Genomic DNA, 55,921 nt, shown 5'->3' with positions numbered 1-55,921 from the left:
GACACTCTGTTCAGCTTCAAGTGCACCCGTGATCCGGGCCTGCGCTTCGAGAACGGTCAGTTCGTGATGATCGGCCTGCAACAACCCAACGGCCGCCCGCTTATGCGCGCTTACTCGATTGCCAGCCCGAACTGGGAAGAGCATCTCGAGTTCTTCAGCATCAAGGTGCCTGATGGTCCGCTGACTTCGCAGTTGCAGCATCTGAAGGAAGGCGACGAGATCATCATCAGCAAGAAGCCTACCGGCACGCTGGTGCTGGATGACTTGAAGCCTGGCAAACATTTGTACCTGCTCAGCACCGGTACCGGTCTGGCGCCATTCATGAGCGTCATCCAGGACCCGGAAACCTACGAGCGTTTCGAAAAAGTGATCCTGTGCCACGGCGTGCGTTACGTCAACGAAGTCGCTTACCGCGAGTTCATCACCGAGCACCTGCCGCAGAACGAATTCTTCGGCGAAGCCCTGCGTGACAAGTTGATCTACTACCCGACCGTGACCCGCGAGCCGTTCGAGAACGAAGGCCGCCTGACCGACCTGATGCGCAGCGGCAAGCTGTTCAGCGACATCGGTCTGCCACCGATCAACCCGCAGGACGACCGCGCCATGCTGTGCGGCAGCCCGAGCATGCTCGACGAAACCAGCGAAGTGCTGAACAGCTTCGGTTTGAAGGTTTCGCCGCGGATGCGCGAGCCGGGTGATTACCTGATCGAGCGTGCGTTCGTAGAGAAATAAGCAACCTGCATCATTGAAAAGCCCGCGCTGCCTCAAGGCAGCGCGGGCTTTTTGCTTTCCTGTAGGAGCTGCCGCAGGCTGCGATCTTTTGATCTTGTTTTTAAAAATCAAAATCAAAAGATCGCAGCCTGCGGCAGCTCCTACAGGGGGGATGCGGGAATGACTTCCAGGACGCGGATCAGCTCCGGTGTCGGGTAATGCCAACGCACATCCAGATCCCAGAACTGCGCGCCGTATTCCCGCTCGGGGGCAGGCGTTTGATAGGCCGGGCGGGGATCCTGTGCCAGGCATTGCTCGATCAACTCGACCAGAGGCTCATCAAGGCGCCGGGCATGCTCGTGAGCCTGCAGCAGTGCTGTGTCCGTCCACTGCACGGGAATCAGCTGCGGCGCAGCGCTGGCGATGCTGTTGGTGGCTGTATCGATGATGTCGGCGTAGGGCACGTAGGGCTTGATATCGAGAATCGGCGTGCCATCCAGCAGATCGATGCCCGAGATCCACAGGCGGTTGGCTTCGACCCTGTCCAGTTTCACCACTGATTGCCCGATGCCATTGGGGCGGTGGGTGGCGCGGGTGGCGAACACGCCCATGGATTTGTTGCCGCCGAGGCGAGGAGGGCGGACCTTCAGGCGAGGCTTTTCCTCCAGGGCCTGGTGGAACAGGAACAGCAGCCACACGTGGCTGACCTGTTCCAGGCCCTGCACCGCGTCCCCTTGATCGAACGGAGCCACCAGTTCCAGCACCCCACGGGCGGCCGGGGCCAGTTGTGGCTGGCGCGGAATGGCAAACTTCTCCTTGAAGCAGGAGCGCACGAAGCCGATGGGGGAAACGCTGTAGGTCATGGTTTGAGGTCAAGGCGGAGTCAGGCCGGGATGATGCCTTAAAGTTCAAAAGATCGCAGCCTTCGGCAGCTCCTACAGAGGAATTCGTTCGGCGTAGGAGCTGCCGCAGGCTGCGATCTTTTAAAGGCTGAACCCGCCATCCAGCGGAATGACGTTCCCGGTCATATAGGCTCCGGCCGTACTCGCCAGACTGATCGCCAGCGCCGCCATCTCTTCCTCGCGGCCCCAGCGCTTCATTGGAATCAGCGCCGTATCCTCAGCCAGTGCCTGTTCATCATCGCCAATGTGCCGGGTCATCTTGCTCGGAAAGCGACCCGGGGCGATCACATTGACATTGATGTGCTGGCTCACCAGTTCGCGCGCCAGAATCCTCGACAGTTGATGCAGCGCCGCCTTGCTCGGCCCGTAGGCATACGCCTGCTCGCCGAAGGATGAAATCCCGGCCACCGAACCAATGTTGATGATCCGCGCGGGATTCTGCGCTGAACCGGCCTTGCGCAGCAGGGGCAGGAATTGCTGGATGCAGTTGAACACCGATGTCACGTTGAGCTGCATGACTTTTTCCCAGCCCTTGATCGGGTAGCTCTCCAGTGGCGCACCCCAGGTGGTGCCGGCGTTGTTCACCAGGATGTCCAGGTGGGAAATCTGCTCGCCCAGGCGTGTGGCCAGTTGCAGGACGCCCTCTTCGGTGGCGAGGTCGGCCACCATGGCGTGGCAGTGTCCAAACGCTCCAAGTTCGTCGGCGGTTTGCCGGCAGGCTTCGGCGTCGCGGGCGCAGACGTACACGGTGGCGCCCGCCTCGACGTAGGCCTTGGCGATCATCTTGCCGATACCACGGGTGCCGCCGGTCACCAGGGCGGTGCGGCCTTGCAGGGAAAAGTAGGGATGCATGGCGAGTCCTGAGAGCTGAGGTCTTTACACCCTAGTCGTCAGCCGTCCGAAACGGAGCCACTATTTTTGCGCGGAATGAATGGCCATACGGCCAAGCCCTGAACCACCCTTGTAGGAGCTGCCGCAGGCTGCGATCTTTTGATTTTGATTTTTAAAAGCGAGATCAAAAGATCGCAGCCTGCAGCAGCTCCTACAGGGGGCGCAGTGATTTATTGCGGACGAACGCGCAGGGTCAGGCCCTTGAGGAAGTTGCGCAGCAACTGGTCGCCGCACGGGCGATAGTTGGTGTGGCCGAACTTGCGGAACAGCGCGCTCAGCTCAGGCTTGGACACCGGGAACTCGGCGGCCTTGAGGATCGCGTGCATGTCGTCTTCTTTCAGCTCGAACGCGACCCGCAGCTTTTTCAGGATGATGTTGTTGGTCACCGGCACTTCGATCGGCTGCGGTGGACGGCTTTCGTCCTTGCCGCGCTTGAAGATCACCAGGCCGTCGAGGAAATGTGCCATGACTTCGTCCGGGCAGCGTACAAAGCCTTCCTCGTCTTCCTCTTTCTTGTCGAGATAGGTCAACAGGTCTGCCAGGGTCACGTCCAGGCCGCCGAGCTTGATGATCTCGATGACTTTCTTGTCGCTGATGTCGAGCATGTAGCGCACGCTGCGCAGTACGTCGTTATGAATCATGTGTGCAGTCCTGATAATTCAGCTATGGGTGCCGCCGAAAACAGCAGCACCGAAAAGTGTGGCGGTGCGCAAAGCCTTAGAACTTCTCTTTGCCGGACAAGTAGCGCCATTGCCCCACGGGCACTTTGCCGATGGACACGCCGCCGATGCGGATGCGGCGGATGGCGACGACCTTCAGGCCGACGGCCTGGCACAGCAGGGCGATGATGCCCGGTTGCGGGTTCTTCATGGCAAAGCGCAGGCGATTTTCGTTCTGCCAACTGGCCTTGACCGCCGGCAACTCCTTGCCCTTGTAGGTCAGGCCATGGTTCAGACGGTTGAGGCCGTGAGCCACCATCTCGCCTTCAACCTCGACCACATACTCTTGCTCGATCTTGCTGGAGTCGGCGGTGAGCTTGCGCAGGATTTTCCAGTCCTGGGTGAACACCAGCAGCCCGCTGGCATTGGCCTGCAGGTCGGTGCTGGCGGTCAGTCGCAGGAAGTGCCCACGCAAGGGGCGCTTGCCGTAGCGGTGTTCTTCGCTCAGGGTCTCGGCGCCGAGGGTGGTCATGGCGGTGTCTGCGTCCATGCCGGCCGGCACGTTGAGCAACAGGGTCACCGGTTCCGGCGCGGTGGCCTTGGCTTCTGGATCAAGCTCGACTTTCTGGGTGTCGACCTTGAATTGCGGCTCGTCGATGACCACGCCGTCGACGGTGACCCAGCCGCCCTCGATGAACAGCTCAGCCTCCCGACGGGAACAGCCGACGAGTTCGATGAGGCGTTTGGAGAGACGAATCGGGTCAGTCATGTCAGGGCCGTAACAAAAAGGGGGTAGGCATTGTACCTGCCTGGCGCCGGTTAATCCCGGTTCCATTTACACCGTGTGGCATTTTGTGGGAGCGAGCCTGCTCGCGAATGCAATCTGTCAGCTGACATCAATGGCGTCTGACACACCGCCTTCGCGAGCAGGCTCGCTCCCACATCTGGTTCGTGTTTGTGTCAGCCGTGCTGTGAACGTTTGTGGTTTTGACGCATACGCATGTGCAACAACGGATACGGTTGGCCCATGCCATCGACTTCCGAGCGACCGATGACCTCGAAACCCTGTTTGAAGTAAAAGCCGAGGGCTTGCGGGTTCTGTTCGTTGACGTCCAGTTCATCGGCGTTCAGGTGTTCCAGGGCGTAGCGCAACAATTTCTTGCCCAGGCCCTGGCCGCGATGGTCGGGGTCGATGAAGAGCATTTCGATCTTGCCTGCCGCGACGCCGGCGAATCCGGTGATGCGCTGGCTCGAATCCTTGGTGCAGATCAGCATCACCGAGTCGAGGTAGCGGGTCAGCACCAGATTTTTCAGCAGTTCGATGTAGCTGTCCGGCAGAAAGTCGTGGGTGGCGCGCACCGAGGCCTCCCAGACCCGGGTCAATTCTTCGTAGTCGCCGAGTTTCGGCGTGTGGATGACCGAATGCTGACGCATGCCCGTCTGCCTCTTATGCCGTGGTTGATAGGAATCCTTCCATGTGCAAACGATAGCCGTAAAAAAGCCCCGCATCTCGTCAAGAGAGCGGGGCTTTTCGTATTTTTTGCGTTTAGATCTGTTCAGCCCACAGGTCGTATTCGTCGGCGTCGGTCACTTTGCACCAGACCTTGTCGCCCGGCTTGAGGTTGCTGCCGTTATCGATGAAGACGTTACCGTCGATTTCCGGGGCGTCGAAGAAGCAGCGGCCCACGGCGCCTTGCTCGTCGACTTCATCGACCAGCACTTCGATCTCGCGGCCGATGCGCATTTGCAGGCGCGCCGAGCTGATGGCCTGCTGGTGCGCCATGAAGCGCTCCCAACGGTCCTGCTTGACGTCGTCCGGGACGACTTCCAGGTCCAGGTCATTGGCCGGTGCGCCTTCAACCGGCGAGTACTGGAAGCAGCCGACGCGGTCGAGCTGGGCTTCGGTCAGCCAATTCAGCAGGTACTGGAAGTCCTCTTCGGTCTCGCCCGGGAAGCCGACGATGAAGGTCGAGCGGATGATCAGGTCCGGGCAGATTTCGCGCCAGTTCTTGATGCGTGCCAGGGTCTTGTCTTCGAAGGCGGGGCGCTTCATCGATTTCAACACCTTCGGGCTGGCGTGCTGGAACGGGATGTCCAGGTACGGCAGGATTTTTCCGGCGGCCATCAGCGGGATCAGCTCGTCAACGTGCGGATACGGGTAAACGTAGTGCAGGCGAACCCAGACGCCGAGTGTGCTCAGGGCTTCGCAGAGTTCGGTCATGCGGGTTTTCACTGGCGCGCCGTTCCAGAAACCGGTGCGGTATTTCACGTCGACGCCATAGGCGCTGGTGTCCTGGGAGATCACCAACAGTTCCTTGACGCCGGACTTGACCAGGCGCTGGGCCTCGTCGAGCACGTCGCCCACCGGGCGGCTGACCAGTTTGCCGCGCATCGACGGGATGATGCAGAAGCTGCAGCTGTGGTTGCAGCCTTCGGAAATCTTCAGGTAGGCGTAGTGGCGCGGAGTCAGCTTGATGCCTTGTGGCGGCACCAGGTCGATCAGCGGGTTGTGGTCCTGGCGTGGCGGCACGACTTCGTGCACGGCGTTGACCACTTGCTCGTACTGCTGCGGACCGGTCACGGCCAGCACGCTCGGGTGTACGTCGCGAATGTTGCCTTCTTCGACGCCCATGCAGCCGGTCACGATGACCTTGCCGTTTTCCTTGATGGCTTCGCCGATCACTTCCAGGGACTCGGCCTTGGCCGAATCGATGAAGCCGCAGGTGTTGACCACCACGACGTCGGCGTCCTGGTACGTGGAGACAACGTCATAGCCTTCCATGCGCAGCTGGGTAAGGATGCGCTCGGAGTCGACCAGTGCTTTGGGGCAACCCAGGGATACGAAGCCAACCTTTGGATTGGCCGACGCAGGAGTGGTGGACATGTCTAACCTCGGTATTTTGTGACGCCTCGTGCCGAGTGCGGCAAGACGACGGACGGGCGCTTATTTGGCGCCTCTGATCAAAAAGTGCGCAATTCTAGCGATGGTAAGCCCACTTGACCAGCTTTATGCAGGGAAATACGACGAGTGCTGCGCTATGCTTCGCGCCGTTACGCTTTACTGGTTTTTTACAGTCAACAAAACGTCTGTAACCTTATGTAAAACAGCGCATGCTGCACGACAAAGCATAGTGCTTCTTTCAAAGAAGCCCGGGTCTGAGAAGTAGGAGTGGTGGATGGGTCAGGCAAGTAGTCAGGCTGCCGGTGCCGAGCACTCGGCGGTGAAGCCGATCGGTATGCTGGTCGCGGCAGTCGGGGTGGTTTATGGCGATATCGGCACCAGTCCGTTGTACACCCTCAAGGAAGTGTTTTCCGGCGGCTATGGCGTGCCGGTCAACCATGACGGGGTGCTGGGGATTCTGGCACTCATTTTCTGGTCGCTGATCTGGGTCGTGTCGATCAAGTACATGATGTTCGTCCTGCGCGCTGACAACCAGGGCGAAGGCGGGATCATGGCCCTGACCGCACTGGCCCGGCGGGCGGCGGCGGGCCACGCGAAGTTGCGCACGTTGTTGGTGGTTTGCGGGCTGATCGGTGCGGCGCTGTTCTATGGCGACAGCATGATTACCCCGGCGATTTCCGTGCTGTCGGCGATCGAAGGCCTGGGGCTGGCATTCGAAGGTATCGACCATTGGGTGGTGCCATTGTCGCTGGTGGTGCTGGTCGCGCTGTTTCTGATCCAGCGTCACGGCACTGCGCGCATCGGCATTCTGTTCGGGCCGATCATGGTCACCTGGTTCCTGGTGCTGGGTGCACTGGGCGTCTATGGCATCAGCCAGCATCCGGAAGTCCTGGAAGCGATGAACCCGGTGTGGGGCGTGCGTTTCTTCATGGTCCACCCGGGCATGGGTGTGACGATTCTCGGCGCCGTGGTACTCGCACTGACCGGTGCCGAAGCGCTGTACGCGGACATGGGCCACTTTGGCCGCAAGCCGATCGCTCGTGCCTGGTTCATTCTCGTGCTGCCGGCGCTGGTGCTGAACTACTTCGGCCAGGGCGCGCTCCTGCTGGGCGATCCGGAAGCTGCCCGTAACCCGTTCTACCTGCTGGCACCGAGCTGGGCATTGATCCCGCTGGTCGGCCTGTCGACCCTGGCCACGGTGATTGCCTCGCAAGCGGTGATTTCCGGTGCGTTCTCCCTGACCCGTCAGGCGATCCAGCTAGGTTACATTCCGCGCATGCATATCCAGCACACGTCCAGTGCCGAACAGGGCCAGATCTACATCGGTGCGGTGAACTGGGCGTTGATGGTCGGCGTGATTCTGCTGGTGATCGGTTTCGAATCCTCCGGCGCCCTGGCCTCGGCCTACGGCGTGGCAGTGACGGGCACCATGCTGATGACCACTATCCTGGTGTCCGCGGTGATCCTGCTGCTGTGGAAGTGGCCACCGGTCCTTGTGGTGCCGATCCTGTTGGGTTTCCTGCTGGTAGATGGTTTGTACTTCGCCGCCAACGTACCGAAAATCGTTCAGGGCGGTGCATTTCCGGTGATCGCCGGTTTCGCGCTGTTTGTGCTGATGACCACCTGGAAGCGCGGCAAGCAGTTGCTGGTCGAGCGCATCGATGAGGGGGGGTTGCCGCTGCCGATCTTTATCAGCAGCATCGCGGTACAACCGCCCCATCGCGTTCAGGGTACTGCCGTGTTCCTGACGGCGCGGCCGGATGCCGTACCCCACGCACTGTTGCACAACCTGCTGCATAACCAGGTGTTGCATGAGCAAGTGGTACTGCTGACGGTGGTGTACGAAGACATCCCGCGGGTGCCGCCGACGCGGCGCTTCGAGGTGGATTCCTACGGTGAAGGTTTCTTCCGGGTGATCCTGCACTTCGGCTTCACCGACGAGCCGGACGTACCGAAGGCGTTGAAGCTGTGTCATCTCGATGAACTGGACTTCAGCCCGATGCGCACGACTTACTTCCTCAGTCGCGAGACGGTCATCGCTTCCAAGCTCGAAGGCATGTCTCGTTGGCGGGAAGCGCTGTTTGCCTTCATGTTGCAGAACGCCAACGGCAATTTGCGTTTCTTCAATCTGCCGCTGAACCGGGTGATTGAGTTGGGTACTCAGGTCGAGATGTAAGCCTCATCAAAAAGCCCCCGTTGCCTTGCGGCAGCGGGGGCTTTTTTGTACCTGGTCGCTGGATACTTCAGAACCTCTGTGGGAGCGAGCTTGCTCGCGATGGCGGTGCCACATTCAACAGAAATGCTGACTGATCTACCGCTATCGCGAGCAAGCTCGCTCCCACAGGGGGGGTGGTGCACGCAGGAATGAAAAAGCCCCCGCTACCGTAAGATAACGAGGGCTCTTTAGTGAGACTCAGATCACTCCTGAGCTTCAGTTTCCTTCACCTGCCGCTTCTCGATCACCTCCACCAGACGCTTGGCCAGCGCCGGGTAGTTCTCGTCGAAGTGGTGGCCGCCAGGCAACTTGATGGCTTCGCCCACCGCCGTCTTGTCGGTGCAGCCACTCTCGTCGGTTTCTTCTTCACCGTAGATGCACACCACTTTGGCGGCTGGCAGCTTGGCCATTTCCGGGCCGGTGGCGGCTTCCTTGCCGGCGTTGCCGAGCCAGCCTTCGACTTCGATTTCGAAGCTGCCGGTGCGGGCGAAGGCCAGCAGGATGATCGCGTCGACGCGCTGCTGTTCCGATTCGGCCAGGCGGTTATAGATTGCTGGCAGAACATCGGCACCGAACGAGTAACCGGTCAGGATGAAGCGCTTGGTGCCCCATTTCTGCCGGTAGTGCTGCATCAGTTCGGTCAGGTCCAGCGCGCTTTGCTCAGGGCTCTTGTGCTGCCAGTAGTAGCGCAGGGTGTCGATGCCGACCACCGGGTAGCCGATCTTGGCCATCTCGCCCGCCACATCGCGGTCGAGGTCGCGCCAGCCGCCGTCACCGGACAGGAACAGGGTCACGGTGTCCCTGGCCTGACCGGCGGGCACTTCGACCACCGGAATCTGCAGGCCGCCAGCGGCTTTGTCGCCGCCGACGAGGATCTTGCGCAGTTCGTTGTTCAGCACTTGCGGCAGGTTGATGTCGTAGTCGCTGATGCTGGTTTCGGCGTTCGGCTGATTACGCACGAAGCCGGCACTGGTGTCGTCCGGGTTGTCGTTCCACGCGACCAGCCAGTGACCGTGGGCAGCGCTTTTGGGCAGCAGGTGAGTGCAGCCGCCCTTTTCCAGGGCCAGGTCGACCGAGACGGCCTGGGCCTTGTCATTCTTCTGCTCGGACAACCAGCGCCAGGCCAGCACGGCACCCGGGCCGATGCCGCTGACCAGGGTCGCCGGGCCTTCGAGTTCTCTCAGGCCCGACTGCAGGGCGCGACTTTGCAGCAGGCAGTCCTTGGGCAGGATCACCTGGACAATCTGCGCCGAGCCACTGCGGCTCAGGGTCATCAATTGCTTGTCGCTGAGTTTCTGGTCTTCGTTGACCGCCACCAGCACCTGGGCGCGTGGCGTGGTGCCGGGGATGACACGGGTCATCGCCGCACCATCGGTCGGGGTCAGCCATTCGAGGGTCGGTTCCGGTGCCGGGCGTTTCAGGTACCAGAAGCCGCCAGCGAGAATCAGGGCCACTATCACCAGCGTGCCCAATACATACCGCAAGGAGCGTTGAATCATCAGCGTTTCACCAATCCGGTCAAGCCGCCCGCGATCAGGGCGGCAGTGTCGGCCAGCGCAACCAGCGGATCGAGTCCGGCGGGCACGGCCATATAACGGGGTTCCCAATCAGGCTGGAACTTGTCTTTGAAGCGGCGCAAGCCCTGGAAGTTGTACAGCTGCTCACCACGGCGGAATACCATCGAGCCCAGGCGCTGGGTCAATGGCGCGCCGCGACGGGGTTGCAACCCCGACAACGGCACCATACCCAGGCTGAAACGCGCGTATCCATGGTTTTTATAATGTTGAATCAGGCCGACCATCATGAATTCCATGGTCAGCTTCGGGGCGTCCGGGTGCGCGCGCATCAGGTCGAGGCTGGCCAGGTCGTGGCCGTAGGTCTCGAGCAAGTTGGCGAACGCCACCGGGCGTCCTTCGAAACGAATCACTGCGATGCGGAAATACTTCAGGTAGTCATCGCTGAAACGGCCCAGCGAAAAACCTTTCTCGCGGACATTCTTGCCGGTCAGCCAGGCATCGGAAATCACCTTGAGTTCATCCATCGGCGCCTGGCCCGGCTCGAAGATTTCCAGCGACAGGCCGTCACGGGTGCCACGGTTCCAGGTGTAGCGCAGGTCCTTCATCTCTTTGCCCTTGGCTTCGAGATCAAAACGCTTGAGGTCGACCCGGGCTTCTTCGCCCAGCTTGATCGCGGTCAGGCCGATGTCCATGTAGTACGGCAGGTTCTCTGCGCGCACTTGATAGAACACGGGGCGGGCGTGGTGGATGTCGCACAGGTCGCGGAACTGCCAGATCATTTCCGCCCGTTGCTGGCCCGGGCCGATCGGGTCATACAGCGCCACCAGGCTGCGGCCGCGACGGGCGTACATCAGGAACGCCTCGTCATTGGGGTGAAACAGCAGCGCCTTGTCACCGGTCAGGGCCAGGCCGCCATCGGGTTGCGCGGAGGCCATGAGGATCTTGCTGGCGCGCTCCAGCTCCTCGGGTGTCGGCAGGTGAATGACCGGGCGCGCGGTGCGCAGCAACCAGGTCAGCGACACCACGACCAGTAGCACGGCAGCCCCGAGCAGCGAACGCAGGCCGCGAGGGGCATCGGCGTCCAGAGTGAATTGCCACCAGAGTTGATGGCTGTACGGAACGTCCTGATAGGCAAACAGCAGCAACCAGATCGACGCCCCGAGCACGCACAGGCTGGCCACCAGGTACAGCGGCGAGAACGGTACTTCGGTCAGGCGGCTGGGGCGGTAGAACGAGCGGCGGAACACCCCGAGCAGGCTCGCCGTCAGCACCATCAGGCTGGCCTCTTCCCAGTCGAAACCCTTGAGCAGTGAGAGCAGGGCGCCGACCAGCAGCAGGATGGTGGTCAGCATCCACGCGGCCGACAACCGGCGGCGCAGACCCTGGGCCAGCAACAGGCAAAGCACGCCGACCAGGCTGGCGCCAAAGTGCGAAGCATCGACCAGTCGATGGGGGATCAGAAAACCGATGTGTTCCAGACGGGTGTCGATTTCCGGGGTGGCGCCGGAGAACAGCAGGACAACACCGGACAGAAACACCAGCACCGCCAGTATCGGTGCCGCCAGGCCCGAGGCCGCGCGCAATGTCTGGCGTGTCTGGAACAGGCGCTGACCTTCGTTGACCAGCAACAGCAGGCAGGCCACCAGCAAGGGCAGGACCACGTAGATCAAGCGATAGAGCAGCAGGGCGGCCGCCAGTGGCGCAGCACCCAGGGTGTCGGAAAAGGCCGCCAGCAAGATCGCCTCGAACACCCCGACACCGCCCGGCACATGACTGAGCACGCCAGCGGCCAGCGCCAGCAGGTAAACCAGGATAAACGCACCGAAGGGTGGCGTTTCCGGCAGCAGCAGATAGAGCACCGTAGCGGCGGCTGCAACGTCCAGGGCGGTGATGATCAATTGCAGGAACGTCAGGCGAGTCCCGGGAAGGCGCAGGGTGCGGCGCCCGATCCTGACCAGCAGGTTGTCCGGGTAAGGCTGATCCGGCAGCCGGCGACGGTAGATGCCGATGGCCAGCACCGAAAACAGCACGAGCACGGCACTCGCCACTACGCCAAGCAATATCTCGGAGAGTCCCAGGGCGGTGGCCGCGGCAGGCAGGTCGCTGAGCGTCGCCAGGGCGGCCAGCGGCGGCAGGGCGCAACCCAGCGAGAGGCTGGCGAACAGCGTCATGCGGGCGACTTCAGCCGCTCCCAGGCCATGTCGGGCATAGAGGCGATAGCGAACCGAGCCGCCCGACAACATTGAAAGGCCGATGGCGTTGCCGATGGCAAAGGCCGTGAATCCGCCCAGTGCCAGCGTGCGCGGCGCCAGGCTCACCCCGGCATAGCGGCTGGCCGACCATTCGTAGCCGAGCAGAATGATGAAGCCCACCACGGTTGCGCCCAGTGCGCCCATCAAGGCAGGTTTCGGAACTTCGAGGATCGAGTCGTGCAGCGCGTAAAGGTCGAGTTCGCTCAGCAGGTGGCGACAGGCAATCAACGCGATCGCGAACAACAGCAGGGTGATCGCCAGGCCAATGGGTTGGCGGTATTTGCTCAAACGATCAAGCAGGCGCAAACGCTCAGCCTTGATCGGTTGTGTCGCTGTGACAGTGTCTTGTGAATCAGACGAGTTGGCGCGCATCAATCACCTCTTGGATTGTGCGCGACAGGATGGGGGTATCCAGCCAAGTTACCAATCCCTGTAGAAAAAAATAATCACAAATATTAACGCCTGTCACCGGGCGGCGGGGACGGCGCGACATCAGTCGTGAGGGCTTCAGTCTGCGATTGAGCATAGTCTGAACCCGGCGCATGGGTGGCCCCAAACGGCTTGCTGCACAGTGACAGATCATTGTTGCGAAAGGACTTTTTCAACAGATACAAAAAAGGCCACTCTTTCGAGTAGCCTTTTTTGATGTTTGGTTGCGTGCGGGAGCCGGATTTGAACCGACGACCTTCGGGTTATGAGCCCGACGAGCTACCAGACTGCTCCATCCCGCGTCTGTGTGGCGGCATTCTATAGAGAATCGTCAGGGTGTCAACCGTTAATCCAGAACCAGGTCAAATAAACGTTAAAACGCGGCAAACGGTCGCAGCCTATGCCTAAGTTTCGGAATCAGAACGATTTCTGCTGACTGCTCGAGCCAGTAAGGGTGCCGGGTTTCGGTGTCCGGCTCTACAAAACAGGCGCGCACAAAAAAGGCCACTCTTTCGAGTAGCCTTTTTTGATGTTTGGTTGCGGGAGCCGGATTTGAACCGACGACCTTCGGGTTATGAGCCCGACGAGCTACCAGACTGCTCCATCCCGCGTCTGTGTGTCGGCATTCTATAGAGATACGCCGGGGTGTCAACCTTCAATTCCGATAAAACCTGTTTTGCTTCAATCGGTTAGCTTTCCGCGGAGCGGGTTGGTCAGTCTGTGAGGCAGGCGGGGCAAGGCCTGCGGCTCTATCGGGAATGTTTTTCTGATTGAAAAAATAAATTTACCAACGACATTTCCCACGCATCGAAAAGAACATTCAGACTACTGGTGCTATATACAGGTGTCGGTGAGATACTGGATGTCCGTCACACCAATTCGCCTTTTCCTTGCCATGACTCAGCGAAAGATCATCCACGTCGATTGTGACTGTTTCTACGCCGCCATTGAGATGCGTGACGACCCGCGTCTGGCCGGCAAGCCATTGGCGGTGGGCGGGTCGGCGGACCGGCGCGGGGTGATCGCCACCTGCAATTATGAGGCGCGGGCGTATGGGGTGCGTTCGGCGATGTCCTCGGGGCATGCCTTGAAGTTGTGCCCGGACCTGACCATCGTCAAGCCGCGCATGGACGCCTATCGAGAAGCGTCCAGGGAAATCCACACGATCTTTCGCGATTACACCGAGATCATCGAGCCGCTCTCGCTCGACGAGGCGTATCTCGATGTGTCGGACAGCGCGCATTTCGCTGGCAGTGCAACGCGAATTGCCCAGGACATCCGGCGCCGGGTCTCCAATCAGTTGCACATCACCGTGTCCGCGGGGGTAGCGCCGAACAAGTTTCTGGCCAAGATCGCCAGCGACTGGAAAAAGCCCAACGGGCTGTTCGTCATCACTCCGGACCAGGTCGAGGACTTTGTCAGTGGCTTGCCGGTGAGCAAGTTGCACGGAGTCGGCAAAGTCACCGCCGACAAGCTTTCCAAGCTGGGAATCACGGATTGCCTGCAACTGCGCGAGTGGGACAAGTTGGCGCTGGTGCGTGAGTTCGGCAGCTTTGGCGAACGACTCTGGAGCCTGGCCCGTGGGATTGATGAGCGTGTGGTGCACAACGACAGTCGTCGTCAGTCAATCAGTGTCGAAAATACCTACGATGTTGACCTGCCAGACCTGAAGAGTTGCCTGGATAAGTTGCCCGAGCTGCTGGAGACCCTGGCCGGTCGCATGGCGCGAATCGACAGCAGTTATCGTCCGGGCAAGCCATTCGTCAAAGTGAAATTTCACGACTTCACGCAGACGACATTGGAGCAGGCCGGGGCAGGGCGGGATCTGGGAAGTTATCAGTTGATGCTGACCCAGGCCTTCAATCGTGGCGGTAAGCCAGTGCGGTTGTTGGGCGTGGGCGTGCGGCTGGAGGACTTGCGGGGTGGGTTCGAGCAGATGGAGTTGTTTGAGCGGTAGGCCTGAAACATAAAAGATCGCAGCCTGCGGCAGCTCCTACAGAAGATCGCGTTCGTCTGTAGGAGCTGCCGCAGGCTGCGATCTTTTTTGGGGCTTAGTTCAGCCCCGGATTCGCCACCAGCCGCTCGCCATTGCGGGCCAGCGACTTCAGGAACTCGGTCTGCAATTCTGGATCGTTGCGCGTCAGCTCGATCAGGCTCTGTTCCAGCTCACTGGCTTCTTCTTCAAGACCCAGCTCCGACAGGCGTTTGACCCGGTGGACCCACTGGCTGACTTCGTCGCCTTCGAGATCGTCATAAATCAGCCCGTGAGCCTCATAGAGCTTGCTGCGCAAGGTGCTGCTGACGGCCAGGGTGGCATCGGTGTGCACGTTGTCCTGGGCAGCCTCAACACGAATCAGCAAGCGGCTCAGATGATTGATGTCATGTTCGGCGAACGGGTTATCCAACAGATTCAGGCGCAGCACGCCATTTTTGTCGGTGGTCAGTTCGAAGGTTTCCTTGCCGGCCTTGACCTCGACCGGGCGCTCGCTCCAGGGCAGGCTTGAGTACTCCGTGCGTTTGTCGCGCTGGACTTCATCAATACCGGCCAGGTTCTGCTGCGCGCGGCCATGGGACTGCACGTTCATGAACGGGTTGAGCCCGGCGAAACCGTAGCTCAGCCAGTCCTTGGTCACGCTGTCCGGCAGATTGCCGAGGGCGAACACATTGACCACGTTGGCACCGACACCCGCCACCACGGCCACCGCGCCCAGCGGGATTTCGTAGATCTCCCGCCAGGGTTGGTACGGCGTATAGCGGTCATAGTGACGCGTGACTTCGTACTCGGTGACTTCGAAAGTCTTCTGCTCGTGGATTTTCACCCGCCGTTGCGGCAGCTCAAGCACCTTGGGCTCTCCGACATCGATCTGCAGGCTGTGATCGAGCAGTTTGCGCTCGACCCGTTCCTCGTGCTCGCTGCGTTGTGACATTTGATTGGCACAGCCGCTGACCAGAAGCGCGCCGCACAAGGCGGCGCCACCGAGGCCTAAGGTGTTTCGCTTGAACATGACGTCTCTATATCTGCTATCAGCGGCGGATGCGGGCCTGAAGGAAGGACAGCACGTCGGCGACCGGCAGCGCTTGTGCGTCGGCCTCGGTACGGCTCTTGTATTCCAGGTTGCCTTCGGCCAGGCCGCGGTCGCTGACCACGATCCGGTGTGGAATGCCGATCAGTTCCATGTCCGCGAACTTGATGCCCGGGCTGGTTTTCTTGTCACGGTCGTCCAGCAGCACTTCGAAGCCGGCAGCGGTCAGTTCCGCGTACAGCTTGTCGGTGGCTTCGCGAACCTGCTCGGTTTCGTAGCGCAGCGGCACCAGGGCAATCTGGAACGGCGCGAGCGTGTCGCTCCAGATGATCCCGTTTTCGTCGTTGTTCTGCTCGATGGCAGCCGCCACCACGCGGGACACGCCAATGCCGTAGCAGCCCATTTCCAGGGTGACCGGCTTGCCGTTCTCGCCCAGTACTTCGCACTTCATCGCTTTGCTGTACTTGTTGCCCAGCTGGAAGATGTGCCCGACTTCGATGCCGCGCTTGATTTCCAGGGTGCCTTTGCCGTCCGGGCTCGGGTCGCCGGCCACGACGTTGCGCAGGTCGGCAACGGTCGGAACAGGCAGGTCGCGCTCCCAGTTCACGCCGAAGTAGTGTTTGTCGTCGATGTTGGCACCGATGCCGAAGTCGCTCATCAGCTCGACCGAGCGGTCGATGATGATCGGCAGCGGCAGGTTCAGCGGGCCGAGGGAGCCGGCGCCGGCGCCAATGGCTTCGCGCAGTTCGCTTTCCGAGGCCATGACCAGGGGGCTGGCCACGCCTGGCTGGTTGGCGGCCTTGATTTCGTTCAGCTCATGGTCGCCACGGATGATCAGGGCGATCAGCTTGCCTTTCTCTTCGGCGTGCACCACGAGGGTTTTGATGGTTTTCTCGATCGGCAGGTTGAAGCCTTCGACCAGTTGCGCAATGGTCTTGGCGTTCGGCGTGTCGACCAGGCGCAGTTCTTCCGTCGCAGCGGCGCGCGAGGTTTCCCGTGGCACGGCTTCGGCTTTCTCGATGTTCGCGGCGTAGTCGGAGCCGTTGCTGAACACGATGTCGTCTTCACCGGACTCGGCCAGCACGTGGAACTCGTGGGAGCCGGCACCGCCGATGGAGCCGTTGTCGGCTTCAACAGGGCGGAACTTCAGGCCCAGACGGGTGAACACGTTGCAGTAGGCCTGGTGCATGCGGTCGTAGGTGACCTGCAGCGAAGGCTGGTCAGCGTGGAACGAGTAGGCGTCCTTCATGATGAATTCGCGGCCGCGCATCAGGCCGAAGCGTGGGCGGATTTCGTCACGGAATTTGGTCTGGATCTGGTACAGGTTGATCGGCAGCTGCTTGTAGCTGCTCAACTCGTTGCGCATCAGGTCGGTGATGACTTCTTCGTGGGTCGGGCCGGCGCAGAAGTCGCGACCGTGGCGATCCTTGAAGCGCAGCAATTCAGGGCCGTACTCTTCCCAGCGCCCGGATTCCTGCCACAGCTCGGCCGGTTGCGTGCTCGGCATCAACACTTCGAGAGAGCCGGCGGCGTTCATTTCTTCACGAACGACGGCTTCGACCTTGCGCATTACCCGCAAGCCCATCGGCAGCCAGGTGTACAGGCCCGAGGCAAGCTTGCGGATCATGCCGGCGCGCAGCATCAGCTGGTGGCTGATCACGACCGCGTCGGAAGGCGTTTCTTTTTGTGTGGCGAGCAAAAATTGACTGGTGCGCATGGTTGGCCGTTATCGATTGCTGATGACGAGAAATGACGGAGCATTGTACGGGCGAGATCCGCTGGCGTACAGGCGTGCGGTCGGTGGTGTGGCAGGAGGGCGCGATTCACTCGGCCCTCCGCGATTCTTCCTGCGTAATAATCCTACGATTCTTCGGCGACCGGGGTCTGCAGCGGTTCCGGGGTGGGTGTCGGACCTGCGCGGCGGTTCTCCTGGAACCAGTGCAGGGCGATCAGCAGCAGGGTCGGGACGCCGAGCAGGGCGGTAATCAGGAAGAAATCGTGATAACCGAACTTCTCCACCATGACCCCTGAGTAGCCGCCGATCAGGCGTGGCAGCAACAGCATGATCGAGCTGAGCAGGGCGTACTGGGTGGCGGAGAACTTGAGGTTGGTCAGGCTCGACAGGTAGGCCACGAAGGCCGAGGTGGCCAGGCCTGAACTGAAGTTGTCCAGGGAGATGGTCAGTACCAGCATGTTCAGGTTGGGACCCATGTCGGCGAGCATCAGGAACAGGATGTTGGTCGCCGCGGATGCGACGCCGCCGATGAACAGGATTGGCAGGATGCCGAAACGCACGATCAGCAGGCCGCCCATGCCGGCGCCGACCAGGGTCATGATCAGGCCGAAGATTTTGCTCACGCTGGCGATCTGGTCCTTGGTGAACCCCTGATCGATATAGAACACGTTGGCCATCACGCCCATGACCGTATCGGACATCCGATAGGTGGCGATCAGGCCGAGCAGCAGCAGCGCTTGCCAGCGGTATCGCAGGATGAAGTCGTTGACCGGCGTCAGCACCGGCGCCAGGCCGCGACGGCCCATGGCCGAGAGGCACAGGGCGGTCAGCGTGATGTAGAGGATGGCCCGCAGGAATGCGCGGTCTTCGAGCAGCAGGTCGAGCAGGCTCACGCCTTCGAACAGTACGCTGGCGAAGTCGGTGTTGTAGAGCTGGGTGAACATGGCTGGCACGGACACCAGCAAAATGATCAGCACGAACACCGAGGCCAGTTGATGCATGAAGCTGTAGCGCCCGGCCTGCAGTTGCGTGCGCAACGGCACGGGTGGTTCGCGCATGAACAGGGACGTCAGCAGTGCCGGGACCATCAGCGCGCCGAACAGTATGTAAGTGCCGGCCCAGGCCGAATGCTTGTAGTTGAAGCCGGTGGAGCCAAAGCCTTCGGCGAAGTACAGCGCGCCTGCGGTAGCCAGCAGCGCGGCGACCCGGTAACCGGACATATAGCTGGCGGCCAGGGCGGCCTGGCGATTGTCTTCGGCGATTTCCAGGCGGTAGGCGTCCACTGCAATGTCTTGCGTCGCTGATGCGAAAGCGACGACCACGGCAATGGCGATCAGCCAGGACAGATGCTTTTGCGGGTCGCAGAAACCCATCCCGATCAGGCCCAGGATGACCAGTGCCTGGGACAATACGAGCCAGGATCGTCGTCGGCCGAGTTTGCCGAGCAATGGCAGTCGCCATTGGTCGAGCAAGGGCGACCAGACCCATTTGAAGGCATAGGCCAGGCCGATCAGGCTTGCATAGCCAATGGTTTCACGAGCCACGCCGGCTTCACGGAGCCAGACCGAAAGTGTCGAAAACACCAGCATGTAGGGCAGGCCGGCGGCGAAGCCAAGCAGCAACAGCACGAGTGTCGAGGGGCTGGCATAAGCGGCGAGCGCGGCGCGCCAGGTTTTACGGGGCATGGGCTGGAGTCTGCCTCAAGAAATACGGAAACAAAGCGCGCACTCTAACCGCTGTGCTCTACCGGACGCCAGCCATGGCGCTGAATATCAACACGATTATTCAGGACGCTGATGCCCTCCATGCGTAATCGTGCGCGCTGCTCATCGCCCGAAGGGCTGCCGACCGGCAGGCTGATACGCCCGTTTGCGCCCAGAACGCGGTGCCAGGGCAGTTTGCTGTCACTCGGCAATTGGCTGAGCGTGCGGCCCACCCAGCGAGCGGCGCGACCCAATCCTGCAAGCTCGGCCAACTGGCCGTAGCTGACGACTTTGCCCTCGGGAACTTGCGCCAGAGTCAGATACAGCGCCGTGCGTCGGATTTGCGCTGCGCTCTCGGGTTCATCGGTTGGATCGGTCACGTCCGTCAGTCCTGAAGAAGTCTGCTTTACCGTCTGTAGAGTAATTCCTGCACGGGCGCTTGAGAAATGAACTCCACAGAAATAGTCGGGTCAGTCCTTGTCAGGGCCTTATTCCTACGGATAATGCCGATTTTTTTCGCAATTCCGAGCCCGTATTTTGCTTATGTTGTCCAGATCCCTGCTATGTCTCGCTGTCCTTGGCGCCTCCACTCCCTTGCTTGCCGATACCGTGTGGTTGAAGAACGGTGACAAGCTCAGTGGCAAGATCACGCTGTTCGATGGTGGCAAGCTGCTGATCCAGACCGAGTATGCCGGTGCGGTGACGATCGACTGGAAGCAGGTCAAGACCCTGGACAGCGATCAGGAGTTGCTGGTCAAGCAGGATGCCTATACGGGCGAGAAAGCCAAGTCGCTGAAAGCGGCAGACGCCGGCAAGGTCACGCTGGCCAACGGCGAGGCACCGAAGACGGTCGAACTGGCGAGCATTCAGCAGATTCTCAAGCCAAAACCGGTGGTCGAGGATCTGGTGTGGAAAGGCAATGTCGATGTCGCGCTGGATTATCAGCGGGCGGAAAACGACACCGATGACTACGACATCGATTTCAAGACCACTGCGCGCCACGGTCGCTGGCGGCATACCGCCGAAGGCGAATACAACCGCGAGTTCCAGGACGACGTGGTGACCACGGACAACTGGCGGGCCGAGTATTCCATCGACCGGTTCCTGACCGAACAATGGTTCTGGCAGGGGCGCCTGGTGTACAAGCGCGACAAGGTCGAAGACCTTTCCCGTCAGCGCACCGTTGGTACGGGTCCCGGCTATCAGTTCTGGGATAACGAACTCGGGGCGTTCTCCCTGGGTTCGCTGGTCAACCGCACGGACTATGATTTCTCCGATGGCAGCAAGGAAAGTTTCTACGCCCTGGCCATGACGTGGGACTACAACCGCTACCTGATCGGCAAGCGTGTCGAGTTCTTCACCAATGGTGAAGTCGGCAAGCCGCTGTCGGGTGTGGCCGACTACGCACTCGATGCCGAGATGGGGTTGCGCTACAAGGTGACTGACTGGGCTTCGCTGAACCTGAAGGCGGAGCGGGACATCATCAGCGGCACCGACGATGCGGATCTGGACAAGACACGTTACACCGCAGGGTTTGGCGTGACCTGGTAAGACGCTAAAGGATCGCAGCCTGCGGCAGCTCCTACAGAGCTGCCGCAGGCTGCGATCTTTTTTTACCTGTGAAAAACACACAGGCACAAAAAAGCCCCGCTGTTGAGGGCGGGGCTTTTTACTAAAGCAAGTACAAGTTAGATAACTTGAACTTCTTCAGCTTGCATGCCTTTCTGACCGCGGGTAGCGATGAAAGAAACCTGTTGGCCTTCTTTCAGGCTTTTGAAGCCGTCGGACTGGATAGCTTTGAAGTGAACGAACAGGTCGTCACCGGATTGTGGGGTGATGAAGCCGAAGCCTTTTTCATCGTTGAACCACTTAACGGTACCGGTTTGGCGATTAGACATGGTGTAACTCCTTGAACAAAGATAACTGCGACTCAGGAAGAACCCTGGCCGAGACTGAGTGCAAAGAGCAGGAAAAATTCTTGTAGATGGTTGGATCGAAATTCAACATATCGTGTAGAGATTCTCAGTGACACAAGCAGCACAGTGACGCCACCTTAACCCTTTTTCCGGGACGTGCCAATGCTTCTTGCGAAGGTTTCTCTGTTTTAAGGATCGGCGGTGTGACGGTTCGTCGCCAACGCGCGTAATTCCTGCCTGTTCGGCGAGAATTGCACCCCGGACTTTGAACCCGGCGGCGCGCCCGGTAAGATGCCGGACAGAATTTTTCGACCTCGCAATTCAGGACACCCGCCATGAGCATCAAATCGGACAAGTGGATTCGCCGCATGGCGCAGGAACACGGCATGATCGAGCCTTTCGTCGAGCGCCAGATGCGCGGCAGCGACGATAGCCGTGTGATCTCCTACGGCGTGTCGAGCTACGGCTACGACGTGCGTTGCACCAATCATTTCAAGGTGTTCACCAACATCAATTCGGCCATCGTCGACCCGAAAAACTTCGATGCCGGCAGCTTCGTCGACATCCACAGCGACGTGTGCATCATTCCGCCGAACTCCTTCGCCCTGGCCAGCACCGTCGAATACTTCCGCATTCCGCGCAATGTATTGACCATTTGCCTGGGTAAAAGCACTTACGCGCGCTGCGGCATCATCGTCAACGTCACGCCGCTCGAGCCAGAGTGGGAAGGTCACGTGACCCTGGAGTTCTCCAACACCACCAATCTGCCGGCGAAAATCTACGCCAACGAAGGCGTGGCGCAGATGTTGTTCCTCGAGTCGGACGAAGAGTGTGAAGTGTCCTACAAGGACCGTGGTGGCAAGTATCAGGGCCAGCGTGGCGTGACCCTGCCGCGCACCTGAGTCAACCGTCCGACAAATGTCGGGAATTCCTGAGCGGGCGTACACTCTATGGAGTGTACTGTTCCGATCCGCGCAAGGCGGGTCGGGCCATCGCCCAGGAGTGCCGAATGAAGATCGATCCGCGAATCAGTGCCGAACTGGCAAGGCTTGAACCCAATCAGGTTGGCGTTCTGGCCTGGTCCTTGTTGGCACATCCGCCCGTCAGCATGGCAGGGGGCATCCCCGGCCAGCCTGATCCTGATACCCCGAATGAGCAGCCGATGGAGCCTGGCGAACCTACTTTGCCGGATGAGCCACCGCCCGCGCCTGTTGTCTGATAGATCAGACGCTATAGATCAAAAAAGTGGGAGCGGGCTTGCTCGCGAAGGCGGTGTGTCAGGCTGCATGAATGCCACTGACACACCGCCTTCGCGAGCAAGCCCGCTCCCACAGGTTTTTCTGTAGACGTTATTTCAGGTTGCCACTGAGGAACTGCTTCAACCGCTCGCTTTTCGGGTTCCCCAGCACGTCTTCCGGCGCGCCTTCTTCCTCCACCAGGCCCTGGTGCAGAAACAGCACCTGGCTCGATACTTTGCGGGCAAAGCTCATTTCGTGGGTCACCATGATCATGGTCCGGCCTTCTTCGGCCAGGCCCTGGATCACCTTGAGCACTTCGCCCACCAGTTCAGGGTCCAGCGCCGAGGTCGGTTCGTCGAACAGCATGACTTCCGGCTCCATGGCCAGTGCGCGCGCAATCGCCACCCGTTGTTGCTGGCCGCCGGACAGGAATGCCGGGTACTGGTCCGCCACACGGGAGGCCAGCCCTACCTTGTCGAGGTAGCGCCGGGCGCGGTCCTCGGCTTCTTTCCTGTCGCAGCCCAGCACCCGGCGCGGCGCCATGGTGATGTTTTCCAGCACCGTCATGTGGCTCCACAGGTTGAAGTGCTGGAACACCATGGCCAGGCGGGTGCGAATCCGCTGCAGTTCATTGGCATCGGCCACGTGCATGCCGTGACGATCCTTGATCATGCGGATGTTCTGCCCGTCGAGGCTCATGGCGCCGTCGTTGGGTTGTTCCAGGAAGTTGATGCAACGCAGAAAGGTACTTTTACCCGAGCCACTGGCGCCGATCAGGCTGATGACGTCGCCGGTACTGGCCTTGAGCGAAACACCTTTGAGGACTTCATGGTCGCCATAGCTTTTATGCAGGCCTTCGATGGTCAATTTGTACATGGGGCGTGCATCCTCAAGGCGAAAGTAGATAGCCGCTGCGATAGGCTTCGGTGCCCGCGACGTGGGCGATCACCATGCCGGCAGTGGCCATGCGGCGCAGCGAGCGGGCGTACATCAGCCCGGCGGCGGAGCAGTGAACGGGAGTGACGCGATCGTTGATCGGATCAATGACCTCGGCGATCAGTTGCCCGGCTTCCAGGTATTGCCCCGGCAGCGCGGTGAACACCAGCAGCCCGCCGGCAGGCGTGGCTACCGGCTCTACACCGGCCAGCGGTGTCGCCGGATAGGGCAGGTCGGGCAGGGGCGCGGATTCGCCGGCGATCGCGCCGAAATGGGTCAGGTAATCGATCAGTGCCTGGCAATCTCGGCTCGCCAGTGGATGATTGACGTCGCCCTGACCGCGCAATTCGACGGTCACCGAAAAACTGCCCGGTGGAATGTCGAAGTGTTCGCCGAAGCGCTCTTTCAACTGCCACCACAGCAGGGTGAAGCATTCATCGAACGACTGGCCGCCAGAGTCCGTTGCCAGCAGGCTGGCTTCGGCGCCGATGTAACGGGCCAGGGGCTCGACCTGCGGCCAGGCTTCCGGGGTGGTGTACAGATGCGTGACTGCTTCGAAGTCGCAATGCAGGTCAAGCACCATGTCGGCGTCGCAGGCCAGTCGTTGCAGGGCCAGGCGCTGGGATTGCAATTGGGTGTCGGCAGTCTGCCGGGCCAGTGCCTCGCGCAGGCTGCCGCGGATCAGTTGCTGGTTGTGCTGCGGATCGTCACCGAGCTTGCCCTCGATCGCGTTGCCGACTTCTTCACTGAGGTCGACGAACCAGCGGTTGAAGTTCTGGCCGCTTTCCAGCTCGTAGCGGCCCAGCGGAACATCCATCACTACCTGTTCCAGGCCCACCGGGTTGGCGATGGGTACGAGCACGATTTCGCTGCGCAGGCGACCGGCGGCTTCCAGCTCCGCCAGGCGTTGCTTGAGGTGCCAGGCCACCAGCATGCCGGGCATTTCGTCGGCGTGCAGGGAGGCCTGGATGTAGATCTTGCCGTTGGCCGGTTGTGGGCCGAAGTGAAAGCTGTGGATCTGTCGTGCGGTCCCCGGCAGCGGGGCCAGCAGGTCATGTTTCTGGTGGCGCATCTGTTGTTCCTGAAGCAGGTTGAGACCTAGTGGGTCGGCCCGAGGAAGGCCAGCCATCGGCGTTCGGCAAGGCGGAACAGGCCGACCAGCGCAAAAGTGACGGTCAGGTAGATCAGCGCGGCGATGCCGAACGACTGGAAGGTCAGGAATGTCGCCGAGTTGGCGTCCCGCGCGACTTTCAGGATGTCCGGGATGGTCGCGGTGAAGGCCACGGTGGTCGAGTGCAGCATCAGAATCACTTCGTTGCTGTAATACGGCAACGAGCGACGCAGGGCCGACGGCATGATCACGTAGGCATACAGCTTCCAGCCTGTCAGGCCGTAAGCCTTGGCCGCTTCCACTTCACCGTGGGCCATGCTGCGGATTGCCCCGGCGAAAATCTCCGTGGTGTAGGCGCAGGTGTTCAGGGCGAAGGCCAGGATCGTGCAGTTCATCGCATCGCGAAAGAATGCGTCCAGTACTGGCTGGGCCCGAATGGCGGCCAGGCTGTAGATCCCCGTGTAACAGATCAGCAGCTGGATATAGAGCGGCGTGCCACGGAACAGGTAGGTATAGAACTGCACCGGCCAACGGATGTAGAAGTGCGGCGATACACGGGCGATGGACAGCGGGATCGACACGATAAAGCCGATGAAGATCGAAGCGCTGAGCAGCCACATCGTCATGGCCAGGCCGGTGATGTTGTTGCCGTCGCTATAGAGGAAGGGTTTCCAGTATTCCTGCAGAAGTTCGATCATCGTACGGCCTCCCGGGTACCGGCGGAGTAACGACGCTCAAGCCAGCGCAGGATGAAGTTGGACGCGCTGGTGATTACCAGGTAGATCAATGCGGCAAGCACCAGGAAGTAAAACAGCTGATAGGTGCTTTTGCCGGCGTCCTGGGCAGCCTTGACCAGATCGGCGAGGCCGATGATCGACACCAGGGCGGTGGCCTTGAGCATCACCATCCAGTTATTGCCGATACCCGGCAGGGCATAACGCATCATCTGCGGGAACACTACGATCCAGAAACGCTGGCCGCGCTTGAGGCCATAGGCGGTGGCCGCTTCGACCTGACCCCGTGGGACGGCAAGGATCGCGCCACGGAAGGTTTCGGTGAAATACGCACCGTAGATAAAGCCGAGGGTAATGACCCCGGCACTGAACGGGTTGATCTCGATGTATTCCCATTCCATGTAATCGGTCAGGGAGGTCAGCCAGGTTTGCAGGCTGTAGAAGATCAACAGCATCAGGACCAGGTCCGGAACGCCGCGAATGAGGGTGGTGTAGAGCTGGGCAGGCACGCGCATCAGTTTGACTTTTGACAGCTTGGCACTGGCGCCGAGCAGCCCGAGCAACACGGCCACCAATAGCGACAACGCCGACAACTTGATCGTCATCCAGGTGCCTTGCATCAGCAGCGGACCGAAGCCCTTGAGGCTGAAGGCAGAGAGCCCCAGATTTTCTAATAGGTTTTCGAACATAAATCAGCAACCTGATCGGATGAAAAAAGCGCCCATCGCGAGATGGGCGCCGGGCATTATTTGCCGCTGTACAGATTCAGATCGCCAAAGTGTTTCTTCTGAATGGTGGCGTAGGTGCCATCATCGTGTAACGCTTTGATACCTTTATCCAAAAGTGCTTTCAGCTCGGTGTTACCTTTCTTAATGCCGATGGCTGTTTTGGATGGCAGCAAAGCGTTGTCGACCGGCTTGCTGACATCGTAGTCGGCGCCCTGTGGCGACTTCAGGAAGCCCAGTTCGGCTTGCAGCATGTCCTGAATCCCTGCATCGAGACGACCGGAAGTCAAATCGGCGTAGACCTGATCCTGGTTGGCGTAGGCCTGGGTTTTCACGCCAGCCTTGTCCAGAACGGCTTTGGCATAGGCTTCCTGGATGGTGCCTTGTTCGTAGCCGACGGTCTTGCCCTTGAGAGAGGCGACGTCTTCAGTCACGCCAGAACCTTTTTTGGACACGTAGGCGGTTGGGCCGGAAAACAGCTCGCTGGAGAAGTCGATGACTTTCTCACGGGCTTCGGTAACGGTCATCGACGAGATCACGCCGTCGAATTTGTTGGCTTTGAGGCCAGGGATCATGCCATCGAAGTCACTTTCGACCCACTTGCACTTGACCTTCAGTTCGGCGCAGATCGCGTTCCCCAGATCGATGTCGAAGCCTACCAGGCTGCCATCGGCTGCTTTCGACTCGAACGGTGCGTAGGAAGGGTCAACGCCGAAACGCAGTTCTTTGTATTCTTTCGCCATGGCGGAGCCAGCAGCCATGCACAATGCCAGTGCAGAAAGGGTCAGCAATGCTTTTTTCATTATTCAATCCCTAAAACCAATATGAGCGCTCGTGGCGCAGAATTATTGTTACTGGAAAGCGTAAGACCTGTTGAAAGTAGCAATTTCCGAACCAGAGTGCCGAACAAGCGTTTTAAAAGGTGTCTGGAAATAGCCGGAGACAGATTTATGCACGAAAACGGGCGCAGGGAAATGGCCGCACCAGTTCGACTCAAAAAGAAAAATATTTGAGGACGGATAGAGGGGTTAGCTGAGCAGATTTTGCAGGGTCGTCAAACTGTCGGCTTCGTCGACCGACTTATCCTTGCGCCAGCGCAACATACGCGGAAAGCGCACGGCAATGCCACTCTTGTGACGACGGGAGAGGGCGATTCCCTCAAAGCCCAATTCAAACACCAGGCTTGGCTGGACGCTGCTCACGGGGCCGAATTTTTCCACGGTGGTCTTGCGCACGATGCTGTCGATCTGGCGGATTTCGTCATCGCTGAGCCCTGAGTAAGCTTTGGCAAACGGCACCAGGGTGCGTTCAGTGGCCCCTGGCGGGCTGTCCCAGACGGCGAACGTATAATCGCTGTAGAGGCCGGCCCGGCGCCCTTGCCCCCGTTGCGCATAGATCAGCACGGCGTCAACGCTGAACGGGTCGACTTTCCATTTCCACCACACGCCCATGTCCCTGGTCCGGCCGACGCCATACAGGGCATCGCACGCCTTGAGCATCAGGCCTTCGACACCGAGGGCGCGGGATGCCTCGCGCTGGCGGGCGAGGTCGAGCCAGGTGTCGCCGGTCAACAATGGCGAAAGGTGCAACCGCGGGTTGGCGCAGTCATCGGCCACCCGTTCCAGTTGTGCACGACGCTCGGCCTGAGTCCGGTTGCGCCAGTCTTCTCCCTGCCATTCGAGCAAATCGAAGGCGAGCAGCACCACCGGCACTTCATCGAGGATTTTCCGGTCCAGGGTCTTGCGACCGATTCGTTGTTGCAGGAGGGCGAAAGGTTGTACTGCGGGTTCAAAAGCCTTTTCGACGCCGGTTGGCGCAGACTTCCAGGCGACGATCTCGCCGTCGATCACTGTCCCGTCGGGAAGGCCCAGAATCAAACTGTCCAGTTCAGGGAAGCGTTCGGTTACCAACTCTTCACCCCGCGACCAGATCCACAGTCGCCCACCGCGCTTGATCACCTGGGCGCGGATGCCATCCCATTTCCATTCCGCCTGCCAGTGCCGGGCAGGTCCGAGCAGCGCTTCGAATTGTTCCACGGGCGACGACAGGGCATGGGCGAGAAAAAACGGGTAGGGCTGGCCGCCCCGCTGGGCATGTTCATCCGGGGATTCGGCGGCGATCAGTTGCAGGTAGCTGGCGGCGCTGGGGCGGTGGGCCTGATCGGTGTAACCCACCAACCGCTGCGCCACGCGTTTGCTGTCGAGACGGGCCATGGCTGCCAGGGCGCGGGTGACCAGTAATTTGGACACCCCGACGCGAAAGCTGCCGGTGATCAGTTTGATGCAGACCATCAGGCTCACCCGGTCCAGTTGCGCCCATAGCACCGGTAACCTTTGCGCGAGGGATTGTGGTGTTTCGCCGCGCAGTGGCAGCAGCTTGTCCTCCACCCACGTGGCCAGCCCGTCGGTTGAACGGTGCGGCGCTTGCGGCAAGACCAGCGAAATGGTTTCCGCGAGATCACCGACGGCCTGGTAACTCTCTTCGAACAGCCATTCCGGCAAACCGGAAAACGCCACCGCCAGTTCGCGCAGTACCCGCACGGGTACCAATTGCCGGGGACGTCCTCCTGACAGAAAGTACACCGCCCATGCGGCATCTTCCGGTGCGGCCTGGGCGAAGTAGTTTTGCATCGCAGCCAGTTTGGCATTGTTCGATGTCGAGGCGTCGAGCCTGGCATACAGCTCAGCGAATGCCCTCATGGCAGCACCTCGGCCAGCTCGGTCTCGGCAGGGGCTTCTTCGTCTGCACCGTATCGGGTATCGAGCGCCATGGCATCAAGCCCCTGCTCGCGCAAATAACGTACCAGTGCGCCGCTCGATCCATGGGTCACCATGACCCGTTCGGCACCGGTCTGTTCGATGGCCCACAGCAAACCTGGCCAGTCGGCGTGGTCGGACAGGACGAAACCTCGGTCTACACCGAGCCGCCGACGTGTTCCGCGCAAACGCATCCAGCCACTGGCGAAACCATCGCTGTAATCGACGAAGCGACGCATCCAGCTGCTGTTCGCCGCCGAAGGCGGTGCGAGCACCAGCGCCTTGCGCATCATCGGGTCACTTTTTTTGATGTCGGCGGCATCCATCGTGGGCGGCAAATGAACCCCTGCTTCGCGGTAGATCCGGTTGAGGGGGGCCACGGCGCCATGCACGAGAATGGGGCCCAGTCGCGCGTCGATGCCATGGAGAATGCGCTGGGCCTTGCCGAGGGAATAACAGAACAGCACGCTGGTTTTTTCGACAGCCGCGTTGGCTTGCCACCATTGGTCGATCTCGGCAAACACTTGCACCTGGGGTTGCCAGCGGTAGATCGGCAGGCCAAAGGTCGACTCGGTGATGAAGGTGTCGCAGCGTACGGGTTCAAACGCTGCACAAGTGCCGTCGGGTTCGGTCTTGTAGTCCCCGGAAGCCACCCAGACTTCTCCACCGTATTCCAGTCGCACCTGCGCCGAGCCGAGTACGTGGCCGGCGGGATGAAAACTGAGGAACACGCCTTGATGCAGCAGGCGTTCGCCATAGCGCAGGGTTTGCAGATTGATGTCCTGGCCCAGTCGCGCACGCAGAATGGCCTCGCCGGGCGCTGCCGCCAGGTAGTGCTGATTGCCGGCGCGGGCATGATCACCGTGGGCGTGGGTGATCACGGCGCGTTCGACCGGTCGCCACGGATCGATATAGAAGTCGCCGGCAGGGCAGTACAAACCTTCGGGACGCGAGATAACAAGGTCCATGGCGTTGCCAGAGTGGAGAGATTTGTTAGCTATGAGCCTGGCGTGGGGAGAGAAGTTCTATCGGGCTTATGGGCGGATGAAATACCCGTGTGGGAGCGGGCTTGCTCGCGAAGGCGGACTGAGATTCAAAACAAGTGTTGAATGTTCAATCTTTCGCGAGCAAGCCCGCTCCCACAGGGATCAGCGTTACTTGCCGGGTGTCAGTGTCAGTCGATTCTTGCCATAGGCGTTGTCGAAGTTCTGCGGCTGCATCGGCAGGCTCATGTACTGGCCCTTGAGCCAGGGTTCGATGCTGTTGAGGTAGTTCGCACTGGCCGGGTTGCCGGACTGACCGGTGCCGTTCTGCACCATCAGCGGTTCGGACTGGCCGAAGTCGACGATAAAGCGCATGGCGGGCGCCAGCGTGGTGTTGAAGTCCTGGCCCCAGGCGAACGCGGCGGTGTTGAGTGTGGTGTGATCGCCACCGGCCGGTAGCGGACCGCGTACCGTCTGGCCGCTGCTGTTCTTCCATTCATAGCGGTGCAGTTTGCCCCACTGCCAGGCTTTGTGATCGCCGCCCAACTGGCTGTCGCCTGCGCTGATCGCTGCAGCGAGGCTGCGGGCGAGGATGGCCGGTTTGTCTTCTTTCTGCGCGCTGCGCACGTCATCCCAGAACGGGCTGTCCTCACGCCCCAGCAAGTGATCGGCCTGGGCCGCGTAGGACAACTTGCCGTCAGCGACAAAGGCCTTCCACGCCGGGCTGCTTTCCGGGCCCAGTTCATCGAGGAAGATCTGCCGGGTGCTTTCCTGCAGGAACAGTTCGTAGATGGCCGCATCGGTGGACGTCGGGCTGAGCTTGCCATCGAACGCCATCAAGCGGCTGTAGGCTTCGTGTGCCTTGGCGCGATCGGCCGCCGGCAAGGCGTCGATGGCTTGTTTGAGTGGCTGGGCCATGCCCGGCGCTTCGAACATTTTCTTCAGCTTGGCCGCGAAGGTCGTGGTCTGGTCGTACTGCATGGCGATCAGGCTGCGGCTGTCGTGTTTGCCTGCGCCGGCCAGTTCGGCCAGACGCTCGCCGCGCTCCGGAGCGGCCCAGGAATTGGACAACTGCATGCCGTAGCCATGGGGAATGACCCGCTGGTTGGCGGTGCCGAGCCAGCCTTGGGCCGGGTCCTGGTCGTACGGATGCAACATCGGGTCGGCATAACCGTCCCAGTCGTAGCGACCTTCCCAACCCGGCGAGGGCAGCAGGCCTTCGCCTTCGCGGCGGTTCGGATAGCGGCCGGTGACCTGCCAGCCGATGTGGCTCGCGTCGGCAAACACCAGGTTCAGTGCGATGGCGCGGATTTCGCGGCTGGCATCCGAAGCTCTCTCGGCGCTCTGGGCGCGGGACAGGTCGAAGAACGCGTCCAGGGTCTTGTCGTCGGTGAAGTTCGGCATCTGCAAGGCCAGGCCGAAACCATTGGCCAGCGAGGTGCCCTGGGCGCTGTTGAGCAGCGGGCCATGGCGGGTTTCGTACACCGCCTCGCGAATTGGTCGCTGGCCTTTGACGAAATAGGTTTCGTTGCGCACGATCGCCGGCTGCCACTTCCCGGCGTTTTCGTAGGTAAGTCCGTTGCCCTGGCGCTTGATCTTCTCCAGGAACAGGTCCTGGTTGTCGCCCATCGCGGACGCCATGCTCCACGCCACTTTACCGTTGAAACCACCGAGCACCATCGGCAGGCCCGCGATGGTCACGCCGGACGCCTGATACTTCGGCGCGCGAATCTGCACGTAACTGAACAATGAAGGCACGCCCAGCGGGCCGTGACTGTCACTGGCCAACAGGCTCTTGCCGCTGCGGCTGCGTTGCGCGGCGATGGCCCAGTTGTTCGACGAGGTAGCGCCCAGCAGGTTGAGGTCCGACAGTTGTCCCGTGGCTTTGCTGAGTTCGGCCAGGCCCGGTACTTGCCCGTTGAGCTTGAGGCCCTGGAGTTTTTCGCTCTCGGCGACCGGCAGTTTTTCGTCGGGGGCGGACGGCGTCAGCCACGCCAGTTTGTCGGTGGTGACGGTCTGGGCCAGTACCAGCGAGGAAATCTCTTCCGGCAGGTTGGTCGACTGGCTGAAGTTCAACAGGCAGAAAATCAGCGCCGAATCTTCCGGCTGCCAGTATTCAGGCTGGTAGCCGGTGGCCGCGAGGTCCGCCGGCAGCTTGTCGCGGTAGCGGAACAGGTAGGCGTTGACGCCCCGCGCATAGACTTCGAAGAAACGCTTGAGGCGCGGCGAAGACGCCTTGTACAACTCGCCGGCACTTTTCTTCAGGTTGACTGCCCGCATGTAACGGTCGGCATCCAGCAGGTCCGCACCGTGCATCTCAGCCAATCGGCCCTGGGCCAACAGGCGCAGGGTGACCATCTGCGTGATGCGGTCGCTGGCATGCACGTAACCGAGGGTGAACAGCGCATCGTGGAAGCTGTTGCTCTCGATCAGCGGCATGCCCATGGCATTGCGGCGCACCGAAACGTTCTGCGCCAGGCCCTTGAGCGGTTGCACGCCGGAGGTCGGCGGGAGGGTGTCCTGGGCGTTGAAGTTCTGACAACCGGTCAGGCTCAAGACGCCCGCCACTGCTGCGGCAACGCCGAACCGGGGTAGAAAATGAGTAAGGGCTGGCGAGGCCATGGCAAAGCTCCTGCGGGGGTGGTGGCGCAATAAAGGCGCTACGTTAGTGAGCGGGCGATGGCCGCGCAAGCGGGTCACAAGGTTATTTCGGGATTTGGCAAAGATCGCAGCCTTCGGCAGCTCCTACAGAGATACGCCGATCTCGCGTAGGCGCTGCCGAAGGCTGCGATCTTTTGATTCTCAACAGTGGCTTGTCACCCGTAACCGGTGATGTTGAAGTGCGACACGGTCAACAATCCTGGAGAAAAATCGGCATGGAGCTCAAGGCAAACGCGGCACTGATCATCATTGATCAACAAAAAGGCATCCTTCACCCCAGGCTTGGCCGCAGGAATAATCCTCAGGCCGAAGAGCGCATGCTGGAACTGCTCGGTCATTGGCGACGCACCGCTCGGCCGGTGATCCATGTGCAGCACCTGTCCCGCTCGGAGGACTCGGTGTTCTGGCCGCAGCAGTCGGGCGTGGAGTTTCAGGAGCGATTCGCGCCAATGGCCGGCGAACGCTTGATCCAGAAGCAGGTGCCGGATGCGTTCTGTGCAACGGGGCTGGAGACGCAGTTGCGCGAGGCGGGGATCGGGCAGTTGATCATCGTGGGCGTCGCGACCCACAACTCGGTGGAGTCCACGGCGCGCACCGCGGGCAACCTGGGGTTTGATACCTGGGTGGCCGAGGATGCCTGCTTTACCTTCGACAAGGCTGATTTTTTCGGCCATGCCCATAACGCCGAAGAGGTGCATGCGATGTCGCTGGGGAATCTGCACGGCGAGTATGCGACGGTGGTCAGCAGTGCGCAGATCCTGTCGGCCGACTAAGTATCTGTCCAATCACTGTGGGAGCGAGCTTGCTCGCGATGGCGTCAGGTCTGTCGACCTCTATGTTGAATGTGATACTGCAATCGCGAGCAAGCTCGCTCCCACATGGGATCTGCATTCACAGGACCGTTGTCTGGCGCAGATCGAATGTAGGAGCGAGCCTGCTCGCGATGGCGATTCAATTGGCGAAATCGATATCCGCCCGAAGCATCAGGCGCCGTGGCACTTCTTGAATTTCTTGCCGTTGCCGCATGGGCACGGATCGTTGCGGCCGACGTCTTTCAGGGCATTGCGCACCGGTTCCTGGTGAGCGTGGCCACAGTTCGGACCGTGGACATGGCCGTGGTCGTGATCATGGTGGTGATGGTCATGATCGTGATCGTGGTTGCAGTCAGGGCCGTGGACATGGGGTTGCTGGGTCATCGGTGTTGCTCCGGAATTAAATCGGCGGCGATTATCACGCCATTGCGCGCCAGGTGCACGTAGTGAGCGATGAATATACCGGTTTCCAGTTCACCTTCCAGACGATAGGGAATGGGTTGGTCGGATTTTTTCAGCAGTTTGGCCAGATCCCGGACCTTGGACCACAGGTTGGTGCGGATCGGCACCTTGAAGTAGGCACTGTGCCCGGGGCTGATGGTGAACCAGTGTTCGTACTCGCCGTCGGCCAGCAGTATGTCACCCAAGTGAACGCGGTACTCCAGACTGCGCACCGTCAGGTCGCTGTCGTTGGGGTTGTCGATGCGAAAATGCAGGAGGAATTTCTGCTCCAGCAGTTTGGTGCTGACCACCTCGATCTTCACCAGATGGACCTCGGGGTCCGGCAAGTCGTCGTCGAACCACGACGCACAGCCGCCGAGTCCCAGTGTCAGGAACACGGTGAGCAGACAGAGTGCGCAGCGGCGGATGATCATTGTGGTGGTTCTCCCTTGAGTCCCAGTCTAGACCCAAAGGATCGCAGCCTTCGACAGCTCCTGCGTGGTGGGCAGTCATTCCATGGACTAGCTGCTGAAGTAACCCGCACAACATTTCTTGAACTTCTGTCCACTGGCACATGGGCAGGGGTCATTGCGCCCGAGTTTGAGTTGCACGGTCGGGTCGATGAAATACCAGCGCCCGGTGTTCTGTACGAACGATGAGCGCTCTCGATGGCTGTGCTCGCCACTGCTGTCGTGCCACCGCGCGGTGAAGGTCACGAAAGCGTGTTCAGGCTGGCCACCCAGCACTTCGGAGCTTTCCACTTCAAGGCCCAGCCACGTACTTTGGGCGCTCCAGTCGCTGATCGATTGACGGTCCAGACCGGCCTGTTGGGCGGGCAGGGTGGTGGCCACCAGATAGTCGACCAACCCCAGCACGTAGGCGCTATAGCGCGAGCGCATCAAGGCTTCGGCGCACGGCGCCGGGTGTCCGGCATGGTAGTGACCGCAGCAGGCATCAAGCAGGGTGCCGCTGCCGCAAGGGCAAATGGATGTGCTCATTGCTTCCGGAGCCCTCTTAACAGTTATATGTGTTTTATCTTCCATAAATCAGTCACTTAACTAGTCTAACTTTTTTCACATATTTTTTACGCGTGGGTGACTGCCAGTCTGCCTCATTGCAGTCTCATGGCAACCCCTCATTTGAGCGTTCTTCAGAGGTGGAGGTTAGTCCATGACGGTCAACTGCCGACATTACCTGCCTTGCTTGATCTTCGAGCACAACGACCAACCAGTCATCCCGGCCGAAAGCGTCTAAGCCGTTTTCGAAAGCTGCCGACCATCAAGGGCTGCTACCGACCTGGAGCAGTCGGCGAACAGAATAATTGCAAATTAGTGGCTATGCTTGGACTGCTGTCGATACTGATCAGTCAGTCCGGCAGGCTGCGCGGAAATGACCCGCAACGTGCCCTGTGTCATTCGACTGTTCTGCGTGAAGCATCCAGTTCAGGGGCGCAAATCCGCAACGACACTCGGGTAGACATGGAGCAAACCCTGCACCTGCAGAGACTGCTTCCGAGAGTAAAAAAATTCACCATGAAATTAGCATCGCCAAATGCATTGCTTAGTGTTGGCACAAAAGGTTGATTGGTTTCCGAATACCGCTTCTATGGGGCAATTTAGAAGGATTATGTTTGGAGATTGTGGAAATGGATTCTTTCAGGAATAAAAACGCCGCAAAGCAAGCCATACCCACCAGTTCAAATAAGCCGCGCTCGACCAAATGGCACCGCATGTACTTTTTTCTTGCGGGATTCGACGTGCTGGTTGTTGTGCTGAGCGTGCTTTTGAATCACCTGATCGTCGATACCTATCACCGCTCCATCAAGGCAAACCAGTCGTGGGTCCAACAGCTGTCGAGCTATTCAACGCTGGGCAGCCTGGCTTCCACAGTCAATGCGCCAGGCAATAATGTGTTCGATACACATGATGTTGAAGCCGAATCGCGGAACATGAATGAAGCCTTGCGCGCCTTCAACGAGCATTTGGCAATGGCCAAAAAACAGTTGGAGGTACGGATCGCCAATGAGGCCGAACACAGTGCAGATATACAAGCCTTTACCCTTGCATTGAAGGATGAGGTGGGTGCAGTTGATGCCGCGATGGTTGAAATGGTGAACGAGGCCTTGCTGATCTTTTCCTACTTCAGGGAGGGGCAGTCGGATAATGCCGGTAAACGCATGGCAACGATGGACAGGAAGTTTTCCCTGTTGCTCGCCTCACTCAGTACCGTGCGGGATCGCGTTGGCCTGATTCAAAGCAAGCTCCTGGAGGAGGAGCTTGAGTCGGTCGAAGAACTGCGTCGGGTCGAATACGCGATCATGGTGTTCGTGCTACTGATGGTCAGTGCGGCCATGATCTACGGGGGCAAGATCAGGCGCGAAATGGAGTCGCAAGCAGCTGAAAGGGAAGGTTATCTGGCCGTGCTGCGCGAAAGCGAGAAGCAGGCCCGCCAGCAAGCATCGCTGCTGGACAAGGCCCAGGACGCCATTGTCGTTCACGGGATGGATAACCGCATCCTGTACTGGAACAAAAGTGCCGAGCGTCTCTACGGTCTGTCAAAGGAAGAGGCACTCGGCAAATCGGCACAGGAGTTGATCTACCAGGGTAGCGCCGCTTTCAATGTGGCCACTAACAGCCTGATAGAAACGGGTGACTGGGCGGACGAAGTTACACTTCGACGCCGGGATGGCTGCACCATCACGCTTGAAAGTCATCGAACCCTGGTGCGAGACGATGATGGCCAGCCGCAATCCATTCTGTCGATCAATACTGACATCACCCACCGTAAGACCGCTGAGCAAGAGGTCCAGCGTTTGGCCTTCTACGATCAGTTGACCGGGCTGGCCAACAGGCGGCTCATGTTGGACCGGTTACAGCATCTGCTGGCGGGCAGCTCCCGTAGCCTGCATACGTACGCGATAATTCTCATTGACCTGGATAACTTCAAGGCACTGAACGACACGCTGGGGCATGACAGAGGCGACATGTTGCTGCAGCAAGTGGCTCTGCGCCTTTGCGGCTGCATACGCGAGAGCGACACCGTGGCTCGCCTGGGCGGAGACGAATTCGTCGTCCTGCTGGATGGCCTTAATGAGAATCCTCGAGAAGCCGCTATCCAGGCCAAGGCTATTGGCGAGAAGATTCTCAACTCTCTGAACATTTCCTACCAGTTGGATGGATATGAGCACCACAGCACCCCCAGCCTCGGCATTGCGCTGTTCCAGGGGCAACTGAGCACAGTGGACGATATTATGAAGCGCGCTGACCTGGCGATGTATCGCGCCAAGGCGGCGGGCCGCAATACCATGCGCTTTTTCGATCCGGAAATGCAGGCGGTTGCCACGGCACGCGCCAGGCTGGAAGTAGACTTGCGCCAAGGCTTGCAGGACAACGAATTCCTTCTTCATTACCAGCCGCAGGTGAATAGTGAGGGCCGTATCATTGGCGCAGAGGCACTGATGAGATGGCAGAATCCTGAGCGCGGAGTCGTGTTTCCAGGCGAGTTCATTCCATTGGCAGAGGAAACGGGGTTGATTCTGCCATTAGGCCGTTGGGCGCTGCAGGCTGCCTGCACTCAGCTGGTTGCCTGGGCAAAGCATTCGGAAACCGCCCGACTGGGTATGGCTGTGAATGTCAGCGCCCGTCAGTTTCACCATCCGGACTTCGTCGAGGAGGTACTGCAAGTACTGAGACTCACGGGGGCCGATCCGAAGAAATTGAAACTGGAGCTGACCGAAGGCCTGCTGATAGAGGATATGGAAGGTACTGTCGCCAAAATGATCGAGTTGAAAGAGATCGGCATAGGCCTTTCGCTGGATGATTTCGGAACCGGCTACTCGTCACTGTCATACCTGAAGAGCCTTCCGCTGGATCAACTCAAGATCGACCAGTCCTTCATCAGAGATGTGCTGGTTGATTCCAACGACGCCGCCATCGCCTGCGCTATTGTGAGCCTGAGCCAGATATTGGGGCTTTCGGTGATTGCAGAAGGTGTGGAGACAGAAGCTCAGCGTACCTTTCTGGTCAAGCATGGCTGCCAGACCTACCAGGGCTTCCTGTTTTCCCCGCCACTGCCAGCCGAACAGTTTGAGGCGTATGTTCACGAAAGATTAATGGCGAGCACTGATTCCCCATGGACCAAGACTAACTCGCCATAACTTCGCAGCTTCCTGCGAGCTTCGCGATCATTGCATTACCACCAGTATTTCCCGAAGTTTTCCGGATTGGCCCAGAAGCGCGAATTGAGCCAGTCGGGGACTTGTTTGTATTCAAGCAGATCGTAGGTAAACAGGGTCAAGACCTGTTCGTCCCGTTGAAAGCGTTCGCTGGCTTGCAGGGCCAGGGAGAAAAAGTCCGTTTCCTGCCAGCCACAGGCCGGCAGATCCGCCAGCACGGCGATGCGGCTGGCGTTGAGGTTGCGGATGCCGCCCAGCAGGTTCAGGCCGTCGCGCTTGGGCAAATGCTCCAGGCAATCGACCACCAGGGCCAGGTCGAATCGGCGGGCCGCCAATTCGTCGGGCAATGGGCCCGGGGCCGCGAAAGCCACGCAGCTGTCCGGGTGTGCGAGTTTGAATGCTTCCAGTGCCGGGAACTCGCTGGCGCCGATCAACAACAGGCGCGCGGGGGCATATCGGTCAAGTAAAGCGGCCAGTGCCTGCTGCGGCGTGCGTGAAGAAATACCTGCAATCATCGAAGATCCTCAATCAGATCTGCCAAGACTAGCCTGCCCGGACGTTCGGGCCTAGAGCACCCTGGCGACAAAAGCGCCAAACTGCCGTTAATGCGTGAGTAAACAGCATGGCCTATTGCTGGCGGAGTTTAATACTCGGGTCTTTACTACCTGAATCGGTTCTAAGCCGATCCTTCAGGAGAAAACTAGATGAGCATAGTTCGGACAGCATTACCCTTGGTTCTGCTAACCAGTGTGTTGACTGGTTGCGCAGGTTTGCAGAAAACCGACTGGCCGACCTGTGCGGCGGTTGGTGGTGTCGTGGGTGCGGGCCTCGGTGCGACCGAAAGCTCGGCATGGGCAGGGTATGGTGCTCTGCTCGTTGGCGGTACGGCAGCGGCTTATTGCTGGGTGCACGGTGATGGCGATGAAGACGGCGACGGTGTGCCGGATAGTCGCGACAAGTGCCCGGGCACGCCTAAAGGCGTTCAGGTCGATGCCAACGGTTGCCCACCACCAGCGCCTGTGGTCGAAGAGGTGGTTGTGGTCAAGGAAGAAACCATCGTCATCCGCGATGTTCACTTCCAGTTTGATAAAGCCACGCTTACCTCGTCCGATAAACAGGTCCTCGACAAGATTGCCACTCGCCTGAAAGCCGAAGCCCCAACTGCTCAACTGACCGTCACCGGTCATACCGACAGCGTGGGCAGCGACGCCTACAACCAGAAACTGTCGGATAAACGCGCCCACTCGGTGGTTGAATACCTCATCGAGCAAGGCGTACCTCGCAGCAACTTCGTGTCGGTGGTCGGTGCCGGTGAAAGCCAGCCGGTTGCGGACAACAAAACCGCTGACGGTCGCGCACAGAACCGTCGTACGGAAATCAAAATCCAGCGTTAACGCCCATCGCATCCGCGCCTTGTGCAGTCGCGGATGCGGGTCTTTACTCCTGTGTAACCGGTATGGGCCGGTGACACAGGAGCTTTCAATATGATCGTTCTCACAAGGACCGTCTTGCCGGTTCTGCTACTTGGCAGCCTCTTGACCGGCTGCGCGACCCACAGCGATGGCACTGCCCCCCTCAATCAACGCACCTGGCCAATCTGCAGCCTCATCGGCGGCCTGGTCGGCGGTGGCCTGGGCGCAATCGATAGTGGCGCCTGGGCCGCGGGTGGGGCGGCACTGGGTATCTTGTCCGGCGGCTTGATCTGCTACGCCCAGGATGGCGACGAAGACGGCGACGGCGTTTTCGACCGGCGCGACCGTTGCGCTGATACTCCCGCCAATACCCCGGTCGACCATCGCGGCTGCCCGGTGCCGCAGTACCCGGACCGCGTCCAGACGGAACCTGCGCAAACCGAAGTCATTACGCTGAGCGATCTACTGTTTGTGTTCAATCAATCCGACCTGACCCCGACGGCCAAGAGTCAACTGGATGCGTTGATGAGCCAGTTCCTGGATGCCGATGTGGTCAGCATCAAGGTGGTCGGCCATACCGACAGCGTCGGTTCGGATGCCTATAACCAGGCCTTGTCGGAGCGACGCGCCAGCAGCGTGGCGGAATACCTGATCAGCCAGGGTGTGGCGCCGAACAAAGTCACCAGCGAAGGCAGGGGCGAAAGTCAGCCGATTGCCGGCAATGACACGGACGAAGGTCGTGCGAAAAATCGTCGCGTGGAACTGCATATAAACCGCTGAGCCAAGAGATAGAGCCGTCGAGCGACAGTTGTGAGCGCTGCGACGGCCGTTCGGCGGCCTTCATGAAGATTTTTCCGTTGCCCTCTGGCTTATCCCGCGCGGAAGCCGTTACTGTGCGCCCAAACAATAATTCTCATCGGGGGAGCGTATGAAGGTCTTATGGGGGCTGGGGCGGTTATTGACCCTGCTGTTCTGGTTGGTGGTGCTGGTCAATCAGCTCACGCCATTTGTCTTTCCGCTGCACCTGTTGGTCAATCTGGCCGGCGGCCTGTTGGGGTTCATCCATCTTCTGGAAGCACTGTTGTGCTATCGCAGCCTGCGAGGTCGCGCCCATCCCTGGCTTGACCGCCTGAAGATCGTCATTTTCGGTGTATTCCACCTGCAAACCATTCCAGCCCCCAGCGCTTCGAAGGCTTCCCATGCGTAAATTCTGTCTGCTCGCCGCACTCATCAGTCCATTGGCCAGCGCACAGGTGGTGAGTGTCGAACCCAACTCGCTGATGCGCTTGCCCAACACCGCCAGCACCCTGCAACTGGAACGCCTGGAAGTGGCCGATTACGGAACCTTACTGATTCCTTCCAACGTCACCGAAGTCACCGTGGGTGAGTTGCATCTGGGACGTGAAGCGCGTATCGCCATTGTGCCGGGAGAGCAGGCGCTGGCGCTGAAGGTCCGTCGCGCTGATTTGTCCGAAGGCAGCCAGATCACCGCGCGTGGCGCGCCCGGGACCTATCAGAAGGCCGCCCGCTCCGGGCGCAATCTTGATTTGCAGATCAAGACACTGAACGCACCGCAATTGTTGGTGGACGCTCGAGGCGGCGCAGGCGCACCGGGATTTGTCGGCCTGGATGGCGCCAACGGTGAGGACCCTGGCTGCACCTGGGGCCAGGCCGGTCGCGGTGCCGATGGCAGTGATGGCAGCAATGGTCAACCAGGTGCGCCGGGTGCGTTGGTCAAGCTGGTAGTGCCGCACGACTTTCCGGCAGACCGGATCAAGGTGCAGGTGGCTGGCGGCGCCGGTGGCCTGGCCGGCCCGGGCGGCAAGCCGGGTGCTGGCGGCAAGGCCAAGGGCTGCCTGGTCTACAAGGCCGATGGTGGCAAGAGCGGCAAACCTGGCGCCGACGGCCAGCCGGGGTCAGAAGGCGCCGCGGGTTCGGTGACGGTTCAGCGCTTGTAAAGTTAACCAAGAACTACTGTGGCTAGGGGGCTTGCCTGTGGCGAGGGGGCTTGCCCCCGTTGGGCCGCGAAGCGGCCCCAATTCCGGCAATCGCAATACTGCTGAAGGTTAGCGGTGTCTGGTTTTACGACTGCTTCGCAGCCGAGCGGGGCGGTGCGGCGATCCGACAAGCCCCCTCGCCACAAAAGCGCTTTAGATTCAAAACATCGGCCGCACCGCCGCAATCGCCACCACAGCCAACCCCACCAACAGATTGATCCCCACCAACCGACGAATCCGCCCCAGCACACCGGCACCCGCCGGCCAATCCTGTTCGGCCACGGCGGTGCGCAGCTCCGGCAGCATCAGCGCCTGAATGCGGATAAACAGCGCGGTCATCACCACATACAGGCCCATCATCACTTGCACATAGCGCGGTGCGGCTTCAAAGCCGTTGAAGTGCATATGCAGCATGCCCACGCCACTGACCGGCAACAGCACCACCGCCACCCAGACCCAGCGGAAAAAACCTTGAAACACTTCTACCCACAACTTCAGCCGGGCAGGGCCTTCAAGTGCCGTGATCGCGGCGGGGCGCAGGACCATCCAGGCGAAAAACATGCCGCCGACCCAGACCAGGGCAGCCAGTACATGCAGGCTATATATGAGGCTAAAAGGTGTCATTCGGGTACTCCGTTCTGCGCGGGATTCATTAGCGGGGTATGATAGCCGTCGAACCGAACCACTGAAAATTTATCCAGCGTTTTTTGCGCCCGACAATCCATGATCAGCACCGAACTCAAAACCACGATCCAGGGCGCCTACTCGCGTTTTCTCGAAGCCAAGAGCCTCAAGCCGCGCTACGGCCAACGCCTGATGATCGCTGAAATCGCCAAGGTCCTGGGTGACATCGACACCGACGACGAAGGCCGGCGCAGTGGCGACCCCGCGATTGTCGCGGTGGAAGCCGGCACCGGTACCGGCAAGACCGTGGCCTACAGCCTGGCGGCGATTCCCACGGCCAAGGCCGCCGGCAAGCGCCTGGTGATCGCCACGGCCACCGTGGCCCTGCAGGAGCAGATCGTCTACAAGGACTTGCCCGACCTGATGCGCAACAGCGGGCTGAACTTCAGCTTCGCCCTGGCCAAGGGGCGCGGGCGCTACATGTGCCTGTCCAAACTCGACATGTTGCTCCAGGAAGGCCACGCGCAGACTGCCACTGCGCAACTGTTCGAAGAAGAAGGCTTCAAGATCGAGGTCGACGAGGCCAGCCAGAAGCTGTTTACCAGCATGATCGAGAAGCTCGCCGGCAATAAGTGGGACGGTGACCGCGACAGTTGGTCCACCGCTCTGGAAGACGCCGACTGGGCGCGCCTGACCACCGATCACAGCCAGTGCACCAACCGTCATTGCCCGAACTTCGGCCAGTGCGCGTTCTACAAGGCCCGCGAAGGCATGGGCAAGGTCGACGTGATCGTCACCAACCACGACATGGTCCTGGCGGACCTGGCCCTGGGCGGCGGCGCCGTACTGCCGGACCCGCGCGACACCATCTACGTGTTCGACGAAGGCCATCACCTGCCGGACAAGGCCATCGGCCACTTCGCCCATTACACGCGCCTGCGCTCCACCGCCGACTGGCTGGAAACCACCGCCAAGAACCTCACTAAATTGCTGGCCCAGCACCCGTTGCCGGGCGACCTGGGCAAGTTGATCGAGCAGGTGCCGGAGCTGGCGCGGGAGATCAAGACCCAGCAGCAGTTCATGTTCACCGCGTGCGAGCAGATTGCCGATTTCAAACCCGGCGAAGACGTCGAAGGCCGCGAGCGCCCGCGTCACCGATTCGTCGGCGGGGTGATTCCCGAGCACATGCGTGAAATGGGCATCGAACTGAAGAAAGGCTTCGCACGGCTGACCGACTTGTTCACCCGCCTGACCGACCTGCTCAAGGAAGGCATGGACGGCGAGGTCAACATTGGCATCGCCAGCAACCAGGCTGAAGAGTGGTACCCGCTGTTCGGCAGCCTGCTGTCGCGCTCTTCCGGCAACTGGGAGCTGTGGACCGCCTTCACCGTCGAAGACCCGGAAGACAACCCGCCCATGGCCCGCTGGCTGACCCTGGCCGAAAGCGGATCGCTGTTCGACATCGAGGTCAACGCCAGTCCCATCCTCGCCGCGGAAATGCTTCGCCGTAATCTGTGGAACGTGGCGTATGGCTGCCTGGTGACGTCGGCGACCTTGACCGCCCTCGGCACCTTCGACCGCTTCCGCATGCGCGCCGGCCTGCCGAAAAAAGCCGTGACGGCGGTGGTGCCAAGCCCCTTCCATCATGCCGACGCCGGTGTGCTGCGGGTGCCGAACCTGAACGCCGATCCCCGTGATGCAGCGGCACATACCGCCGCGATCATTCGTGATCTGCCGGAACTGGTCGAGGGCTCGCGGGGCACGCTGGTGCTGTTTTCCTCGCGCAAACAGATGCAGGACGTGTTCGATGGCCTGGACCGCGACTGGCGCAAGCAAGTGTTCATTCAGGGCAATCTGTCGAAGCAGGAAACCCTGAACAAGCACAAGGCGCGGGTCGATGGCGGGGATTCCAGCGTGCTGTTCGGCCTGGCCAGCTTCGCCGAAGGGGTCGACTTGCCCGGCGCCTATTGCGAGCACGTGGTCATTGCCAAGATTCCATTCTCGGTACCCGATGATCCCGTCGAAGCGGCGTTGTCGGAATGGATCGAAGCCCGTGGCGGCAATCCGTTCATGGAAATCTCCGTACCGGACGCCTCGCTGAAACTGGTCCAGGCCTGCGGTCGCTTGCTGCGCACCGAAGAAGACCGCGGCACTATCACCTTGCTCGACCGGCGCCTGGTGACCCAGCGCTATGGCAAAGCCATCCTCAACGCGTTGCCGCCGTTCCGTCGAGAAATTTCCTGAAGCACCGGTGGGCAGTTTTGCCCACCGCGTTGTCTATCTCTCTGCCACCGCTTTTTCACTGGCCCATTAAAGGTCGTTAGGGAGAATTTCGTTCTCATGATTTGCCGTTCGTTGCCTGCCGTATTTGCCCTGTTGTTCGCAACACCGCTGTTGGCCGCACCTGCCAGCCAGCAGACGCTGTTCAACTTTGTGCGCCCCGCCGACGTGGTCCAGGTGGCGACACAGGACGCCAGCCTGCCGCAATCCAACGCCGAGCAAACCCCTGAAGGCGAAGTGCTGCGCCGGGTGACCTTCAACCCGGTCGCCCGGCCGACGTTGCGCCTGACCCCGCAAACCGGTGCCTGGGACTGGTCGCAATCGGGCGTCATGAGCCTGCGGATCCAGAGCGCGATGAACTGGGCCTTGACCCTGTACGTGACCATCCAGAGCAACGACGGCAAGACCCTGGTCAGCCGCGTCGATCTGCCGGCCGGGCCTGCGCAAACCCTGTTGGTGCCGCTGCAAGCGACATCGCCGCTGAGCCTGGGCATGAAGGCCGGCCCGCCGATGCCGATGACCGTTGAGGGCCAGCGTGTGTTGCTGGCCAGCAGCGCCGGTGAGCTGGATCGCAGCCAGGTGGTGTCCGTGACGTTGTCGATGGACCAGCCCAAAGCCGCGCAAAGCATCCTGCTGGAGCGCTTTGGTGTGCAGGAAGGCGAGTCGGTCAGCCAAGCCGTGTATGGCGGCTTGGTGGATGCGTATGGCCAGTCGACCCGGGCCAAATGGCCGGAAAAAGTCAGCAACGACGAGCAGCTGAAAAGCGCTGCCGCCAAGGAACAGCAACAACTGAAAACCTGGCTGGCTGAGCGTCAGAAGTCTTCGCTGGACAAATTCGGTGGATTGACCAACGGCCCGTCATTCAAGGCCAGTGGCTTTTTCCGCACCGAGAAGCGCAACGGTCGCTGGTATCTGGTGACGCCCGAAGGTCACCCGTTCTATTCCCTTGGGGTCAATACCGTGGCCCCGGATGTCAACCAGACCTATGTGGCCGGTCGCGAGTGGATGTTCGACTCCCTGCCCAAGGCTGACGAGGCGCTGGCCAGCCACTACGGCGAAGGCAACAACCGTGGCGGCAATGGTGCCGATCAAGGGCGCGGCTACAATGCCGGGCGCTGGTACGACTTCTACGGTGCCAACCTGCAACGTCTGTATGGCGATCCTTGCGCGTTGGGCAGCGAAACCAAAGCAGGAGTCGCCGCGGCGGCCAAGGCGGATGCGGTTGAAGCGACAGCGACCAAGGCTGCAGAGCAACCCGTCGCTCCTGCTACCGCCGAGTCTGGCGTCGCCGAAGCCGCCAAGACTGAAGCGACGCTGGCAACAGCGGCAGAGCCAACATCGGTCGAACCGTGCAAAGCGTTGTTCGACGAGCAACGCTGGGCCAGTCACACCCTTGATCGCCTGCAGGCCTGGGGCTTCAACACCATCGGCAACTGGAGCGCCCCGGTACTGGGCAACGCCGATCGCGTGCCATACACCTTGCCGCTGTCGATCGTCGGCGACTACGCCAGCATCAGCACCGGTACCGACTGGTGGGGCGGCATGCCCGACCCGTTCGACCCGCGTTTTGCCATGGCCACCGAGCGTGCAGTGGCGATTGCCGCCCGCGACCATCGTGACGATCCGTGGCTGATCGGTTACTACGCCGACAACGAACTGGCCTGGGCCGGTCCCGGGGATGATCCGAAAGCCCGTTATGCCCTGGCCTACGGCACCTTGAAAATGACTACCGACGTGCCGGCCAAACGTGCATTCCTCAAGCAACTGCGGGACAAGTACCGCAATCAGGCCGGCCTGTCGAAAGCCTGGGGCATTGATCTGCCCGCCTGGGAATTGATGGAAGATCCGGGGTTCGTGCCACCGCTCCCGAGCGCCGAGCACCCGGAAATCGAAGCCGACTTCAAATACTTCCAGAAGGTCTTCGCCGACACTTACTTCAAGACCATCTCCGATTCACTCAAGTGGCACGCGCCAAACCAGCTGTTGCTCGGTGGCCGTTTCGCCATCAGCACGCCGGAAGCCGTGGAGTCCTGCGCCCAGTATTGCGACGTGCTGAGCTTCAACATGTACACCCTGCAACCCCAGGATGGTTACGACTTCGCCAAACTGCGCAGTCTCGACAAACCGGTGCTGATCACCGAGTTCAATTTCGGTTCGGCCGATCGTGGGCCGTTCTGGGGCGGCGTCACGCAGTTGGCGAAAGAGGAGGACCGTGGTACGGCGTATGCCAACTTCCTCAAGCAGGCAATGAGCGAGCCGTCGATTGTCGGCGTGCATTGGTTCCAGTACCTCGATCAACCGGTCACCGGGCGCTTGCTTGACGGTGAAAACGGTCACTTCGGGTTGGTGGGCATCACGGATCTGCCGTTCCAGGGCTTTGTCGACAGCGTGCGCAAGAGCAACCTGGCGACGGTCGAACAATTGGGCAAAGAGGCCGGGAAGGCTGCGGCTGACGCCGACAAAGCCAGCCACGACGCCGAGGGCGGTCGCAAGGCCGAGGCCGGCAAAGGGCCGGGGAAGGGCGCGGGTGGGCATTCCGGCAAAGGTCATTAAATTCCGAGGCCGCCAGGATCGCAGCCTTCGGCAGCTCCTACAGGGGGTACGCCTTGCCACTGTAGGAGCTGCCGCAGGCTGCGATCTTTTGATCTTGAATGGACCGCCCAGCCCAACCCTGTTCCCAAAACCCTCAAGGGCTGGAACAATGCCCGCCACTTAGTAGAGCGTTAATCCGGGGGAGTTGCGGGTGCAGATTCAGGGTCATTACGAGCTTAAGTTCGAAGCGGTGCGAGAGGCTTTCGCGGCGCTGTTCGACGATCCCCAGGAGCGTGGCGCAGCATTGTGCATTCAGGTGGGTGGCGAAACCGTCCTCGATCTGTGGGCCGGCACCGCCGACAAGGACGGGGCCGAGGCCTGGCACAGCGACACCATCGCCAACCTGTTCTCCTGCACCAAGACCTTTACCGCCGTCACCGCGCTGCAACTGGTGGCCGAAGGCAAGCTGCAACTGGATGCGCCGGTGGCGCGCTACTGGCCCGAATTTGCCGCTGCCGGCAAAGCGTCCGTCACCTTGCGTCAACTGCTCTGCCATCAAGCCGGCCTTCCGGCATTGCGCGAGCTGCTGGCCCCCGAAGCCCTCTACGACTGGCAAACCATGGTCGACGCCCTGGCTGGCGAAACACCGTGGTGGACGCCGGGCGAAGGCCACGGGTACGCGGCGATCACTTATGGCTGGCTGGTCGGCGAATTGCTGCGCCGTGCCGACGGTCGTGGGCCGGGAGAATCCATTGTCGCGCGGGTCGCCAAACCGTTGGGCCTGGACTTCCATGTGGGGCTGGCCGACGAAGAGTTCTATCGCGTGGCCCACATTGCACGGGGCAAGGGCAATGTCGGCGATGCCGCTGCCCAGCGCCTGCTGCAAGTGACCATGCGTGAGCCAACGGCCATGACGACCCGGGCGTTCACCAACCCGCCGTCGATCATGACCAGCACCAACAAACCCGAGTGGCGACGCATGCAGCAGCCGGCCGCCAATGGCCATGGCAATGCCCGTAGCCTGGCCGGTTTCTACGCCGGCCTGCTCGACGGCAGCCTGCTGGAAAGCGAAATGCTCGATGAGTTGACTCGTGAGCACAGCCTCGGCGAGGACAAGACTTTACTGACCCGGACCCGTTTCGGCCTGGGTTGCATGCTCGATCAACCGGACGTTGCCAATGCCACCTTCGGCCTTGGCCCGCGGGCGTTTGGTCATCCGGGTGCCGGCGGCTCCATCGGCTTTGCCGACCCGGAGCACGATGTAGCCTTCGGATTTGTGACAAATACCCTGGGCCCCTACGTCTTGATGGACCCGCGCGCGCAAAAGCTGGTGCGGGTTCTGGCCACTTGTCTGTAAAAGCGGCTGTCGGTCTCCAGGGCTGGAACCCGATAGCCTTTTGAGTTTCAAAGCGTCAGTTTGTGCGGGCCGACGTGGCCTGATTTTTTGACTTCATTTTTGTGGATATCCAATGTCATCCAATAAAACCCTCGCCTTGGCCCTGTGCTTCGCCATTACCGGTTGCGCACAGACTCCACAGAAAGACGCGACGGCACCTGTCGCCAAGACTGAAAGCGCCAGCCACTGGTACTGGCCGTTCGGTTCCGACGACAGCGCCGGCAAGCCCGTGGCCAAGCCGGAGGTGAAACCTGAGGTCAAACCCGTGGCGGTGGCCAAGGCCGAAACCGAGAGCGGCAGCAAGTGGTGGTGGCCGTTCGGTGGAAGCGAACAGAGCGCCGCCAAGGCTGTGCCGATGCCGGATCCGAAGGTCACCCAGGCCTGGCTTGACGACTACGAGCCGCGTCTGCGCGAGGCGGTCAAGGACAGCAACCTGCAACTCGAGCGCCGCGAAAACGTGCTGGTGGTAACTGCACCGGTCGAAGGCTCGTTCAACCCTGATCGTCCGGCCATGCTGCTGCCGGTCACGCTCGGTCCGTTTACCCGCGTTGCCAAGATCCTTGAAGCCGATCCAAAGACCGCTGTGTTGATCCTCGGCCACAGCGATACGTCCGGCGCTGCGCCTGCCAACGTCAAACTGAGCCAGGAGCGTGCCCAGTCCGTTGCGGCGATTTTCCGTCTCAGTGGTTTGCAGCGTGATCGCCTGATGCTGCGTGGCCTGGGCGGTGATGCGCCGCGTGCCGCCAACGACAGTGTGCAAGGCCGTGCACTGAACCGCCGTGTGGAACTGCTGGTGACTCCGCAAAACACCATGGTCGCGCTGTTGAGCAAGTACAACATGCCGGCGCCGGCGCCTGTGAGCATGGTCGCTGCCGCTGACGTCAAGCCGGTCGCCAAGCCTGTGACACCAGCCCCGGCGACTAAAAAGGCTGCTGTTCCAGCGGTGAAAAAAGCCCCCGCGAAAAAAGCAGCGGCCAAGAAAGCACCTGCGAAAACCGCAACGCCGGCAAAGAAAACCACGCCAGCCAAAGCCTCCACGGCTGACAAGAAAGTCGCCGCCACTGATACTGCAAAGCAGTGATTCGTTAACCAAAAGGAATGCGCCATGACCCAGGGCCTGGCTGATATGCGTCGTGACTACACCCGTGACGGCCTGACCGAGGCACAAGCCCCGGCCGAGCCGTTTGCGTTGTTCCACCAGTGGTTCGCCGACGCGGTGAAAACCGAGCAGGCGCCGGTGGAGGCCAACGCCATGACCCTGGCCACCGTCGACCAGGACGGTCGACCGCACTGTCGCATTCTGTTGCTCAAGGGCCTGGACGAACTGGGTTTCACCTTTTTCACCAACTACGAAAGCGCCAAGGGCCAGCATCTGGCCGCGAATCCGTTCGCGGCCATGACGTTTTTCTGGCCGGCGCTGGAGCGCCAGGTGCGCATCGAAGGGCGGGTGGTGAAGGTGACGCCCGAGGAGTCCGACGCCTATTATCAGGTCCGTCCACTGGGCAGTCGCCTGGGAGCCTGGGCATCGCCGCAAAGCCGCGTGATCGCCGATCGTGGCGAGCTCGAAGCGCTGCTCAAGGACACCGAGCAACGTTTCAGCGACACCCAGCCGCATTGCCCGGAACACTGGGGCGGTTATCGCCTGCTGCCGGAGCGCATCGAGTTCTGGCAGGGCCGCCCGAGTCGTCTGCACGACCGCCTCAACTACCGCCAGCAGGGCGCCGACTGGATTCTTGAACGTCTGGCACCCTGAGCAGTCTACCGATCGGGATAGCCTGCCGCAGCGGCCTCCAGCCACTTCGGCAGGTCTCGACGCTTGATCTTCTGCGCCTGGGCACTCGCCAATTGTTCGAGCATGAAGGCTTTTTTCTGCTCGTCCTTGCCCGCCAGCGCTAGCGCCAGGTCGCGGTCCATCCAGCGCTTTATCCGAACGTACAGCCACCAGTGGAAGTACAGTCCAGCGACGGTAGTAACGAAAATGATAAAGTAGTCCATGAAAGTCCTTGGCCGGTGGGGCAGTTTCCGATTATGCCGCTACTGTGTGAGTTCGTGGAGGCGCCTTAACGGAGCCTGAATCAAAGCAATTTTACCCGGGCGGTGCCGTGACAAGCGTCAAGCTGCGGAGTTTAATGAACATCTGTTTCTTTGGAGTTGATGCTATGCGTAAGTCTGTTCTGCTGGTTGCTTCCTTTTCCACGATGGCGATGTTGCTCACTGGTTGCCAATCGAGCCTGACCGGTGACTCCTATTCCCGTGACGAGGCGCGTCGCGTGCAGACCGTTCGCATGGGGACCATCGAAGCATTGCGTCCGGTGAAAATCGAAGGCACCAAAACCCCGATCGGCGGCGCTGCAGGCGCAGTGGTTGGCGGCGTTGGCGGCAGCGCCATCGGTGGCGGCAAAGGCAGTATCGTTGCTGCGGTCATCGGCGCAGTCGCTGGCGGCCTGATCGGTTCGGCCGCAGAAGAGGGCATGACCCGCACCCAGGGCGTGGAAATCACCGTGCGCGAAGACGATGGCAGCATGCGCGCCTACGTTCAGGAAGTTCAGCCGAACGAAGTGTTCCGTGTTGGCGAGCGTGTGCGCATCGCCAGTGTGAATGGCACCAGCCGCGTTTCGCACTAAGCGCAAACACCGGATAAACAAAAACCCGATCAGGTGACTGATCGGGTTTTTTGTTTTACAGCGCAGGTGAGTATTGATTGGCGTCAGGCGATATCGCGGTTTATCAGGAGGCCAGGCCGGAGTGCTTGCGACTCGCCATCGCGGTCACCGCATAACCGATCAGCGCGGCGAGAATCGAACCGGTCAGGATTCCCATGCGATCCATTCCGGCGAAATCGCTTACACCCGGTTCAAAGGCCAGTGAGCCGACAAACAGACTCATGGTGAAACCGATGCCGCAGAGAATCGCTACGCCCAGTACCTGGCCCCAATTGGCGCCTTGGGGCAGGGCGGCGATACCGGTTTTCACGGCCAGCCAGGTCAGGCCGAAGACACCGACGGTCTTGCCCAGCAGCAGCCCGATGGCGATGCCCATGGGAACGTGATGAGTGAAGCTTTCGACGGTGACGCCACTCAGGGACAGGCCGGCGTTGGCGAAGGCGAACAGCGGCAGGATGCCGTAGGCGACCCACGGGTGCAGGGCGTGTTCCAGGGCCAGCAGTGGCGAAGGTTCGGCATTTTTTGTGCGCAGCGGAATGCAGAAAGCCAGGGTTACACCGGCCAGCGTGGCGTGGACACCGCTCTTGAGCACGCAGACCCAGAGGATCAGGCCAATGATCATGTACGGCCCGAGCTTGACTACGCCAAGCCGGTTCATCCCGATCAGCGCCGCAATACAGGCGGCGGCCAGCGCCAGGGACAGGGTCGACAGCGCACCGGAATAGAAGATCGCAATGATGATGATCGCGCCAAGGTCGTCGATGATCGCCAGGGTCATCAGGAACAGTTTCAGCGAGACCGGAACCCGTTTGCCAAGCAACGCCAGCACGCCAAGGGCGAAGGCAATGTCGGTCGCGGTCGGGATTGCCCAGCCGTTGAGCGCCGGTGGTGTGTCGCGGTTGAGGTACCAGTAGATCAGCGCCGGCACCACCATGCCGCCAATGGCCGCCGCGCCAGGCAGGACGATTTGCGACGGTTTGGACAACTGGCCGTCGAGGACTTCGCGCTTTACTTCCAGGCCGATCAGCAGGAAGAACAGCGCCATCAGGCCGTCGTTGATCCATAGCAGCAACGGCTTGGCGATTTTCAGTGCGCCGATCTGGGCCACCACCGGAGTGTCCAGCAGGCCGTTGTACAGCCACGACAGCGGTGAGTTGTTGATGATCAGAGCCAGAACGGCAGCGGCGATCAGTAACAGACCGCTGGCAGCTTCCAACTGAAAGAAACGCGTGAAAGTGCTACGCAGAGGCAAGGTCGCTCTCCATCTGTGAATTCAAAAGGTGTTACACCCTAACAAGTACCGTTAGTTGTTAAAACAAAAGTTATATTCTTTTTTGTTATATGTCGTTACAGAGTGATCCGTCGCCAGTGAGCTGAGCCTAGCAGTTGTCGGACGTATTGGATCTCAGCTGTACCTGTGCCGGATGCAGGATTTTTCCTAAGCTTGTTGGATGGGCCTTGTACAAAGGCCAACTCTTGCCCGATTCAACGAGAAAACCATCATGAGCGACAACCGACAGTGGTCCCGCGAGGCGATCCGGATCATCGAAGCCGATTTCCAGCGCAGCGCCGACACCCACTTGATCCCCTTGCCGCTCCCGGGTTTTCCGGGCATCGAGTTGTATTTCAAGGATGAGTCCAGCCACCCCACGGGCAGCCTCAAGCACCGCCTGGCCCGTTCGCTGTTCCTGTATGCGCTGTGTAACGGCTGGCTCAAACCCAGTGCACCGGTCATTGAGGCTTCCAGCGGTTCCACGGCGATTTCCGAAGCGTACTTTGCACGCATGCTGGGCTTGCCGTTCATTGCGGTGATGCCGGCGACTACCTCAAAGGAAAAGATCGCGCAGATCGCCTTCTACGGTGGCCAAAGTCATCTGGTCGACGATCCGACCCAGATCTACGCCGAGTCCGAGCGTCTGGCTCGTGAGCACGACGGGCACTTCATCGATCAGTTCACCTACGCCGAGCGCGCCACCGACTGGCGAGCGAACAACAACATTGCCGAGTCGATTTTTCAGCAGATGCGATTCGAGCAGCATCCCGAGCCTAGCTGGCTGATTTCCAGCCCCGGTACCGGCGGCACCACGGCCACATTGGGTCGATACGTGCGTTATCGCCAGCATGGCACCCGCGTGCTGTGTGCCGATGCCGAGCGTTCGGTGTTTTTCGATTACTACCAGACCGGCGATGCCAGCCTGCGACTGGACCACGGCTCGCGTATCGAAGGCATCGGCCGGCCGCGCGTGGAGGCGTCGTTTCTGCCCAAGGTGATCGACGCCATGGTCAAGGTGCCGGATGACCTGTCACTGGCGGCCATGCACTACCTGGCGGAGCGTCTGGGACGTCATGTGGGCGGGTCGAGCGGCACCAACCTGATCGGCGCCCTGATGGCCGCTCAGCACATGAAGGCGGCAGGGGAGACGGGGTCGATGGTGGCGATTCTGTGTGACAGCGGCGAACGCTACGCCACGACCTATTACGATCCGCAGTGGCTCAAGGCCCAGGGGTATGAGTTGAGTGGTTCGATGGCTGCGGTCGCGGCGACGGTGGAGCGGGGTGAGCCGCTGCCGGACTCGGTTCTGCGCGCCAATATCTGACACGAATGAAAAGATCGCAGCCTTCGGCAGCTCCTACAGAGGATGGTGTAAATCCTGTAGGAGCTGCCGAAGGCTGCGATCTTTTGCTTTAAACCTTAAGCCTCCAGGCCAAGGATATCCCGAGCCACAGCCTCGGCGATCCGAATCCCGTCCACACCCGCCGACAGAATCCCGCCCGCATAACCGGCACCTTCACCGGCCGGGAACAAGCCTTTCACGTTCAGGCTCTGCATCGATTCGTTACGGGTAATACGCAGCGGCGAGGAGGTGCGGGTCTCGATGCCGGTCAACACCGCGTCGTGCAACGAGTAGCCACGAATCTGCTTTTCGAACGCCGGCAAGGCTTCGCGAATCGCCTCGATGGCGAACGCCGGCAGTGCCAGCGCCAGATCACCCAGGGCAACGCCTGGCTTGTAGGACGGCTCGACACTGCCCAGTTCGGTGGACGGCTTGCCCGCGATGAAATCGCCGACCAGTTGCGCCGGGGCTTCGTAGTTGCTGCCGCCCAGCACAAAGGCGTGGGACTCCAGGCGTTCCTGCAGTTCGATACCGGCCAGCGGGCCGCCCGGATAATCGACTTCCGGGGTAATGCCGACAACGATCCCGGAGTTGGCATTGCGCTCGTTACGCGAGTACTGGCTCATGCCATTGGTCACCACGCGGTTCGGCTCCGACGTCGCCGCCACCACGGTGCCGCCCGGGCACATGCAGAAGCTGTAGACCGAACGGCCGTTCTTGGCGTGGTGCACCAGTTTGTAGTCGGCGGCGCCGAGTTTTGGGTGCCCGGCGTACTTGCCCAGGCGCGCACGGTCGATCAGCGACTGCGGGTGCTCGATGCGGAAACCCACCGAAAAAGGCTTGGCCTCCATGTACACACCACGGCCGTGGAGCATGCGGAAGGTGTCGCGGGCACTGTGGCCGAGGGCCAGGATCACATGCTTCGAATGGATCTGTTCGCCGCCATTGAGTTCGACGCCGATCAGTTGGTCGTCTTCGATCAGCACGTCGGTGACACGCTGCTGGAAGCGCACTTCGCCGCCCAGGGCGCGAATCTGCTCACGCATGTTTTCCACTACGCCGGTCAGTCGGAACGTACCGATGTGCGGCTTGCTGACGTAGAGGATTTCTTCCGGTGCACCGGCCTTGACGAACTCATGCAGGACCTTGCGACCGAGGAACTTCGGATCCTTGATCTGGCTGTACAGCTTGCCGTCGGAGAATGTCCCCGCGCCGCCTTCGCCGAATTGCACGTTGGATTCCGGGTTGAGCACGCTTTTGCGCCACAGGCCCCAGGTGTCCTTGGTGCGCTGGCGGACTTCGGTACCGCGTTCGAGGATGATCGGCTTGAAGCCCATTTGCGCCAGCAGCAGCCCGGCGAAAATCCCGCACGGACCGAAGCCGACGACAATCGGACGTGCGCTCAGGTCGGCCGGTGCCTGGCCAACCATTTTATAGCTGACATCCGGTGCCACGTTGACGTTACGGTCATCGGCGAACCTGTGCAGCACCGCCGCCTCGTCGCGAACTTCAAGGTCGATGGTGTAGATGAAGCACAGCTCGGAGGACTTTTTACGCGCATCGTAGCTGCGCTTGAACAAGGTGAAGTCGAGCAGGTCATCGCTGGCGAGCCCTAAGCGTTGCACGATGGCAGGGCGCAGGTCTTCATCGGGATGGTCGATCGGCAACTTGAGTTCGGTGATTCGTAACATGGCGGGATCCGGTTCGCGGGGCGCACAACTGCGCCAGGGCGTTTGAAACCCGCGATTATAAGCCTCAAAGGCGCAGGCCCGTGAGGCTTAAACGATCAGTCGTCGCGCGATCCGCCGAAATACCCGCAGCCGCGCTGTACCTGACCGTCGATGCGCAGCTCGGCGCTCATGTGCTGGATGCTGGCGGTACTGCTGTCGACGCAGCGTTGCGGTGCAACCCACAGTTCGATGTGCTGGTTGTTGGCTTCGGTGCTGAGGTTGAAACGGCCATCGCCCAGTTGCTCTTCGACGTAAGGTACGGCCAAGGGTGGCTGGCCGGCCCGGTCGATGACCATGCCTTTGCCGCTGACTTTCACGCTCCACTCCGGGGTGTGGCCGGCGGCGCGCAGGATCAGCAGCTTGAAATTCGGATCCTCACACGCGTTGCTCGAGCGCTCGACGCGGTACAACTGCTCCAGATCGAGCTGGCCGTCACCACCGCTGCCGGCCACAACCCGCCCGCGCACGTCGGCAAACAGCTTGCCTTGCTTGTCCGCCAGGCTGGCGGCCTGCTGCAGGACGCTGGTACCGCCGGTGTCGTTGACCACGTAGCGGGTTGTCTGGTTGCACGGCTGGAACAGCAGTTTGCCGTCCGCGGCAGTCAACTGGCCTTGCATGCGTGTCTGGCCGACATGGGAGGCGTTCTGCCGCTCACCCTCGAACAACTGGCAAGCGGCGAACAGTGGAAGCAGGGCAACGAGGACTAAGGAACGGGCAACACGCATCTTGGGGTCTCCTGACAAGTGCTGCCACGTTACTCAGGCTGACCGTTCATCACAACCCTGCATTGCCCCGCTTCATGTAGGAGCTGCCGCAGGCTGCGATCTTTTGATCCTGATCTTGAATCAAAGGCCAGATCAAAAGATCGCAGCCTGCGGCAGCTCCTACAGGGAATGGTGGAATTAACCGACGTGGAAGGTCTGACCTGTCTGCAGGCCTTCCACACTCTTGGCGTAGGCCAAGGCCACATCCGCCGCAGGCACCGGCTTGAAGCCTCGGAAGTACGGCGCATATTTGCCCATGGCTTCGACGAGGACGTTGGGGCTGATCGAGTTCACCCGCAGGCCGCGCGGCAGCTCGATGGCGGCAGCGCGAACGAAGCTGTCCAGTGCACCGTTGACCAGCGCCGCCGAGGCGCCACTGCGAATCGGGTCGTGGCTGAGTACGCCGGTAGTCAAGGTGAACGACGCGCCGTCATTGGCGAAGTCGCGGCCGATCAACAGCAAATTGACCTGGCCCATGAGCT

At 60.5% G+C, this 55,921-nt stretch carries 50 protein-coding genes and 2 tRNA genes (2 of these 52 only partly in view); 19 read left to right on the top strand and 33 right to left on the bottom strand.

Annotation, left to right across the window (positions count from 1 at the left end; all coding sequences use genetic code 11):
• Window positions 1–732: the 3' portion of a ferredoxin-NADP reductase gene (gene fpr, locus AC3WJW_RS02990; protein WP_003443014.1), read on the top strand. It extends 48 nt beyond the left edge of the window; the window shows 732 of its 780 coding nt (coding positions 49–780); the start codon falls outside the window, past its left edge; it ends in the stop codon at window positions 730–732.
• Window positions 733–872: 140 nt separating this feature from the next.
• On the opposite strand, the gene tsaA is transcribed toward fpr, so the two are convergent.
• The 6 genes from tsaA to rimO all read right to left on the bottom strand — a co-directional run bounded on the left by tsaA (window position 873) and on the right by rimO (window position 6,047).
• The gene (gene tsaA / locus AC3WJW_RS02985) at window positions 873–1,574 is read right to left on the bottom strand and encodes a tRNA (N6-threonylcarbamoyladenosine(37)-N6)-methyltransferase TrmO (RefSeq protein ID WP_493725056.1); all 702 of its coding nucleotides are present in this window, start codon (window positions 1,572–1,574) and stop codon (window positions 873–875) included.
• A 120-nt stretch (window positions 1,575–1,694) separates the two neighbouring features.
• Window positions 1,695–2,465, bottom strand: a complete 771-nt coding sequence (locus tag AC3WJW_RS02980; protein ID WP_493725055.1) for an SDR family oxidoreductase — start codon at window positions 2,463–2,465, stop codon at window positions 1,695–1,697.
• 209 nt (window positions 2,466–2,674) lie between these two features.
• Window positions 2,675–3,145: a YehS family protein gene (locus AC3WJW_RS02975; protein ID WP_493725054.1), complete on the bottom strand. Its 471-nt coding sequence runs from the start codon at window positions 3,143–3,145 to the stop codon at window positions 2,675–2,677.
• Between the two features lie 76 nt (window positions 3,146–3,221).
• Complete coding sequence (locus AC3WJW_RS02970; RefSeq protein ID WP_493725053.1) at window positions 3,222–3,932, bottom strand: rRNA pseudouridine synthase; 711 nt, start codon at window positions 3,930–3,932, stop codon at window positions 3,222–3,224.
• A 191-nt stretch (window positions 3,933–4,123) separates the two neighbouring features.
• Complete coding sequence (locus AC3WJW_RS02965; protein WP_218503839.1) at window positions 4,124–4,597, bottom strand: GNAT family N-acetyltransferase; 474 nt, start codon at window positions 4,595–4,597, stop codon at window positions 4,124–4,126.
• Between the two features lie 112 nt (window positions 4,598–4,709).
• The gene (gene rimO, locus AC3WJW_RS02960) at window positions 4,710–6,047 is read right to left on the bottom strand and encodes a 30S ribosomal protein S12 methylthiotransferase RimO (protein WP_007971167.1); all 1,338 of its coding nucleotides are present in this window, start codon (window positions 6,045–6,047) and stop codon (window positions 4,710–4,712) included.
• A gap of 292 nt (window positions 6,048–6,339) precedes the next feature.
• Between rimO and AC3WJW_RS02955 the strand changes: the two genes are divergently transcribed.
• Window positions 6,340–8,241 carry a potassium transporter Kup gene (locus AC3WJW_RS02955; RefSeq protein ID WP_493725052.1) on the top strand — a complete coding sequence of 634 codons (1,902 nt, stop codon included), beginning with the start codon at window positions 6,340–6,342 and terminating at the stop codon, window positions 8,239–8,241.
• A 242-nt stretch (window positions 8,242–8,483) separates the two neighbouring features.
• On the opposite strand, the gene AC3WJW_RS02950 is transcribed toward AC3WJW_RS02955, so the two are convergent.
• The 4 genes from AC3WJW_RS02950 to AC3WJW_RS02935 form a co-directional block, all read right to left on the bottom strand.
• A complete protein-coding gene (locus AC3WJW_RS02950) occupies window positions 8,484–9,779 on the bottom strand; it encodes a virulence factor family protein (RefSeq protein ID WP_493725051.1) in 1,296 nt (431 codons plus the stop codon).
• A complete protein-coding gene (gene mprF, locus AC3WJW_RS02945; RefSeq protein ID WP_493725050.1) occupies window positions 9,779–12,421 on the bottom strand; it encodes a bifunctional lysylphosphatidylglycerol flippase/synthetase MprF in 2,643 nt (880 codons plus the stop codon). The genes AC3WJW_RS02950 and mprF overlap by 1 nt, the downstream gene beginning before the upstream one ends.
• A 285-nt stretch (window positions 12,422–12,706) precedes the next feature.
• Window positions 12,707–12,780, bottom strand: a tRNA-Met gene (locus tag AC3WJW_RS02940).
• 232 nt (window positions 12,781–13,012) lie between these two features.
• Window positions 13,013–13,089: transfer RNA gene (locus AC3WJW_RS02935), tRNA-Met, on the bottom strand.
• Between the two features lie 284 nt (window positions 13,090–13,373).
• Between AC3WJW_RS02935 and dinB the strand changes: the two genes are divergently transcribed.
• Entirely contained in the window at window positions 13,374–14,435 is a 1,062-nt protein-coding gene (gene dinB, locus AC3WJW_RS02930; RefSeq protein ID WP_493725145.1) for a DNA polymerase IV, read from the top strand.
• A 94-nt stretch (window positions 14,436–14,529) separates the two neighbouring features.
• On the opposite strand, the gene AC3WJW_RS02925 is transcribed toward dinB, so the two are convergent.
• The 4 genes from AC3WJW_RS02925 to AC3WJW_RS02910 all read right to left on the bottom strand — a co-directional run bounded on the left by AC3WJW_RS02925 (window position 14,530) and on the right by AC3WJW_RS02910 (window position 19,319).
• A complete protein-coding gene (locus AC3WJW_RS02925; protein WP_493725049.1) occupies window positions 14,530–15,483 on the bottom strand; it encodes a hypothetical protein in 954 nt (317 codons plus the stop codon).
• Between the two features lie 19 nt (window positions 15,484–15,502).
• Window positions 15,503–17,218 (bottom strand): proline--tRNA ligase, encoded by a 1,716-nt coding sequence (locus AC3WJW_RS02920; protein WP_493725048.1) that lies wholly within the window; start codon window positions 17,216–17,218, stop codon window positions 15,503–15,505.
• Window positions 17,219–17,361: 143 nt separating this feature from the next.
• On the bottom strand, window positions 17,362–18,921 hold the full coding sequence (locus AC3WJW_RS02915; RefSeq protein WP_493725047.1) for an AmpG family muropeptide MFS transporter: 1,560 nt from the start codon (window positions 18,919–18,921) through the stop codon (window positions 17,362–17,364).
• 44 nt (window positions 18,922–18,965) lie between these two features.
• A complete protein-coding gene (locus AC3WJW_RS02910) occupies window positions 18,966–19,319 on the bottom strand; it encodes an MGMT family protein (protein WP_007971652.1) in 354 nt (117 codons plus the stop codon).
• A gap of 163 nt (window positions 19,320–19,482) precedes the next feature.
• On the opposite strand from AC3WJW_RS02910, the gene AC3WJW_RS02905 reads away from it, so the two are divergent.
• Window positions 19,483–20,490: a DUF481 domain-containing protein gene (locus AC3WJW_RS02905; protein WP_218503871.1), complete on the top strand. Its 1,008-nt coding sequence runs from the start codon at window positions 19,483–19,485 to the stop codon at window positions 20,488–20,490.
• A gap of 137 nt (window positions 20,491–20,627) precedes the next feature.
• Here the strand turns inward: AC3WJW_RS02905 and AC3WJW_RS02900 are convergent, their stop codons facing one another.
• Complete coding sequence (locus tag AC3WJW_RS02900) at window positions 20,628–20,837, bottom strand: cold-shock protein (protein ID WP_002554837.1); 210 nt, start codon at window positions 20,835–20,837, stop codon at window positions 20,628–20,630.
• 353 nt (window positions 20,838–21,190) lie between these two features.
• On the opposite strand from AC3WJW_RS02900, the gene dcd reads away from it, so the two are divergent.
• Together dcd and AC3WJW_RS02890 are read left to right on the top strand one after the other, a co-directional pair.
• Complete coding sequence (gene dcd / locus AC3WJW_RS02895) at window positions 21,191–21,757, top strand: dCTP deaminase (RefSeq protein ID WP_007940589.1); 567 nt, start codon at window positions 21,191–21,193, stop codon at window positions 21,755–21,757.
• A gap of 107 nt (window positions 21,758–21,864) precedes the next feature.
• On the top strand, window positions 21,865–22,074 hold the full coding sequence (locus AC3WJW_RS02890) for a hypothetical protein (RefSeq protein ID WP_015093806.1): 210 nt from the start codon (window positions 21,865–21,867) through the stop codon (window positions 22,072–22,074).
• 130 nt (window positions 22,075–22,204) lie between these two features.
• Here the strand turns inward: AC3WJW_RS02890 and AC3WJW_RS02885 are convergent, their stop codons facing one another.
• From AC3WJW_RS02885 to AC3WJW_RS02850, 8 genes are all read right to left on the bottom strand, one after another.
• A complete protein-coding gene (locus tag AC3WJW_RS02885; RefSeq protein WP_104450648.1) occupies window positions 22,205–22,969 on the bottom strand; it encodes an ABC transporter ATP-binding protein in 765 nt (254 codons plus the stop codon).
• Between the two features lie 13 nt (window positions 22,970–22,982).
• Window positions 22,983–24,101: a succinylglutamate desuccinylase/aspartoacylase family protein gene (locus AC3WJW_RS02880; protein WP_493725046.1), complete on the bottom strand. Its 1,119-nt coding sequence runs from the start codon at window positions 24,099–24,101 to the stop codon at window positions 22,983–22,985.
• 26 nt (window positions 24,102–24,127) lie between these two features.
• Entirely contained in the window at window positions 24,128–24,838 is a 711-nt protein-coding gene (locus AC3WJW_RS02875; protein WP_102702564.1) for an ABC transporter permease, read from the bottom strand.
• On the bottom strand, window positions 24,835–25,563 hold the full coding sequence (locus tag AC3WJW_RS02870) for an ABC transporter permease (RefSeq protein ID WP_095943917.1): 729 nt from the start codon (window positions 25,561–25,563) through the stop codon (window positions 24,835–24,837). Before AC3WJW_RS02870 ends, AC3WJW_RS02875 begins: the two co-directional genes overlap by 4 nt.
• A gap of 56 nt (window positions 25,564–25,619) precedes the next feature.
• Window positions 25,620–26,402 (bottom strand): transporter substrate-binding domain-containing protein, encoded by a 783-nt coding sequence (locus AC3WJW_RS02865; protein WP_008052144.1) that lies wholly within the window; start codon window positions 26,400–26,402, stop codon window positions 25,620–25,622.
• Between the two features lie 225 nt (window positions 26,403–26,627).
• Window positions 26,628–28,298 (bottom strand): ATP-dependent DNA ligase, encoded by a 1,671-nt coding sequence (locus AC3WJW_RS02860; RefSeq protein WP_493725045.1) that lies wholly within the window; start codon window positions 28,296–28,298, stop codon window positions 26,628–26,630.
• The gene (locus AC3WJW_RS02855; RefSeq protein ID WP_493725044.1) at window positions 28,295–29,323 is read right to left on the bottom strand and encodes a ligase-associated DNA damage response exonuclease; all 1,029 of its coding nucleotides are present in this window, start codon (window positions 29,321–29,323) and stop codon (window positions 28,295–28,297) included. The genes AC3WJW_RS02860 and AC3WJW_RS02855 overlap by 4 nt, the downstream gene beginning before the upstream one ends.
• Window positions 29,324–29,509: 186 nt before the next feature.
• Window positions 29,510–31,960, bottom strand: coding sequence for a penicillin acylase family protein (locus AC3WJW_RS02850; RefSeq protein ID WP_493725043.1), 2,451 nt, complete (start codon window positions 31,958–31,960; stop codon window positions 29,510–29,512).
• A gap of 254 nt (window positions 31,961–32,214) precedes the next feature.
• Here AC3WJW_RS02850 and AC3WJW_RS02845 point away from each other — a divergent pair, with 254 nt between their 5' ends.
• Window positions 32,215–32,772 carry a cysteine hydrolase family protein gene (locus AC3WJW_RS02845; protein ID WP_493725042.1) on the top strand — a complete coding sequence of 186 codons (558 nt, stop codon included), beginning with the start codon at window positions 32,215–32,217 and terminating at the stop codon, window positions 32,770–32,772.
• Window positions 32,773–32,982: 210 nt separating this feature from the next.
• Here AC3WJW_RS02845 and AC3WJW_RS02840 read toward each other — a convergent pair whose 3' ends face one another.
• The 3 genes from AC3WJW_RS02840 to AC3WJW_RS02830 all read right to left on the bottom strand — a co-directional run bounded on the left by AC3WJW_RS02840 (window position 32,983) and on the right by AC3WJW_RS02830 (window position 34,250).
• A complete protein-coding gene (locus tag AC3WJW_RS02840; protein ID WP_015093814.1) occupies window positions 32,983–33,195 on the bottom strand; it encodes an SEC-C metal-binding domain-containing protein in 213 nt (70 codons plus the stop codon).
• Complete coding sequence (locus AC3WJW_RS02835; protein ID WP_493725041.1) at window positions 33,192–33,686, bottom strand: LEA/WHy family protein; 495 nt, start codon at window positions 33,684–33,686, stop codon at window positions 33,192–33,194. Before AC3WJW_RS02835 ends, AC3WJW_RS02840 begins: the two co-directional genes overlap by 4 nt.
• Window positions 33,687–33,773: 87 nt before the next feature.
• Window positions 33,774–34,250, bottom strand: a complete 477-nt coding sequence (locus AC3WJW_RS02830) for a YchJ family protein (protein WP_104450640.1) — start codon at window positions 34,248–34,250, stop codon at window positions 33,774–33,776.
• Between the two features lie 647 nt (window positions 34,251–34,897).
• Here AC3WJW_RS02830 and AC3WJW_RS02825 point away from each other — a divergent pair.
• Window positions 34,898–37,408, top strand: a complete 2,511-nt coding sequence (locus AC3WJW_RS02825; protein ID WP_493725144.1) for a putative bifunctional diguanylate cyclase/phosphodiesterase — start codon at window positions 34,898–34,900, stop codon at window positions 37,406–37,408.
• A gap of 35 nt (window positions 37,409–37,443) precedes the next feature.
• Here AC3WJW_RS02825 and AC3WJW_RS02820 read toward each other — a convergent pair whose 3' ends face one another.
• Window positions 37,444–37,941 (bottom strand): DUF6231 family protein, encoded by a 498-nt coding sequence (locus AC3WJW_RS02820; RefSeq protein ID WP_007971634.1) that lies wholly within the window; start codon window positions 37,939–37,941, stop codon window positions 37,444–37,446.
• A gap of 189 nt (window positions 37,942–38,130) precedes the next feature.
• Between AC3WJW_RS02820 and AC3WJW_RS02815 the strand changes: the two genes are divergently transcribed.
• The 4 genes from AC3WJW_RS02815 (at window position 38,131) to AC3WJW_RS02800 (ending at window position 40,796) form a co-directional block, all read left to right on the top strand.
• On the top strand, window positions 38,131–38,820 hold the full coding sequence (locus AC3WJW_RS02815) for a PA1041 family peptidoglycan-binding anchor lipoprotein (protein WP_102702555.1): 690 nt from the start codon (window positions 38,131–38,133) through the stop codon (window positions 38,818–38,820).
• Window positions 38,821–38,910: 90 nt separating this feature from the next.
• On the top strand, window positions 38,911–39,618 hold the full coding sequence (locus AC3WJW_RS02810; protein WP_493725040.1) for a PA1041 family peptidoglycan-binding anchor lipoprotein: 708 nt from the start codon (window positions 38,911–38,913) through the stop codon (window positions 39,616–39,618).
• A 148-nt stretch (window positions 39,619–39,766) separates the two neighbouring features.
• The gene (locus AC3WJW_RS02805; protein ID WP_218503852.1) at window positions 39,767–40,045 is read left to right on the top strand and encodes a DUF1145 domain-containing protein; all 279 of its coding nucleotides are present in this window, start codon (window positions 39,767–39,769) and stop codon (window positions 40,043–40,045) included.
• On the top strand, window positions 40,038–40,796 hold the full coding sequence (locus AC3WJW_RS02800) for a collagen-like triple helix repeat-containing protein (protein ID WP_493725039.1): 759 nt from the start codon (window positions 40,038–40,040) through the stop codon (window positions 40,794–40,796). The genes AC3WJW_RS02805 and AC3WJW_RS02800 overlap by 8 nt, the downstream gene beginning before the upstream one ends.
• A gap of 198 nt (window positions 40,797–40,994) precedes the next feature.
• On the opposite strand, the gene AC3WJW_RS02795 is transcribed toward AC3WJW_RS02800, so the two are convergent.
• Window positions 40,995–41,459: a CopD family protein gene (locus tag AC3WJW_RS02795; RefSeq protein ID WP_493725038.1), complete on the bottom strand. Its 465-nt coding sequence runs from the start codon at window positions 41,457–41,459 to the stop codon at window positions 40,995–40,997.
• A gap of 99 nt (window positions 41,460–41,558) precedes the next feature.
• On the opposite strand from AC3WJW_RS02795, the gene dinG reads away from it, so the two are divergent.
• The 5 genes from dinG to pdxH all read left to right on the top strand — a co-directional run bounded on the left by dinG (window position 41,559) and on the right by pdxH (window position 49,420).
• Window positions 41,559–43,703 (top strand): ATP-dependent DNA helicase DinG, encoded by a 2,145-nt coding sequence (gene dinG, locus AC3WJW_RS02790; RefSeq protein ID WP_007971623.1) that lies wholly within the window; start codon window positions 41,559–41,561, stop codon window positions 43,701–43,703.
• Between the two features lie 96 nt (window positions 43,704–43,799).
• Complete coding sequence (locus tag AC3WJW_RS02785; protein WP_493725037.1) at window positions 43,800–46,292, top strand: beta-galactosidase; 2,493 nt, start codon at window positions 43,800–43,802, stop codon at window positions 46,290–46,292.
• A gap of 190 nt (window positions 46,293–46,482) precedes the next feature.
• On the top strand, window positions 46,483–47,628 hold the full coding sequence (locus AC3WJW_RS02780) for a serine hydrolase domain-containing protein (RefSeq protein ID WP_493725036.1): 1,146 nt from the start codon (window positions 46,483–46,485) through the stop codon (window positions 47,626–47,628).
• Window positions 47,629–47,740: 112 nt separating this feature from the next.
• A complete protein-coding gene (locus AC3WJW_RS02775) occupies window positions 47,741–48,748 on the top strand; it encodes an OmpA family protein (protein ID WP_493725035.1) in 1,008 nt (335 codons plus the stop codon).
• 24 nt (window positions 48,749–48,772) lie between these two features.
• Window positions 48,773–49,420, top strand: coding sequence for a pyridoxamine 5'-phosphate oxidase (gene pdxH / locus AC3WJW_RS02770; protein ID WP_102701007.1), 648 nt, complete (start codon window positions 48,773–48,775; stop codon window positions 49,418–49,420).
• A gap of 5 nt (window positions 49,421–49,425) precedes the next feature.
• On the opposite strand, the gene AC3WJW_RS02765 is transcribed toward pdxH, so the two are convergent.
• On the bottom strand, window positions 49,426–49,662 hold the full coding sequence (locus tag AC3WJW_RS02765) for a hypothetical protein (RefSeq protein WP_015093826.1): 237 nt from the start codon (window positions 49,660–49,662) through the stop codon (window positions 49,426–49,428).
• 164 nt (window positions 49,663–49,826) lie between these two features.
• On the opposite strand from AC3WJW_RS02765, the gene AC3WJW_RS02760 reads away from it, so the two are divergent.
• Complete coding sequence (locus AC3WJW_RS02760; protein ID WP_007971612.1) at window positions 49,827–50,291, top strand: outer membrane lipoprotein; 465 nt, start codon at window positions 49,827–49,829, stop codon at window positions 50,289–50,291.
• Between the two features lie 103 nt (window positions 50,292–50,394).
• Here the strand turns inward: AC3WJW_RS02760 and nhaA are convergent, their stop codons facing one another.
• The gene (nhaA, locus tag AC3WJW_RS02755; protein WP_493725034.1) at window positions 50,395–51,582 is read right to left on the bottom strand and encodes a Na+/H+ antiporter NhaA; all 1,188 of its coding nucleotides are present in this window, start codon (window positions 51,580–51,582) and stop codon (window positions 50,395–50,397) included.
• Window positions 51,583–51,829: 247 nt separating this feature from the next.
• Here nhaA and AC3WJW_RS02750 point away from each other — a divergent pair, with 247 nt between their 5' ends.
• Entirely contained in the window at window positions 51,830–52,927 is a 1,098-nt protein-coding gene (locus tag AC3WJW_RS02750; protein ID WP_493725143.1) for a PLP-dependent cysteine synthase family protein, read from the top strand.
• A 95-nt stretch (window positions 52,928–53,022) separates the two neighbouring features.
• Here the strand turns inward: AC3WJW_RS02750 and AC3WJW_RS02745 are convergent, their stop codons facing one another.
• From AC3WJW_RS02745 to AC3WJW_RS02735, 3 genes are all read right to left on the bottom strand, one after another.
• The gene (locus AC3WJW_RS02745) at window positions 53,023–54,636 is read right to left on the bottom strand and encodes an NAD(P)/FAD-dependent oxidoreductase (RefSeq protein ID WP_493725033.1); all 1,614 of its coding nucleotides are present in this window, start codon (window positions 54,634–54,636) and stop codon (window positions 53,023–53,025) included.
• A 95-nt stretch (window positions 54,637–54,731) separates the two neighbouring features.
• Complete coding sequence (locus AC3WJW_RS02740) at window positions 54,732–55,400, bottom strand: COG3650 family protein (protein ID WP_493725032.1); 669 nt, start codon at window positions 55,398–55,400, stop codon at window positions 54,732–54,734.
• Between the two features lie 177 nt (window positions 55,401–55,577).
• On the bottom strand, window positions 55,578–55,921 hold the 3' portion of the coding sequence (locus tag AC3WJW_RS02735) for a short chain dehydrogenase (RefSeq protein ID WP_493725031.1). Its footprint extends 256 nt past the window's final position; 344 of the gene's 600 nt are visible here — the last part of the coding sequence; its start codon lies off the right edge, out of view — the gene reads right to left on this strand; its stop codon occupies window positions 55,578–55,580.

This window comes from Pseudomonas sp. GW821-FHT07G06, assembly GCF_058986625.1.
Note: the sequence above shows the minus strand (reverse complement) of the source record. Positions and strands in the feature narration are given on the sequence as shown.

Excerpts from the sequence above, each read along its gene's own strand:
- AC3WJW_RS02900 (WP_002554837.1), bottom strand. The coding sequence starts at position 20,837 with ATGTCTAATCGCCAAACCGGTACCGTTAAGTGGTTCAACGATGAAAAA.
- AC3WJW_RS02810 (WP_493725040.1), top strand. The coding sequence starts at position 38,911 with ATGATCGTTCTCACAAGGACCGTCTTGCCGGTTCTGCTACTTGGCAGC.
- AC3WJW_RS02820 (WP_007971634.1), bottom strand. The coding sequence starts at position 37,941 with ATGATTGCAGGTATTTCTTCACGCACGCCGCAGCAGGCACTGGCCGCT.
- AC3WJW_RS02825 (WP_493725144.1), top strand. The coding sequence starts at position 34,898 with ATGGATTCTTTCAGGAATAAAAACGCCGCAAAGCAAGCCATACCCACC.
- mprF (WP_493725050.1), bottom strand. The coding sequence starts at position 12,421 with ATGCGCGCCAACTCGTCTGATTCACAAGACACTGTCACAGCGACACAA.
- AC3WJW_RS02905 (WP_218503871.1), top strand. The coding sequence starts at position 19,483 with ATGTTGTCCAGATCCCTGCTATGTCTCGCTGTCCTTGGCGCCTCCACT.
- AC3WJW_RS02965 (WP_218503839.1), bottom strand. The coding sequence starts at position 4,597 with ATGCGTCAGCATTCGGTCATCCACACGCCGAAACTCGGCGACTACGAA.
- AC3WJW_RS02865 (WP_008052144.1), bottom strand. The coding sequence starts at position 26,402 with ATGAAAAAAGCATTGCTGACCCTTTCTGCACTGGCATTGTGCATGGCT.
- AC3WJW_RS02775 (WP_493725035.1), top strand. The coding sequence starts at position 47,741 with ATGTCATCCAATAAAACCCTCGCCTTGGCCCTGTGCTTCGCCATTACC.
- AC3WJW_RS02840 (WP_015093814.1), bottom strand. The coding sequence starts at position 33,195 with ATGACCCAGCAACCCCATGTCCACGGCCCTGACTGCAACCACGATCAC.
- dinB (WP_493725145.1), top strand. The coding sequence starts at position 13,374 with ATGACTCAGCGAAAGATCATCCACGTCGATTGTGACTGTTTCTACGCC.
- pdxH (WP_102701007.1), top strand. The coding sequence starts at position 48,773 with ATGACCCAGGGCCTGGCTGATATGCGTCGTGACTACACCCGTGACGGC.
- AC3WJW_RS02875 (WP_102702564.1), bottom strand. The coding sequence starts at position 24,838 with ATGATCGAACTTCTGCAGGAATACTGGAAACCCTTCCTCTATAGCGAC.
- AC3WJW_RS02845 (WP_493725042.1), top strand. The coding sequence starts at position 32,215 with ATGGAGCTCAAGGCAAACGCGGCACTGATCATCATTGATCAACAAAAA.
- AC3WJW_RS02745 (WP_493725033.1), bottom strand. The coding sequence starts at position 54,636 with ATGTTACGAATCACCGAACTCAAGTTGCCGATCGACCATCCCGATGAA.
- AC3WJW_RS02975 (WP_493725054.1), bottom strand. The coding sequence starts at position 3,145 with ATGATTCATAACGACGTACTGCGCAGCGTGCGCTACATGCTCGACATC.
- AC3WJW_RS02970 (WP_493725053.1), bottom strand. The coding sequence starts at position 3,932 with ATGACTGACCCGATTCGTCTCTCCAAACGCCTCATCGAACTCGTCGGC.
- AC3WJW_RS02955 (WP_493725052.1), top strand. The coding sequence starts at position 6,340 with ATGGGTCAGGCAAGTAGTCAGGCTGCCGGTGCCGAGCACTCGGCGGTG.
- AC3WJW_RS02800 (WP_493725039.1), top strand. The coding sequence starts at position 40,038 with ATGCGTAAATTCTGTCTGCTCGCCGCACTCATCAGTCCATTGGCCAGC.
- rimO (WP_007971167.1), bottom strand. The coding sequence starts at position 6,047 with ATGTCCACCACTCCTGCGTCGGCCAATCCAAAGGTTGGCTTCGTATCC.
- AC3WJW_RS02890 (WP_015093806.1), top strand. The coding sequence starts at position 21,865 with ATGAAGATCGATCCGCGAATCAGTGCCGAACTGGCAAGGCTTGAACCC.
- AC3WJW_RS02950 (WP_493725051.1), bottom strand. The coding sequence starts at position 9,779 with ATGATTCAACGCTCCTTGCGGTATGTATTGGGCACGCTGGTGATAGTG.
- AC3WJW_RS02830 (WP_104450640.1), bottom strand. The coding sequence starts at position 34,250 with ATGAGCACATCCATTTGCCCTTGCGGCAGCGGCACCCTGCTTGATGCC.
- AC3WJW_RS02870 (WP_095943917.1), bottom strand. The coding sequence starts at position 25,563 with ATGTTCGAAAACCTATTAGAAAATCTGGGGCTCTCTGCCTTCAGCCTC.
- AC3WJW_RS02885 (WP_104450648.1), bottom strand. The coding sequence starts at position 22,969 with ATGTACAAATTGACCATCGAAGGCCTGCATAAAAGCTATGGCGACCAT.
- dinG (WP_007971623.1), top strand. The coding sequence starts at position 41,559 with ATGATCAGCACCGAACTCAAAACCACGATCCAGGGCGCCTACTCGCGT.
- AC3WJW_RS02855 (WP_493725044.1), bottom strand. The coding sequence starts at position 29,323 with ATGGACCTTGTTATCTCGCGTCCCGAAGGTTTGTACTGCCCTGCCGGC.
- AC3WJW_RS02815 (WP_102702555.1), top strand. The coding sequence starts at position 38,131 with ATGAGCATAGTTCGGACAGCATTACCCTTGGTTCTGCTAACCAGTGTG.
- dcd (WP_007940589.1), top strand. The coding sequence starts at position 21,191 with ATGAGCATCAAATCGGACAAGTGGATTCGCCGCATGGCGCAGGAACAC.
- AC3WJW_RS02835 (WP_493725041.1), bottom strand. The coding sequence starts at position 33,686 with ATGATCATCCGCCGCTGCGCACTCTGTCTGCTCACCGTGTTCCTGACA.
- AC3WJW_RS02760 (WP_007971612.1), top strand. The coding sequence starts at position 49,827 with ATGCGTAAGTCTGTTCTGCTGGTTGCTTCCTTTTCCACGATGGCGATG.
- AC3WJW_RS02915 (WP_493725047.1), bottom strand. The coding sequence starts at position 18,921 with ATGCCCCGTAAAACCTGGCGCGCCGCGCTCGCCGCTTATGCCAGCCCC.
- AC3WJW_RS02880 (WP_493725046.1), bottom strand. The coding sequence starts at position 24,101 with ATGCGCCACCAGAAACATGACCTGCTGGCCCCGCTGCCGGGGACCGCA.
- AC3WJW_RS02765 (WP_015093826.1), bottom strand. The coding sequence starts at position 49,662 with ATGGACTACTTTATCATTTTCGTTACTACCGTCGCTGGACTGTACTTC.
- AC3WJW_RS02925 (WP_493725049.1), bottom strand. The coding sequence starts at position 15,483 with ATGTTCAAGCGAAACACCTTAGGCCTCGGTGGCGCCGCCTTGTGCGGC.
- AC3WJW_RS02850 (WP_493725043.1), bottom strand. The coding sequence starts at position 31,960 with ATGGCCTCGCCAGCCCTTACTCATTTTCTACCCCGGTTCGGCGTTGCC.
- AC3WJW_RS02980 (WP_493725055.1), bottom strand. The coding sequence starts at position 2,465 with ATGCATCCCTACTTTTCCCTGCAAGGCCGCACCGCCCTGGTGACCGGC.
- AC3WJW_RS02740 (WP_493725032.1), bottom strand. The coding sequence starts at position 55,400 with ATGCGTGTTGCCCGTTCCTTAGTCCTCGTTGCCCTGCTTCCACTGTTC.
- AC3WJW_RS02795 (WP_493725038.1), bottom strand. The coding sequence starts at position 41,459 with ATGACACCTTTTAGCCTCATATATAGCCTGCATGTACTGGCTGCCCTG.
- tsaA (WP_493725056.1), bottom strand. The coding sequence starts at position 1,574 with ATGACCTACAGCGTTTCCCCCATCGGCTTCGTGCGCTCCTGCTTCAAG.
- AC3WJW_RS02805 (WP_218503852.1), top strand. The coding sequence starts at position 39,767 with ATGAAGGTCTTATGGGGGCTGGGGCGGTTATTGACCCTGCTGTTCTGG.
- AC3WJW_RS02785 (WP_493725037.1), top strand. The coding sequence starts at position 43,800 with ATGATTTGCCGTTCGTTGCCTGCCGTATTTGCCCTGTTGTTCGCAACA.
- AC3WJW_RS02860 (WP_493725045.1), bottom strand. The coding sequence starts at position 28,298 with ATGAGGGCATTCGCTGAGCTGTATGCCAGGCTCGACGCCTCGACATCG.
- AC3WJW_RS02920 (WP_493725048.1), bottom strand. The coding sequence starts at position 17,218 with ATGCGCACCAGTCAATTTTTGCTCGCCACACAAAAAGAAACGCCTTCC.